At 44.5% G+C, this 57671-nt stretch carries 36 protein-coding genes and 1 pseudogene (1 of these 37 cut by a window edge); 10 read left to right on the top strand and 27 right to left on the bottom strand.

Going from position 1 to position 57671, the window contains the following annotated elements:
• From L6I86_RS01950 to L6I86_RS01960, 3 genes are all read left to right on the top strand, one after another.
• On the top strand, positions 1–155 hold the 3' portion of the coding sequence (locus L6I86_RS01950) for an AraC family transcriptional regulator (protein ID WP_236284229.1). Its footprint begins 751 nt before the window's first position; 155 of the gene's 906 nt are visible here — the last part of the coding sequence; its start codon lies beyond the left edge, outside the window; the stop codon is at positions 153–155.
• Between the two features lie 340 nt (positions 156–495).
• Positions 496–900, top strand: a complete 405-nt coding sequence (locus L6I86_RS01955; protein ID WP_236284230.1) for a VOC family protein — start codon at positions 496–498, stop codon at positions 898–900.
• Between the two features lie 366 nt (positions 901–1266).
• Positions 1267–2043, top strand: coding sequence for a HipA family kinase (locus L6I86_RS01960; RefSeq protein WP_236284231.1), 777 nt, complete (start codon positions 1267–1269; stop codon positions 2041–2043).
• A gap of 69 nt (positions 2044–2112) precedes the next feature.
• Here the strand turns inward: L6I86_RS01960 and L6I86_RS01965 are convergent, their stop codons facing one another.
• The 9 genes from L6I86_RS01965 to L6I86_RS02005 form a co-directional block, all read right to left on the bottom strand.
• Positions 2113–3183 carry an alpha/beta hydrolase gene (locus tag L6I86_RS01965; RefSeq protein WP_236284232.1) on the bottom strand — a complete coding sequence of 357 codons (1071 nt, stop codon included), beginning with the start codon at positions 3181–3183 and terminating at the stop codon, positions 2113–2115.
• Between the two features lie 126 nt (positions 3184–3309).
• A complete protein-coding gene (locus tag L6I86_RS01970; protein WP_236284233.1) occupies positions 3310–7506 on the bottom strand; it encodes an endo-1,4-beta-xylanase in 4197 nt (1398 codons plus the stop codon).
• Positions 7507–7690: 184 nt separating this feature from the next.
• Positions 7691–8692: an endo-1,4-beta-xylanase gene (locus L6I86_RS01975; RefSeq protein ID WP_236284234.1), complete on the bottom strand. Its 1002-nt coding sequence runs from the start codon at positions 8690–8692 to the stop codon at positions 7691–7693.
• Between the two features lie 211 nt (positions 8693–8903).
• A complete protein-coding gene (locus L6I86_RS01980; protein WP_236284235.1) occupies positions 8904–10409 on the bottom strand; it encodes a response regulator transcription factor in 1506 nt (501 codons plus the stop codon).
• Positions 10402–12225, bottom strand: a complete 1824-nt coding sequence (locus tag L6I86_RS01985) for a cache domain-containing sensor histidine kinase (RefSeq protein WP_236284236.1) — start codon at positions 12223–12225, stop codon at positions 10402–10404. The genes L6I86_RS01980 and L6I86_RS01985 overlap by 8 nt, the downstream gene beginning before the upstream one ends.
• A gap of 25 nt (positions 12226–12250) precedes the next feature.
• Positions 12251–13765, bottom strand: a complete 1515-nt coding sequence (locus tag L6I86_RS01990; RefSeq protein ID WP_236284237.1) for a response regulator — start codon at positions 13763–13765, stop codon at positions 12251–12253.
• A gap of 125 nt (positions 13766–13890) precedes the next feature.
• Positions 13891–14802, bottom strand: a complete 912-nt coding sequence (locus L6I86_RS01995; RefSeq protein WP_236284238.1) for a carbohydrate ABC transporter permease — start codon at positions 14800–14802, stop codon at positions 13891–13893.
• Positions 14803–14815: 13 nt separating this feature from the next.
• Positions 14816–15790, bottom strand: coding sequence for an ABC transporter permease (locus L6I86_RS02000; protein WP_236284239.1), 975 nt, complete (start codon positions 15788–15790; stop codon positions 14816–14818).
• Between the two features lie 71 nt (positions 15791–15861).
• Positions 15862–17538, bottom strand: coding sequence for a type 2 periplasmic-binding domain-containing protein (locus L6I86_RS02005; protein WP_236284240.1), 1677 nt, complete (start codon positions 17536–17538; stop codon positions 15862–15864).
• Between the two features lie 436 nt (positions 17539–17974).
• Here L6I86_RS02005 and L6I86_RS02010 point away from each other — a divergent pair, with 436 nt between their 5' ends.
• Positions 17975–18115, top strand: a complete 141-nt coding sequence (locus tag L6I86_RS02010) for a hypothetical protein (RefSeq protein WP_236284241.1) — start codon at positions 17975–17977, stop codon at positions 18113–18115.
• Between the two features lie 400 nt (positions 18116–18515).
• On the opposite strand, the gene L6I86_RS02015 is transcribed toward L6I86_RS02010, so the two are convergent.
• Positions 18516–19385: a hypothetical protein gene (locus L6I86_RS02015; RefSeq protein WP_236284242.1), complete on the bottom strand. Its 870-nt coding sequence runs from the start codon at positions 19383–19385 to the stop codon at positions 18516–18518.
• 52 nt (positions 19386–19437) lie between these two features.
• Positions 19438–19752: a hypothetical protein gene (locus tag L6I86_RS02020; protein ID WP_236284243.1), complete on the bottom strand. Its 315-nt coding sequence runs from the start codon at positions 19750–19752 to the stop codon at positions 19438–19440.
• Between the two features lie 478 nt (positions 19753–20230).
• Between L6I86_RS02020 and L6I86_RS02025 the strand changes: the two genes are divergently transcribed.
• The 3 genes from L6I86_RS02025 (at position 20231) to L6I86_RS02035 (ending at position 22805) form a co-directional block, all read left to right on the top strand.
• Positions 20231–20512 (top strand): ArsR/SmtB family transcription factor, encoded by a 282-nt coding sequence (locus L6I86_RS02025; protein ID WP_236284244.1) that lies wholly within the window; start codon positions 20231–20233, stop codon positions 20510–20512.
• A 67-nt stretch (positions 20513–20579) separates the two neighbouring features.
• Positions 20580–21776 (top strand): MFS transporter, encoded by a 1197-nt coding sequence (locus tag L6I86_RS02030; protein WP_236284245.1) that lies wholly within the window; start codon positions 20580–20582, stop codon positions 21774–21776.
• A 363-nt stretch (positions 21777–22139) separates the two neighbouring features.
• Positions 22140–22805 carry a protein kinase family protein gene (locus L6I86_RS02035; protein ID WP_236284246.1) on the top strand — a complete coding sequence of 222 codons (666 nt, stop codon included), beginning with the start codon at positions 22140–22142 and terminating at the stop codon, positions 22803–22805.
• A 698-nt stretch (positions 22806–23503) separates the two neighbouring features.
• On the opposite strand, the gene L6I86_RS02040 is transcribed toward L6I86_RS02035, so the two are convergent.
• From L6I86_RS02040 to L6I86_RS02080, 9 genes are all read right to left on the bottom strand, one after another.
• Positions 23504–23863 (bottom strand): hypothetical protein, encoded by a 360-nt coding sequence (locus L6I86_RS02040; RefSeq protein ID WP_236284247.1) that lies wholly within the window; start codon positions 23861–23863, stop codon positions 23504–23506.
• A gap of 6 nt (positions 23864–23869) precedes the next feature.
• A complete protein-coding gene (locus L6I86_RS02045; RefSeq protein WP_236284248.1) occupies positions 23870–24142 on the bottom strand; it encodes a hypothetical protein in 273 nt (90 codons plus the stop codon).
• 960 nt (positions 24143–25102) lie between these two features.
• A complete protein-coding gene (locus L6I86_RS02050; RefSeq protein WP_236284249.1) occupies positions 25103–25327 on the bottom strand; it encodes a LamG domain-containing protein in 225 nt (74 codons plus the stop codon).
• Between the two features lie 228 nt (positions 25328–25555).
• Positions 25556–26368 (bottom strand): carbohydrate ABC transporter permease, encoded by an 813-nt coding sequence (locus tag L6I86_RS02055; protein WP_236284250.1) that lies wholly within the window; start codon positions 26366–26368, stop codon positions 25556–25558.
• Positions 26369–26381: 13 nt separating this feature from the next.
• Positions 26382–27266, bottom strand: a complete 885-nt coding sequence (locus L6I86_RS02060) for a carbohydrate ABC transporter permease (protein WP_236284251.1) — start codon at positions 27264–27266, stop codon at positions 26382–26384.
• 88 nt (positions 27267–27354) lie between these two features.
• A complete protein-coding gene (locus L6I86_RS02065; protein WP_236284252.1) occupies positions 27355–28710 on the bottom strand; it encodes an ABC transporter substrate-binding protein in 1356 nt (451 codons plus the stop codon).
• A 215-nt stretch (positions 28711–28925) separates the two neighbouring features.
• Positions 28926–30533: a response regulator transcription factor gene (locus L6I86_RS02070; RefSeq protein ID WP_236284253.1), complete on the bottom strand. Its 1608-nt coding sequence runs from the start codon at positions 30531–30533 to the stop codon at positions 28926–28928.
• 1 nt (position 30534) lies between these two features.
• Positions 30535–32346 carry a sensor histidine kinase gene (locus L6I86_RS02075; RefSeq protein ID WP_236284254.1) on the bottom strand — a complete coding sequence of 604 codons (1812 nt, stop codon included), beginning with the start codon at positions 32344–32346 and terminating at the stop codon, positions 30535–30537.
• A 307-nt stretch (positions 32347–32653) separates the two neighbouring features.
• Complete coding sequence (locus tag L6I86_RS02080) at positions 32654–37870, bottom strand: sugar-binding protein (protein ID WP_236284255.1); 5217 nt, start codon at positions 37868–37870, stop codon at positions 32654–32656.
• On the opposite strand from L6I86_RS02080, the gene L6I86_RS02085 reads away from it, so the two are divergent.
• Positions 37869–38177 (top strand): hypothetical protein, encoded by a 309-nt coding sequence (locus L6I86_RS02085; RefSeq protein WP_236284256.1) that lies wholly within the window; start codon positions 37869–37871, stop codon positions 38175–38177. The genes L6I86_RS02080 and L6I86_RS02085 overlap by 2 nt on opposite strands.
• A gap of 758 nt (positions 38178–38935) precedes the next feature.
• Here L6I86_RS02085 and L6I86_RS02090 read toward each other — a convergent pair.
• From L6I86_RS02090 to L6I86_RS02105, 4 genes are all read right to left on the bottom strand, one after another.
• Positions 38936–41383: a glycoside hydrolase family 31 protein gene (locus tag L6I86_RS02090; protein ID WP_236284257.1), complete on the bottom strand. Its 2448-nt coding sequence runs from the start codon at positions 41381–41383 to the stop codon at positions 38936–38938.
• Between the two features lie 33 nt (positions 41384–41416).
• Positions 41417–42238, bottom strand: a complete 822-nt coding sequence (locus L6I86_RS02095; RefSeq protein ID WP_236284258.1) for a carbohydrate ABC transporter permease — start codon at positions 42236–42238, stop codon at positions 41417–41419.
• Positions 42235–43110, bottom strand: a complete 876-nt coding sequence (locus tag L6I86_RS02100) for a carbohydrate ABC transporter permease (RefSeq protein ID WP_236284259.1) — start codon at positions 43108–43110, stop codon at positions 42235–42237. Before L6I86_RS02100 ends, L6I86_RS02095 begins: the two co-directional genes overlap by 4 nt.
• A gap of 94 nt (positions 43111–43204) precedes the next feature.
• Positions 43205–44557 carry an ABC transporter substrate-binding protein gene (locus L6I86_RS02105; RefSeq protein WP_236284260.1) on the bottom strand — a complete coding sequence of 451 codons (1353 nt, stop codon included), beginning with the start codon at positions 44555–44557 and terminating at the stop codon, positions 43205–43207.
• Between the two features lie 198 nt (positions 44558–44755).
• On the opposite strand from L6I86_RS02105, the gene L6I86_RS02110 reads away from it, so the two are divergent.
• Positions 44756–46543 (top strand): sensor histidine kinase, encoded by a 1788-nt coding sequence (locus L6I86_RS02110; protein ID WP_236284261.1) that lies wholly within the window; start codon positions 44756–44758, stop codon positions 46541–46543.
• Between the two features lie 14 nt (positions 46544–46557).
• The gene (locus tag L6I86_RS02115; protein WP_236284262.1) at positions 46558–47322 is read left to right on the top strand and encodes a response regulator transcription factor; all 765 of its coding nucleotides are present in this window, start codon (positions 46558–46560) and stop codon (positions 47320–47322) included.
• 113 nt (positions 47323–47435) lie between these two features.
• On the opposite strand, the pseudogene L6I86_RS02120 reads toward L6I86_RS02115, so the two are convergent.
• The 3 genes and pseudogenes from L6I86_RS02120 to L6I86_RS02130 form a co-directional block, all read right to left on the bottom strand.
• A pseudogene (locus tag L6I86_RS02120) lies at positions 47436–48926 on the bottom strand (glycoside hydrolase family 2 protein); the annotation flags it as partial.
• Between the two features lie 250 nt (positions 48927–49176).
• The gene (locus tag L6I86_RS02125; RefSeq protein WP_236284264.1) at positions 49177–55932 is read right to left on the bottom strand and encodes an OmpL47-type beta-barrel domain-containing protein; all 6756 of its coding nucleotides are present in this window, start codon (positions 55930–55932) and stop codon (positions 49177–49179) included.
• 220 nt (positions 55933–56152) lie between these two features.
• Positions 56153–57595: a glycosyl hydrolase family 28 protein gene (locus L6I86_RS02130; protein WP_236284265.1), complete on the bottom strand. Its 1443-nt coding sequence runs from the start codon at positions 57593–57595 to the stop codon at positions 56153–56155.
• Positions 57596–57671 lie beyond the last annotated feature (76 nt).

Here is a 57671-nt window from a genome sequence, read left to right on the forward strand (position 1 = left end):
GAAAAGCCGAGCAGTTGCTGCTCGACCCATCTAAATCCATAACACAGATTGCCACGGAAACTGGCTTTAACCATACCAGCTATTTTATTAAACATTTCCGCATCCTGAAGGGAATTTCGCCTTTCCAGTATCGTAAGAGACTGCTAGGTCTATAAAGTTATTCTTTTATAATAGCCCCCGCAATCCAACCATCGATCTATCTTTCGTAACTCGGACAGGTCGGTATATTACATGTAAGATTAACACAGCCAAGACGGCTTGGTGGAATGAGGCGTTCTGCTCTCCATCATACATTGCTTTCACTTTTACCTTGCACCAAACTGCGGGAGTAAGCCCAAAAAAATGTTAAAACACTACTGACATACTGTTGTCAGTAGTGTTTTTTTATAATCGGAGTAAGTCAACATAAAGGAGTGGGATATAAATGCGAAGTATTCTGGCCCAAAATGAACTGATACGGTATTGTATCAGTTACTATAGAAAGGATGGTATCTCGTGAATTTTTCTTCTGTACGCATCATTACCGACGACGTGGATCGTCTTATCAATTTCTATGAGAAAGTCATGGATGTTTCGGCGGAACGCCCCGCGCCCGTATTTGCCGAACTCGTTCTGCCATCGTGCACCCTGGCGATCGGCCACTCCCAGACAGTGCAACTGTTCGGCGCTGGTTCCGCAGTGGCGGCCGAAAATCGCACTGTCATCATCGAGTTCCGCGTCCACGATGTCGACGCCGAATACGAGCGCTTGAAGCCATTTGTCAACGAGTGGGTAAAGGAACCTACCACGATGCCTTGGGGAAACCGTGCTGTGCTTTTTCGGGATCCCGACGGCAATCTGGTTAACCTCTTCGCGCCTGTGACCGAGGAAGCGATCAAACGGTTCAGTAGTAGGCGCTGACGGACATAGGAAGTGAGTGAGGCCTTAATTTGGGGAGTGACAACGATTCGTATGGCCATTTTGGCCGAATGTGCCGATACCATTTCTCCGATGATAACATCGACTTTCCCGACTACTCCATTTTGTGGTCATTATCATTTAGTATGTAAGAATTAATAAGTCAAAGGAGCAGCTACGGCTGCTCCTTTACTGTTTTCAGTTCTGCTTGCTTTCTGGTTTCAGTAGAAAACACAACCCTTATTTATGATAAGGTTCACCGCAATTCAGCAATGGCAAGTTAGAAAAATAATATCCCTTTTGTCCATACTCTTAAATTATTATTGAATATTGTAATGTTAGATTCTATCAAAGAAGGGTTGCTGAGCGATGACATCATTAGAACCGATAAAATATTTGGAGACGCTGTCTGGAAAAGCCGCACATTTGTTGTCATTTAATGATGGAAACCGTTATGCGGTAAAATGTAAAAATAATTTCCACGGAACAAGGGAACTGGTAAATGAATTCGTGATCGCCAGATTAGGGCAACACCTTTCTTTGCCTGTGGTGCCATTTAAAATAGTGAATATGACAGAGCAGCAGATACAATATATACCGAAAAAGTTTTCTTCTAAATACAATCCAGGCACACAATTTGCTAGCCTATTTATAGACAATTGCAGAGGCCTCTCCAAGGAACCTCCTCATCCGACTAAAATGGATATCAAAAATAACCAAGTATTGGCCGGAATTTTCGTATTCGACCATTGGGTGCATAACTCTGATCGTACAAAAAGCAACATTCTTTTGGAGCGGCTACCGGAAGGCAAATATGGTATTCATATGATCGATCACGGTAAATGTTTTCCGGGAGGATATAAATGGAATAAAATTACATTACAAAAGCACGATAAGTTTAAAAAGGATTCTATCGTTCATATTTGGACTGTGGGCATGCTTGAAGATCCATCGATACTCTCTTCATATATTGAACAGATCCTTGCTTTTCCTGAAAACCTCATTGAAGAAGTGATTCGGGATATTCCTGAGGATTGGGGTGTACCGATTCAAGACAAAGAGGCCCTTATTACTTATCTCAAAGCACAGAAAAAAACATTTGCCGATTCGGTGTATCAATTTGCGAAAAAATATGGAAGGGCTTAATCCGATTTTCCCATTAGCAAAGGAAGAGTCCGAGCCTCATATTGGTGCTATCAAGACTCCCCAAAAATATTAAATTGTTTTGCTCACAACACGGGACCTTCCATGATCATCAAAATTTCTAAATATCAATCTACTAAAATTGTAAGCACCGTTATTCCAAACATGAAAATCATGAAAACCATCCTTAATCAGAATTTGATAAAAATGATTAAGATGATTCCCCGATTGATGTATAAGCTCATCTATAGATTTTATATAGCTGCCAATTGCTACTCCGTCCGAATCGCCACAGGTGGTATATAGCAAATGAAGATCATGGACGCAAGACGCAAGACTGACTCCAAGCGTTTTGCCATCACTCGATGTAGGCGCGTTTGAAAAAGCTCCGACATAAGCGAACAAATCTATCATACCTGGCGCGAGTACAGTCTTATCCAATTCGTTGTTCCAGGGACTCTCCGTGCGAGTGATTCGCGTCGAATCATGCCGGTAACCGCCGAGAATCAGATTCAGAGCTTGCATTCCCCCCATAGAAAGCCCAGCGATCGCTCTGTGGGTGCGGTTATATATGATTCCCTCATGTGAGGTGTCTGTTATATCTGCGAAGGTTTTGTAATTCGATTCTATACATGGAATCAGATCGTATCTCAGCTCATAATCAAAGTAATAGAATCCCAGCATATTGGTTCCTTCGGGATTGAAGGAGGTGTCTGTCCAGTCATGCGCGCTTCTTCCGTTAGGAAATACGACGATCAACGGATCGATATCACCGTTGGCAATGAGATTATCAAATAGATTGCAAATAATAAATCGTCCGTCAACTTTACCGTTGCTGCTTAACCACTCATATTGATCTCCGCCTACGCCATGAAGCAAATACAATACATTGTATCTGACAGTATTGTCGATTGGGTCATAAGCAGCAGGCAAGTAAACGTTGCATTTCTTCAATATGGCATCTCCCGCAACGGTTCCTCTTCCTGCTTCACTGCTATCAATGTTCCGATCTGTTACAAGCTGTCGAGTCAAATGAATATAGTTGCTTACCTTATAAGAAACCTCTTGAACCGTACCTTGAAGCTCTTCATTAACTGGCTTAAAATATTCGGCAGGCACTGCCGTCACGTTCTTGCTTCTCATAGATCATCAATTTCCCTTCAGATATAACTTTTCCGGTTAATCCCATCCTACACTGGAAGCACCAAAACAAAGCTGCCGCACATGTCATCCATGTGCGGACAGCCTTCCTACTATTCTTTACTGGTGTTATTGCACGTGTTGAGCTTCCAAAATCCTAATAATGATAACCGCCGCTTCTGCACGGGTGCTGAAAGCCTTCGGCTTCAGCGTACCGTCTTCGTAGCCGTTAAGAACACCCTTAGCGGTCAAAGCCGCTAGCGGCCCTTGTGCCCAGGCGGATACGTCTCCACTATCCTTATAGTCCAAGCCGCTGTTGGCAGATGCCAACTGTGCAGCACGTGCAAGGATTACGGCCATTTGTTCCCGGGTGATGTTGTCATCGGGACCGAAGGTTCCATCCTCATAGCCATCCACGATTCCCAGCGCCGAAGTGATTGCAATGGCTTCCTTCGCCCAATGACTGGCAGTATCAGCGAAATGGGTTCCGCCTGCAGCGTTCAGATGAAGAGATCTGACGATCATGGATACGAACTCGGATCTTGTTACGGTTGAATCAGGATGAAATGTGCCGTCTTGGTAGCCGTCGATCACTCCTGCTTTCACAAGTTCTTGGATACCTGCTTGCCCCCAGTGTCCTTTAATATCGGTCAAGGCCGGAAGTTCGACAGATGCGGACTTTTCTGCGGCCAATACTGCAAACTTGGTGAAGTGCGTCACACTGCCGGAAACGGTGCCTTTCACCAGGTCGATCTTACTATCGTCCAGTTTGACCCATTTGCCGGTTTCTTCGTTGTACCAGTACAGTGCCAGCTCATGCTTATCATCCAACAAGCTGGTGTTGAACGGAAGGGTGATCGTAACTGGTTTCTGGAACGGTCCTGCTACGTCCTTGATAATCTCGTACACATCTCCAGCAAGCTTCAAATCTGGATCCGCCTTCAGCAGTGATGTGTCGCTCAACCTTTTAATGCTCACGTATATATCACTGCCTACTGCTCCTGCCGGGAAGTCAACTGCCGCCCCATTATTCTCTACCTTGCCTCCTGTATCTGTTTGCACCTTAACCGCCCCTTCCGGTACTGGAGGCGAGACAGAGGAAGTCTGCGAGGTCGAAGGGTCGGATAACTGCACTTGCTCAAGCTTCAGAGTGCCGAATCTCGAAGTGTTCTGGTAGGATTGACCTGTTGGGTCATTCCATGAATATACGCTGTCACGGCTTCCTCCGTCCTGATCATTGTTAACCTGAAAGTCAAATCCGATCACGGTTCCTGCTTGTGGAGTAATCGTATCCAGCGCTATAGCCGCTTCTACAACGTAACCTCCATCAATGATTTTGGTGGCCGATGCATAGTTATTTTGGGTGGCATGGCCGCCAACAGTCTTTGCATTTTTGAAATTGATCCGGTATTGACCATCATCACCTTGGTAGCTGTCCGTTTTACCGTTGTTCTGGTCAACGAATATTTCCATCGAATCCTGCTCCCATGCGTTGGCATTGGCATCGCTTAAATTGCTGTCTAACACAACGGCATAGACAAAGAGGTTATGCTCATCCCACATGGCACGCAATTGAGCTTTCGCGACAGCATTGTTATGCTGCTCTACCAACACATCAGTCGTATAAACTGGTACGTTCGCCCACTTGCTATCCATTTCGCCATCGATTGCAGGAGTTCCGTAAGAAGCACTTGCCGCTTTTACAGCATCGATATAGGTCAATATCCCGTATCCAAGAACATCGTTGTCCTGGTTGTTCCTTGGATCACTCCAGGATACGATGACGCCGTTGCTCCCATGCTCCGTACCGTCATTAATCCCCTTATCGGTAGCTCTTACGTCAAACTTCAAGTGCTTGCCCAATGTTCCTGCCATCGGGATTGATGCTTGCAGCACATAACCGTCGGTTCCTTCCGTAATTTGAGCATCATTTCGTGCGAATGTATATGTCTTAATGCCATTGTCATCCACGAAGAGTTCTATTTGATCTGTTGCGGTTATGGTCATGTCTTTGACCGCTATGCGGGTATAAACATGTTGTTCATCCCACAAGGTTTTCACTTCAGCTTGAAGGGTACCTAATTGTTGCGTTTTCAATGCAGGAACCGTGTTCCAAACCGGATCTGAAGCATTAGCCGGTGTACCTTTTGCTGTATTTGCTGTCTGAGCGGTTATTGGCAGGTGGGATGGCGTCAACGTCTTTACTGCTTCAATCATTCCCCAATAAGCATATTTGGCTTGGTACTGCGCATCGAATGGGAAAGGAGCATCTTTACGGGTTGCACCTTGGTTATCGAGCCAGGTATGATCGTCTGCAATCCCCCATAACGTAACATTGCTGATCCATCCGTAAGGATTATATGCCTGCGTGTTCGAGGCGGCATTTTTGCCCTCATTGTCCAGCCGAACTAGCTCTTGGAACAATTGCTTATAACGGTAGCCTTGTTTCACAAGGCTGGACTCATCATAGCTGGTGGAGTTGTTGTCTGTATAAACCGAAACGTCAAGCTCCGTTATTTGATTGTCGAATCCAGCTTCTCCAAATTTCCTTATGGAATCAGAAATTTGCTCGATTGAAGGACCGCCAATGCTGATGTGCGTTTGATGACCCACACCGTCAATGGGAACTCCCTCGCCTTTCAGCTTCGTCACCAAATTGAACAAAAAGTCGCTTTTGACAGGATCCTGCGTACTGTAATCGTTGATATATAGTTTTGCGTTTGGCAACTCTTGACGAGCAACCCTAAAGGCTGTACGGATGAAATCCAAGCCAGTTAGCGTATACCACTCGCTCTTTCGCATGCCATCCGGCTGTCCAGGATCAATAACTTCGTTGACCACGTCGACGGCATTGATTGGCACTTCCATGGAACTAAAGTGGCGCGCCACAGTTTGGATATACGTTGTTAGACGGTCAAGCACCAGCTGTTTATTCTCCGGTGTAGCTGCAAGCGGTTGGCCCTGCGCATCCTTAAACATCCATTCCGCAGCCTGCGAATGCCAAGCAAGGGTATGCAGCCGGAAATTCATAGTGTGATCCTTGGCATATTGTGCAATCTTGTCTGCTTCCGTCCAGTTCCATTGCCCTTCTGTCGGTTCCAGAGACCCCGGCTTTGTGGCATTCTCAGCTACGAGGGAACTATAGTGATAATCCAGAAGCGTGTGAACATCCGAAGTAAGCTGATCTCCTGTTACGGCAGCACCAACTTTGAAGTTGTCCGCATAGATGTCCTTCAAAGGATCAATATCCGTTTGAATCGGCTTCGGCCCGGATACTTGACCCACATAGGACAAATCGAAATCGTCCATATAGAAGGATCTTGCATCTTCGTATTTGTTGGCTACTTCCACATATGCATTCAATACGGTCGGAGTGGCAGCAATGGTAAACGCACCGGTCAACAGTACCCATTGATCAGAAGTTACCGTCACGTTTGACGAAACATTCGTATATGTACTATCGCCGCTCTGTACAGATAGCCGCAATACAGTGGGGGATTGTCCCGGAGCCATTTTTACCCAAGTAGATAAATTGTACTTATAGCCCTTGGACATCTTGCCAAGGACGTTCAGCAAAGGCCCGTCATATTGCTCCGATACCGTGGTCAGCAAGCTCTTGGAGCCGCCTGTGGTGCGATTGTCTGCCGCCGATATATCAATATTGCCGGAGCCGTTTCTGCGCACCCAATTTCCTTGCCCGTCTTCAAAGGTAGATTGGATGCCAGTTTGGTCAACCGCTCCCGAATCAACTGGTGCAGTCGGCGTGACATCCGTTAACTGCACTTCATCGATATAGAGGTCCTCCGTAGTCGTGGAAGCTGAATCTGACTCCAACCATATTTTAAAACCCTTCGTATCACCCGGTAGCTCGTATCCCTTCAGTTCAAAGGGGGTCCATTCGGTAGAGTTAACCGTTTTATTTCCCACCAACCAAGGATATTTGTTGGTCAGCGAGGCGGCATCAACATTAGATGCAAGATGGAAGTTATCTGTTCCTGTTCCGACTTTAAGCTTCAGTGACAAATCGTACGTATGGCCGGCTTGCGTATACGAAGTCAAATCCAGGAACGGGGAGCTGTTACTTGCAGCACGTTTCGTCATTGCTAAGGATTTGGAGCCATCAGAGGCTGTTGCCGACGTCACGGCAATGGTTCCGTCTCCCATCCAGGATACTTTAACCCAACCGCCAGTTTGGTCGTCTTCAAAGCTTTGGGACAAAACGACCGTATTGCCAGCAGCCAATGCCATCACAGGCACTAGCAACTGGGGTGCGATCATCCCAAACAGCAGCACGATGGCCATCCATACATTCATTTGTTTTCTCACAAGCGTCCTCCTCTTTTTGCAATCGCTTACAAGTTTATTTCCATTTCATTCTACAACTTAGGCAATTGGCTTCACATACTCAAATTAAAGAATAGTCCCCCCACAATTATGGAGCTGCATAACTAATGTGCGCACCGTTTCCACCGTTTGGGGCTTGTCACTGAAGGTGTCAGATCGTTTACTCTCACTTTGCTTCCTTGATTACTCGCCAAAATGCCTGCTTAGGCCGGAGATCTGCATCGAATAGAAACGGCCAATTTTTTCGGCCGCGAACTGGGAAGTTGTCCAACCAGGTATAGTTGTCAGCCGCTCCCCAGAACGTTACCGACGTAATGACATCCCGATATTCCTTAAATAGCCTAAAAATATCCTCGTACCGCTGCTCCTGCAGCTCCACCATCTGCTCAGTGGGTACCAACAGATCAGTCCGCCTGTCCTCAAATTGAAACATGGAGAGATCTAACTCTGTGATGTGAAGCTGCAGATCAAGGGATGCGTAAAGCTCGACCGCTTGCCGAATTTCATCCAAGGAAGGACCATAGATATTCCAATGTCCCTGCATGCCGATTCCGTGGATAGGAGCCCCCTTCTCCTTCAATGAACGGACGAGATTGTAAATCTTATCCCGTTTGACTGGCTCTGTCTCGTTGTAGTCGTTATAGAACAGAAGCGCATTCGGATCGGCTTCATGTGCTGCCTCGAAAGCATGACGGATGTAATCCTCACCCAGAATCTCCAACCATTTGGTACTACGCATGACCAGGTCCGCTTTATCTTCTATCGCTTCATTGACGACATCCCAGGCATAAATCCTGCCCTTATAACGACCGGCTACCATACGGATATGCTCCTGCATCCGCAAGAGAACCGTTTCTTTGCTAGCTGTACTTCCAGAAGGGTCTTCGAATATCCAATCGGAGGTTTGATTGTGCCAGACCATCGTATGCCCCCGAACAGCAATCCCGTTCTGCATTGCGAAATCCATGATTTCATCCGCTGCCTCAAATGTGTACCGCTCTTCCTCTGGGTGGATCTCCTCGAACTTCATCTGATTCTCCGCTGTAATGCTGTTATAGTGCTGGGCAATGAAGTCCCCATCCGATCGGATGGTTTTCGTGCTCACGGCAGCGCCGATTCTGAATATGCCCTTATAAGCCTCGTGTAAGTTCGGTACCTTGTTGTTCATAGATTGATAAACCTCCTCATCATCCCCTGTTTAAACAGGCCTTCTATGTTATATGATATAGAATCTGACTACACTTACCATTCACAGATTAAAGATCTCTCCCCCATTTTCTTAAAATGTTTCAAGATGATGTGCGATGTTTTCAGTCGCACTCATAACAAATAGACGTGTATCTCTTAGAAAAGAAATACACGTCCTTCATTTGAGTCCTTTATGCTTTGCTTAACTGTCTAAACACACCGGGCTTGTCAGACACACGTTTCTCAAACTCTTTGAGGAAATGATGATAGTGAACGTATCCGATCTGCTCCGCAATGAGACGAATCGTCTCATCAGTTTCGCATAGCATACGCTTCGCCGCGTTAATACGCAGGTCATGAATATACTCAATGATGCCTACGCCGTTCCTCTTCATAAACGCTTGGCCTAAGTAAACTGGGTTCATGAAGAATCGTTCTCCGATCTCTTTAATCGTCAGCGTTTCCCGGTAATGCTCCTGGATAAAACGCTCAATAACTCGAAGGGGGTGACCGGAGAACTTTTCTTTATGCTGCTTCAGCTGGCTCATACATTGTTGCACATACGTCTGCAGGGACTCCTCCACTTCCTGTAGGGAACGATGCTCCTTTCTCAAAAAATCGCGAACACGAGGCAGCGCCTCCGAGTCAATACCCATCTCCCGCATGACAGCAGCGCTTTTCAAAACAATGCGTATGACCAGCAAATGAACGACTTCCCGGGCCGTTTTGTTAGTTGACAGTATCACAAACATTTGTTTAATCAGGTCCTCAACCCGCTTATCCTGAAGCGCCTCAAGGGCACTTTGAATGTCATCTACGATAGAAACCGCATGAAGATCATAGCTGATTTGTTTGTGATGAATCTTATCGTAATCGAGTGGACCACCGGATATATGAAAGAAATGATGCACAGATGTTTCTAGAGCACCTGCATATGAATCTTCTATATGACGGAGGGACTCCACCCGTGGTCCTATCGATAGATAGCATTCGATACCTTGCTCCTGTAGATCTTCGTATATCTGCCCAGCCCATTGCTCCATCTCAGGAAATGACTCCATAACAAGGCCGTCCTGGCTCCCAAACAAGTCGATTGCATGAGCTTTTCGCGAAAGGAAGTAACGTGCATCCAACTCCTGTTTTGTGCCGCTAAGCCATTCTACATGAATGTACCTCCATCCCTGATCTCCATGTGCCAAGGGATCTAGTATTTCCCCAACGTTTCCGTCTGTTGCCGAAATTTCCCCCCGAAGCATCTGAGCAAGCAGAGTAGGCACTAGTCGGTCGGTAAAGAGGTCATGGCGTACCCTTTGCTGTTCTCGATGCTGCAGCTCTTCAATAACGAATTGAATGACCGCTTCCCATTCCCTGTCTAAAGCCGGTTTAAGCAAATAATGCTTTACGCCATACCTTAGGGCGGATCGAGCATATTCGAAATCATTGTAGCCGCTTATAATGATGAATACGGGATCGTTGCCTGCCTTTTGCGCCCGATCGATTAATTCTAATCCGTCAATTACCGGCATTCGAATATCCGTCACAACGAGATCAGGCTTACAGGCTTCAATGCAGGCCAAAGCTTCTTCGCCGTTCTCGCACATTTGTACGATTTCAAAGCCAAGCTCTTCCCATTCAATCATGAGCTTGATACCTTCCAACGCGAAAGGCTCATCATCCACAAAGATAACCTTATACATGTCCGATCGTCTCCTCCTGTTTCCTAATAAGACTCAAAGGAATCTGTATAGTAACGCTCGTTTTCTCGAAGGGAATGCTTTCAATTTGGAACAATGAACGCTCCGCATAAAATAGATTTAAACGGCGGTACACATTGCGAAGTCCGATGTTCTTACCGTTGTCTTCTCCTTTATACAGACTCTGAACAATTTCATCCAGTTTCGTGCTGTTCATACCGATTCCGTTATCTTCGACTTTCATGAGCATGTTCATCCCGGCTCTTTCTACAGATATCCGAATTTTGCGATTCCCTTTCACCGATTGAAGCCCATGTTTGCAAGAGTTCTCAACGAGTGATTGAATACTCATCTTCGGAATTCGATACGATAGAACAGAGTCGTCAACGGACAACTCATAGTGAAACCGATCTTGGAATCTGAACTTCTCGATCTGGAGGTACATATCAGTGAAGCTTAGCTCTTCTTCTACTGTCACCAAATCCTCCTTCCAGCTTAACAGCCTTCTCAAAATTTGGGACAAGTTTTGTATAATTTCTATTACATGCTCATAACGATATTTCTTGCATACAACAAGAATCGCATTTAACGTATTAAACAGAAAATGAGGATCTACTTGACTCTGCAAATAATTCAACTCTGCCTGTACGCGTTCTAGCTCCAAATCTTTTTTCTGAATTTCGAGTTTGTACACGTCGTTAATTAAATTACGAATTTTCTCCGTCATCAAATTAAAGCTGCGAAGAAGATGACCGATCTCATCTTTTCCTTCATACATCGTTATGGGCTCGAACCTCTCGTTTTTCACCAACTGCATATGTTTGGAGAGCTTTCTTACCCGGAAATTGAAAGAATGCATAATAATGTAAATTAATACTGTCGGAATGATCGTACTAATAAGCGTCAGCCAGATAAAAAAATGGATAACCCCTCTTCTCTCTTCCGCAATTCGACTTCCCTCTGGAATTCCGACCAACCGCCAGTTAAGCACATAACTAGCATTACTGAGAGGACTGACAAAACTGTTCTCAGGTAAGCCTGTCAGCTGAGAAAACTTTGACACAGGCAGTGTCGGGAGCAAAGGGTCACTTCCCTTATACGTACCTGCTGATTCGAGAACAAGCCGATTTTCCTCATCCACGAGCTTAATTAACAAGTAATTACGCTCTTTATCAAACAGCTCCAGCAGCTTATCCATTCGAATATCGATGCGCAAATACTTGGAGAATTTCATAAGGTCTGGAAAATTGTCCAGCTTTCGAATAATGCTGACATATACCAATTTCTCTTCGGGATTCATGGGATTCGTATCCAAATAAGAGGTCACTGTCACCTTTTCTTTATTTTCGTTCATCTTCTGATACCATTCACTCTTCAGATCATTAGGCTTAAGCATAAAGTAACTTCCACCATTGGATAGCGTTGGGTTTGATGTGTATACGCCAATCCAAGAGATGTAAGGATAAATATTCGGATACTGCCCCAATTTGTCTCGGAGGTAACTGTCGTATTCTTCGTAATAAGCAACATTATCCGAGTACGTAAATTCTAGCATCTCATTAAATACACGATCAGCGGAAACAGCGTTGCCAATCACCACACCTGAGTTCACCATTTGCATGATTTCATTTCCGACTCTATCCAAAGAAATCCGCAAGTTATCCATCTCTCTACGTTCTGTATTTTTGCTATCCTGTAAGAAAAACAAGCTGTTTATACACAATATTGGCAGCAACACACACATCAAGTAAATGATCAGAAACTTGAACTTCAGGGGAATATCATTAACAATACGCAACAGTTTCCATTTCCGGCTCATATTTGCTCTCCTTGTCAGTCATAGGTTAACCCTTCTTGTAGGCAGAGGGTAACAGGCCAGTAAGTGCCTTGAACTTGGTAACGAACTGTTCGGAATCCGAGTAACCGACACGATCAGCGACATCGGATATTTTCAGTTCTTCTCGGCGAAGTAATTTTTTGGCCTCGTCGATTCGTACGACATGTAAATACTCATTGAAGGTGAGGCCAACTTGCTTCTTAAACCTCTGGCCAAAATACGCAGCATTCAGGCTAAAATGCTCTGCAACAACTTGCAGTTGCAGCTTTTCCTTATAGTGCGATTTGATATAGTCTCCTGCTGCGGATACGATTTCATCTTGCCCTACACCTTTTTTCTGGCCAATCAACTCTACAGCTAGCAGAATTTCTTGTGTTACTTTGCGCTCCAAGAGGCCAATATCCATTGGAACAGTGGGAACATACCAATTTGAAGTCCACTTAGGATCACCGCCCAATTGAGTAATTAACTTAAGAATTTCAAGCTTAATGTTGTCTAAATAAGCACTTACCCAAGATTCAGATACGGACTGCCTCGAAAACGCGATGAATAACTGGTGTACATGGGCTTGCACTGTTTCTGGACACCCACTCCCTACGGCATCTAAGATGGATTCCGTCATACCAACTGCAGGAAGTGTCTCCGCTGACCACTCTCCTTGATAGATGTAAATCCCTTCCACTCCAGAAGGGAACTTGCACATCTCAGCTATGAGTCCCTCACGAAATGCTTCTTGTAACGCATGCGGTCCCTTATGTTCACTGCTCATCGAAAAGGAGATCGCTGTGCCCCAGTCATGTCTGACACTGGTCATGATCTCTGTTAAGAGCGCAGTAGAAAGTTCGCGTTCCTCGGGTCCTGTGACCAGCAAGAATCCATGGCGTTCTTTCCCTACGCCAAATGGAAGCATTCGCACTTGCGTAAGCTTAATTTTATCTGCAATATTTTGCTTCAGGTCCGAATAATTTGGAGCTTGAATGTTAGGTTCAAGTAAAATGCAGCGAAAGCTCGAATGTTCATGAAGATCCAACAAAGCGTTCGCCTGCTCGATCCATTTCTGCCTATTTTCTCCCTGTAACAGCTTTGAAATCGTTTCCAATCGTAAGCAATCCAATGCAGCGCTTTCCAACTGTCTATGAGCTATATGCTCTTGAATCATAACCGCAACTGCTTCCACTGCAGCTACAAGCTCAGCTTCCATCAAAGGCTTCATCAAATAATTGACGACACCATGCCGCATCGCTCTTTTGGCATATTCGAAATCCGCGTATCCACTCAATATAATAAATTTCATTTCCGGATACAAGCTGGAGGCTTGTTCAATCAATTCCAATCCATCTATAACAGGCATTCGAACATCCGTCAGCACCAAATGAGGCAGGGTTGACGCCATCACATCCAATGCGTCTTCACCATCCGATACTTCTCCGCATACTTCAAAGCCAAGTTTGTTCCAATCGATCATCGATCGCAATCCCTCTAGCATGTAAGGCTCGTCATCGGCAAACATAACCCTTAACATGAGAATCACCTCACTTCAGCAAGTAGATATGAACTATTATAAAGGATAAGATGAGTTTGTATAAAGCAAAAACCGTCCCAGCAACGAGCTGAAACGGGGAATGATTATAATATCGCTTATTTTTCTTACTCTTTGACGCTTCCAAGGTTCATTCCGACGATGAAATACCTTTGTAGAAAAGGATACACGAACAGAATTGGAACCGCCGCCACAATCGTAATCGCCGCGCGAATAGAAGCAGGTGTTACCATAGCTTTCGTTTGATTCGTGTTTGCACCAGCTAGAAGACCTGGATCATTGTTGCTATTCATCGTAGACCCAAGTAGCTTCATCATTTCGTACTGAAGTGTGCTCAGCTTCAAATCAGAAGAGGCATACAGGAATGTATCGAACCAGGAATTCCAAGAGCCAACGGCAATGAACAAGGCGATGGTCGCTAGTACAGGTGTACAAAGTGGGAGAATAATTCGTACAAAAATGGTGAAATCTCCTGCTCCATCCATCTTCGCAGACTCAACCAAGCCTGATGGTAGCGTACGAATGTAAGTCCGAATGACGATAAGATTAAACGCACTTACCATTCCTGGGAAAACATATACCCAAAAGTTGTTCAACAGTCCTAAACTTTTAATCAGAAAGTAATTAGGAATTAGCCCCGCATTGAAATACATCGTCAACACAAAGATTAAACCTATTATTTTACGGAAAATATATTGAGGCTGCGCCAGTGTATAGGCAAGCATGGAGGTGAGAAACACACCCAGTACGGTTATTGTAAGTGTACGGGCCACCGAAATCCAAGCCGCATGATAGATCGTACCGGAAATGAAAATCGCCTTGTAATTTTGCAATGACCAGGATCTCGGCCATAAATAAATGCCCCCTCGAAGCGCATCATTACCTTCATTAAATGAAATCGTTAACGTGTGAAGGAAAGGATATAGCGTAACTATAGCAAGAAGGAGCATGAAGATGCCATTAATCGTATGGAACAAAATGGGCTCAATGCGAGCTCTGCTAACAGTTGTTGTTCCCATCGTCATTTCTCCTTTATATCAACCGCTCTTCACCAAGACGCTTGGCGGTAGAATTTGCAATTAGAATAAGGATTATGCTTACAACCGTTTTGAAGATGCCTGCCGCAGTTGCGAGCGAATAATTACCTAGAGCAATACCATACTTAAGAACGAATATATCAATCGTTTGCGAATAGTCGACGACTAACCCGTTGCCGAGCAGGTATTGAATTTCAAAGCCTGCATCCAGGATATGTCCAACGTTCATAATTAATAGAATAATAAAAGTTGACTTGATCCCCGGCAGTGTAACATACAGAATCTTTTGGTAACGGTTTGCCCCATCGATCCCAGCAGACTCATACAGCGATGGATCAATCGAAGTGATTGCTGCAAGGTAAATAATAGTATTCCAGCCCACCTCTTTCCACACATTAGACAAGCCCACAATCCCCCAAAAATATTTCCCCTCGCTAAGCCACATCACAGGCTCCTTAATGATGTGCAACTTCATCAACAGTTGATTAACGATACCATCATCAATCGATAACGATGTCGCTACGATACCCGCAGCAATAATCCACGACAGAAAGTGAGGCAGATAGGATATTGTTTGGATAGACCGCTTCCAGAAACGAACTTTAATCTCATTCAGTAATAAAGCTAATAATATGGCTGTTGCAAAACCTAAAACCAAATTGATTATACTCATTGCAAGTGTGTTGCGAAGCACCGTCAAGAACGTATCATCTTGAAACAGAAATTTAAAATGCTTCAGCCCTACCCACTGCTGTTTGGAAAATTTTAAAGCAGGGCGATAATTCTGAAACGCCATCAACCAGCCCCAAATCGGTACATAATTAAAGATTAAAATATATATCACGATGGGAAAAGACATCATAATTAACTGCTTCTGGTTTTTTATCGTCTTCCAACTTAATCCAACGCCGATTTCCGGATCAATTCTTTGCTTTTTCTTTAATTTTTTGGGCAGTATGGTCTCGGCCATCGACATTTCCTCCTAGGAAGTAAAGCGGAGAAGACCTGAGTCTCCCCCACTCCACTGCATGTTCTATCCCTTTATTTACTACTCCAGTTTTTAATACGCCAGTTGATTTGATCATTAATACGATCTTCGTAGGCTTTGAAGTTGCTTTTGGAGATTTGATCCACATAATCCTTCCAAACACCTTCAAAGTCATCAGGTTTGGCCAAAATAGCTTTCGGCAAATATTTTACAGCAAGGTCATTCATCTTCGTATTAGCCACTTTCGCTGGTGAACCATCCACTAAATCAATGCTCCACGCTGGGTAATATACGGGATTCTCTTCTGGTGTTTTGAAAAACTCAGCCCATGTCTTATGGTTGTATGCTTTCAATACTTCTTGATCCTGCGGCTTCAAGCTGTCATAGAATTCTTGCGGCTGTGTTCCTGGATCTGTCGCATTTCCGTCACTATAGGTCCCTTGCATCTTAGGTAAATTTGCGAAGAACGCCTCCGCTTTATTGGCAAGCTTCCATGTATTATCATCCGCTTTAGTGCGTTGTTCAGGGGTACGGGCGAACTTGCCATCCTTCACCATATAGTCTTCGCCTTGAATACCCCATTGGAGTGTTTTCTGCCAATCTTCGGTCATTAGTGAGTCCAAGAATTTGATAATTTGAACCGGATCCTTGGCTTTGGTCGAAATCCCATATCCTCGATTGATGTTTAATACTGGACGATCACGGTAGTACTCTTTGGCACCTGGGTATACGAGCGGGAACCCGACATAGGTACTGCCAATCTTATTTTGTGAAATCAGCGAGCGTTCGCCATCACCGAAATTCCAGTGTTGGTCAAACATCCCAATGACACGACCACTAGCAATTTTCGCCAAGTACTGATCGTAGTTCTGCACCAGAGCTTCTTTATCCATTAAGCCTTGCGCATTAATCTCATTCAATTTCTTGTAATATGTCTTGGCGATGTCCTTGTCTGCAAATATTTGTGCTTTCCCATTCTCGACGATAACCCCGCCGTCATTAGGATGTCCTGCTAAATGCTCTGGTGGATTAAGTAGCGGGAAGTTTCTCCAATCGAAGTTCAGCGTTTCGAAGCCGATCATATCTGGATGTTTCGCTTTGTATTTTGCAATAATATCGAAATACTCGTCCAATGTTTTAGGCGTTGGATAGCCCATTTCCTTTAGTACATCCTTTTGCAAATAAAAGCCTGGTCCTTCGTAAGCAGTTTCGTTAAATTGACCACTGAACACGTTGAAATTTGGCAGTACATATAAATGGCCGCTCGCAGGATCCTTCATCTGATTCCACACGCTCGCATAGTGCTTCTTCAAATTCGGGGCGTACTTCTCAATCAAATCCTCGAGAGGCACAAAAGCGCCCGCCGCAATTAATTTATCGTTTCCTGTCATCATATCTGCATAATCGCCGCCAGCAATCATGACGCCAAGCTTTTGCTGCAAATCACCGACCAGAAACTCCATTTTTAGACTAACGCCAGTCTTTTCTTTAATAAGCTTATAAATCTTGTTGTCAGGAGTCGGCTGTTGATAAGGGCTGTCAATGAACAAAGACAATGTAACTGGCTTAATTGCATTGTCTTGAGTTGCAGCAGGCGCTGTCTGGCTTCCGCTAGGCGAAGGTGCGCTGCTTGCCGCATCCTTCGCGTCGGTACAGCCTGTCAGTGTTAAACCTAGAGCCAGAACAGGTACCAAAGTTGCTAAAACAGGACGTTTTATTCTCTTAACCATTTTTCTATTCCTCCCTTATTGTCTCCATAAAGATGTATGCTTGTGTAGGTCAATCATTTATTTGCTTACACTATTTATTATACGGTTCAAGAATGCGCTTACAATTCACAGAATATAGGTATTACCCCTACGAATTACAGTCAGGTAATTTAATGTTCGACTAAATAAGTCAACCATGCTATGGCAGATTACTTCAAGCAAGGTTGTTCATCTGTACCTAAACAAGAATCGGCCTCCAAGTGTATTTTGAACCTATTCAAATCATTCGTCAACAAAAGCAATGATTGAGCATTTCCCTACAGCATCGACGAAGTTTATTGAAAACAAAAACCAGCTAATGTTTGTCAAGCATCAATGTCTTGGTACCCAAAAGGATTTTTGTTATATCACTTGGTATTCTGTTTTTGCCACGCCGGAAAAATTGTCATTTACAGACATGCTTAACGTAACATCCGAGATATACCATCCATTGCTGCCGTTTGGTGCTGTCGGGCTTAGCGTTGCAACACTTACGGGTGCTGTCTTGTCGATCTTAACAGTTACCCGGTGCTGCTCTTCTACGTTTCCTGCGTTATAATATGGGAGCCACAATAAACAAAGTAAATGCAAGTAAAAACTTCAAGCGCAAAGAGAAAAATATTTGCCTCTTGTTCATTGTCGTTTTCTCTCCCCTTCGGAGCAAATGTACAATAGCAACCGTCCACTGAACGGTTGCCATGAATTCTTATGTATTATAACTCCTACATTACTTATATAAATAGGTTCTATTTTTTGTTTAAGCACTGTTATATTTAATTTGATATTTGCTCTATAAGTCTTCCATTGATAACATCATTGAAATTCCTACCAAAGGAAACCTTAATTAGACACAAGATCACCGGTTCATAAAGAAAATCACAAGACCAAGACTTGGTAATCCTTGCACCAGAACCAAAAGCTACTTGTTTATAAGCACGCCGAGCATGCTACTTGTCGAATCAATTAGAATGAATGGCGGCTGCCTCACTAGGAGCCATCCAGTTCAATACGTTTTCTAGCATAGTTTTCAAATGTTCAGCCTTATGAAGTTCTGGCTTACCCTTTACCAATATAAATTCATTTCGGATATACTGGATAAAATCGATTTGCAATCGCTCAAGTTGCTCTCTAGTTAAAATATATGTATATTCTAGAACGGATTCGTACGTATAATACCACTCCCTGTCTTCAAGGAACGTAAAGGATGAACGTTGATACCACTCTTTCACATATGCTTTTAATGCGGTTGTAATAAGCTCATTGTTTCCTGACATGGAGTACAGTCGATTCGAAGAAATCAGGTTTCTAAAGCTGATCATATTACCTGCAGAATGCGTATAGGGAAGCCCGCAAAACCGTATGAGATGATCCAGTATCTCGATATATGCTTCCTCTCCAGCACGCTTGGGATTAAACTGACACCTAACCGCCGCATGTGCGATGCCTTTGAGCAATGAAAGCGCTTCTGCAACTTCTTTTTTGTCGGCATTATCTTCAATAAACAAGCTCTGCTTGCCTGGTCGAATTTCTGCCCGATCTATTGCATCGTGGAGATCATCCTCGAGTTGATCTCTGCTATACGGCGCCCATTGATTAATATGATTGGCGATCTCCGATCGCATACCAAATTCTCTGCGGATGATACTAATGATGTTGATCCCGCCGCTACCACTAACAGTAAGAAATATTTCATGTAGAAACCTTTCCAGGTGCTTTGCCTTTTTAACAGCGCCCATGATCTCACTTGGAATCGTGTAAATGATCTCTGCCTCGTTCCGTTTGAGTACAGCGATAAGCTGCGTTAGCTCTGAGAGTAGTGTATGCTGCATCGTTAGTCCAACCTTCCATTCTTTTCGCTTCGCCCAACCATTAGCCCTTGTTTTATTGAACAAAGGAATCGTTTCTTAGCCAAGACCCGCCTTCATCAGTTCTTCGGTAACACATCGTTGCAGATTGTAGTGCCCCCCTTGCTGCTTCATCTACTGTGGTAAAACGGTTTTCCATTGCAACTGAAGGACCAGCATTGTCTGCACCTCTGTAACAATGACTGAGTTCATAAAAGTAATTGCCTTCCCGATTCTTAAGGATGTGAATTCCAATATAGAAGCCATCGATTCTAGCCTTTAAACATTGGACGACCTCGTGAACGGTTTCAATATCCGTATGAACATTTTCGAGTTCGGATAAATTTAACATGCTCTATGCCTCCACGTCATTTTATTACTTATTTCATTTTTTATGTTTCACTCTAAAATAACCATGATTATAACTATTTGTTACTATAACCCAAAATCATGAATAATATGTAATAAATTGGATTACTATGAGAATTGCATTGCTCAGTGAAACTGCCCGTTCGCTTAACAAAACTGTGGTATGAACGCTGCAGATCATGGCACGGGCAGAATTTAAGGATTCGGGGGAAAAGCGTGAGGACGATATTCTCGGTAATCCATAGGCAAACGCAATGATGTTTTTTCCCAGAGAACTGAATTTATAAACTGAGTTTAATGAATTAATGAAAAGTGGGGTTTGCATATGTATCATTTTCACCTGACGGCTCTTTTTTATCGGCAAGCGAATGAAAATAACCCTATTTACTTTTTTCCTAAGGTATGGTACTTTTATTTCGACAGATATAGAAATAATGACAATAAGCAAAGGTGAGGTAACGATGGTCGAAGATAACGCGGAGGTACGGCAAGCCGTCAAAGTATACAAAGCACTAGGGGAACCGACCCGGCTTAAAATTGCCCTGTTGCTTACCGAAGAGAGGAATTTGTGCTGCTCCGATATCGGAAGCAAGCTGGAATCCATCGCTGGCTCGACACTATCCCATCACCTGAAGCAATTGACGGATTGCGGCCTGCTCGATCTCCGTAAGGATGGAACGTACATCTACTACAGCGTGAACCACGAAATAGCACAAAAGTATGCACCTTATTTGCTGAAATAATTTTTTGTCATTATTTCTATATTTCTAGAAATATAGAATATCGGACAGAGGGAGGAGTAAGAAAATCATGTCATACGCTTGGAAAATTTACATGTTGGCCGCCGTCAGTTTTCTTGTCGGAACGTCGGAGTTTATCATCGCAGGCATTTTGGATAAAGTTGCGGAGGATATCGGTGTCTCGGTGTCCGCTGCAGGACAGCTCATTACCGTTTTCTCGCTCGCTTACGCTTTCGGGACCCCTATCCTTATGGCCCTTACTGCCCGCTTGGAGCGACGGAAGCTGCTGCTTTACTCACTCGGCCTTTTCGTAATAGGAAACGGAATCACCTTTATTTTGCCGGGATATGAATCTCTAATCGGATCTCGGATCATCTTGGCACTCAGTACCGGGGTGTTTGTCGTTACGGCCATGACCGTAGCCTCCAAGATGGCTCCGCCTGAAAAGCAAGGCAGCGCCATAGCGACACTCGTTATGGGCTTCAGTACCTCGCTGATCATCGGCGTTCCTCTTGGAAGGGTTGTCGCTTCCGCCTACGATTGGAAAACAATTTTCGGGGGAATCGGTGTACTCGGGCTGTTCGCTATGCTTGTTATTGCCTTCACGATTCCGCAAACGGATGGCGAAGAACCAGTACCACTTCGCAAACAGTTGGCGCTGTTGAAGGAACGAAAAGTCGCTTTGGCCTTGTCTGTAACCTTCTTCTGGATCGGTGGATATTCGATTGCCTATACGTACATTTCGCCGTTTCTACTTACCGTTACGGGAATGAGCGAAAAATGGGTGAGCATCGGACTGTTCGCTTTCGGCATCGCAAGCTTGATCGGCTCTAAGCTCGGAGGCTATAGCACAGACAAATGGGGATTCCCCCGCACGCTGGTCGGCGGCATGCTGCTGCACGCAGTAGCTCTAATCCTGTTATCGCTGGCAGCTCTATCCCCTGCTCTCGTGTTCCCGCTTCTCATGCTCTGGTCGTTCTCGGCCTGGTCGTCGGGTCCTACGCAGCAGGTTCATTTAATCACGCTTGCTCCGCAAGCTTCCGGCATTATGCTTAGCCTAAACATGTCGGTCGTGCAGCTTGCCATGGCCGCCGGAGCGGGGATCGGGGGCATCGTCATAGAGCAAGCGTCATTACCGGCCATCAGTTGGATTGGGGCGGCGGGAGTTACCATCGCCGCAGGGACAGCCGCCGCATCGCTCGGACTATCTCGCTCCTATTCGCGCAGGAAGTTGGAAGAGCGAAACTTGAGGGAAGCGGAAGTCTGATTAAACAAATAGGAAGCCAAATTTCACGATAGCTCTTGTTCCGCAGAAGGCTGCCGATCCCCCGGTAGCCTTCTCTTTACATTCGGAAAGATATGGTTGAGGTGTTCGTCGTAACCACTTCTATTACCACTGTTTTAGTAGTATCGACGGTCGGCATTGGTGGTGTGTATGCTTTGTCAGCATTTTCAAGCAACCATTTTGCAAAAGATTTATAAAGTAGGTGGATTTGTGTCGCAAGACTTCGCTAAGTTCCGTTATCTAACCCGCTATAATTTTTGATATATATGTCCAAGCAATTTTTGCACGGTCCACATAAAATAAATCTATCAATCTATCAATCTTGTAGAAATAGGAGGGGCTATGATGGGAACCATGTGGGGTGGATATACAGTTGATCTTAACTTGATCGGGTCCGGAGCTTTAGGCAAGGTCTATAAAGCTTATGATTCGAAAGGACGCCAGCTGGCAATCAAAGAGACTTCCAACCGTGAGGCGGCAAGACGCGAAGCGCGGATTATGCAAAGTTACCGAATCGGTGAGTTTTTGCCACGCTATTATGATTATTTTGAGATCGGGGAAAAAGGCTATTTGGTTACTGAGTATATCCGGGGGTCGACTTTGGGCAATGACTTTCATAATACCTTCACCAATAAGCGGGATCAGGACTTAAGTGTAGAGATTACAATCAACATCCTCAAGGGGCTTAGACAACTCCACAAAACGGGGTATATCCATAATGATGTGCTGCCCAAAAATGTAATGATACTTCACAATAAGCCTGAGACGGTCAAAGTAATAGACTTCAACATTGCCAAAGAGATTGTAAGTCCCGCTGTCATGAATAAGGAGCTACAGGCTGTGTGCAAAATATGCGCTTTCCTCATGAACGGGACGCTAGCGGATATCCATAAAGCGGAAATTCGCGATAGAGATCTTAGGCGTGTGTTATTAAATCCCTTTGACGTAAACAATAAGGACAGGTATCCATCGACTGACGCACTCATTGCTGCATTGCGGCCTTTTTGCTAAGGCACCAGACCGGACTATAAGCCCGTCAACACAAAAGGCTGCACCAGGCAGCCTTCTTAGATTTGTTTGATTTATTAGAAAATACCCTTGGTCCGTTTTCATTTAGCGATAATAAATTGTTTCCATTATCGGCAGGAACACCAGGGAATTTCTCTGCTTGCGTAGGCACTGCATTCTTGACGAATTTCTGCAATGCCTTCACCCTCGTAATCGGACGTTCTGATTTACCTTACAGTTACATTGCCGCCCAATGATCGGGTTGCCCCTGACACTCCCCCAGAAGCATTAATCGGCTTCGCATATGCCTCCGCCTAGGTGAGGTTGTGTACTGCTCAGAATTTCATTTATTGCTTGTCTAGAAGAAGATATTGAAGATACGTATTTTTTTACAGACATGAATCGGATTGTGCCAAGAAAGATCATTCGACGCATTCATCAAATCAAAACTAAAGTGGACCTATTCATCGTAAGCCTACATTTTTGAAACGAATATCAGTACTTCAATAACGCAGGGAGCAGCTTCCTTCTTGCAAATTCCACTAAATATTTGGAATTGATCTATCTCTTTGAACAACCCCGTAAGTTTGATCCATTCATTTAATTCCTCCACAGAATTTCTATAGAACCACCGCGCCTAGAAGAAATATTCCCAATACAAGCCATGGGCTATTACCTACTTGTGAGGTTGGTTTTATCTGCTATTTACCACCTACACTTCGAATTTCAAGCACTCTAGTGATTTGATTAAACCTCAAAACAAACCTCCTGCCGGTTGTAAAGCCAAAAAATGCGGCAGTTCTACGACTCGTTTCAAACCCATCGCTAAATTCCGCTTCACCCTCTACGAAAAGTCGGACCCTCATTTGCTTTTCTTTGCCGGCCCTTCTTACCGTTATTACAGTATTGTCTGCCGGCAGATTAAGTGCATTGTTAGTGAGCCCAGCAGCCAAAAATACATTGTCTCTATTAACATCGACTTGTTCAATGCCGAACGGCGCAGTGGTTTGAGTTCTTCTAAGACTTATGGTTAGAACATTCGTATTTGGGTCAAATTCCAACGTATACTAAAATCGGCGATTAACCAGACCAAACATTCTTGCGGTTGCCGGGCTGACATCCAAAAAATTGTTAAACTGTTCTCCTGGACAGTTTTGCCCGGCTTCGGCATTTATGGTGACACGTTTTCTAACTGTTCTTCTTTGGAATATCGCAGTGATTCCATTTGGAATCTGAAGGAGTGAACTGCCGCCTTGAGCACATCCATCTACAAAAACTACGTTATCCGGAACCGCTCTGTTAATCCTTACAATTACTGTTCCCCTGACCAATAAAATCATCCTTTTCCGTGAATCCCTTTGAGTGAATATATGCATAGCCCCCATGGCATATTATGCAAAATGAATTAAACAGTGTTCTCGTAAATCTTCAATAATAAATCCGTCCGTCTATTTTTTTGATACAATTATCTACTGTTTTCCTTAATACATCGAACTTTTGCTTATATTGTAAAAATGCTAAATGCTTAGTACTTTTCTCACCGATCTACGGCAGTACATCTAGTTATTTTTTTTGAATAGTTACATTAAAATCATTCTGCATATCTTGAAGTTTTTTTGTAAATTCTTCGAGCCCGCTCAGCCCTGCCCAAATAAGTGAGATTTAGATTTTTAATGGTTAAAGAAACGTGATATGAAATGAAATGCCATCCCCACCTCAAGCAATGGCCAAATAAGTTGGGGCCTTGTTAGTGAGAAGCCTGTAGTCCATGTAAAACAAGAGCGTCCTGCTAAATTATCAGGGCGCTCTTAGGCGAACACTAGCACGAAACAGTAGGAAATGAGCAGCTATTGTAGTAGCACATGCCCTGCTAAGTATCTCTTATTATTTGCTGACAAGAAAAAGTCACCATTTCCAAAAACTTTTTCAGTGCCCCTGCTACCACCATAATTACTTTCGTATGACCAACTAAACGCCGTAAATCTTGAATTCACTATATCCCTCGAATTGCGATATGCTATATATACAGGTTTCCTGACTGCTCCTGTAATTAATACTTCCATGGCATGTTTACTCATACTTGCGGGATTCATAAAATCTGTAAGAGTACACAAACCAAGTACAATTCTACAGCCTAGTAGGACAATAATTATAACCCCCAATGAAGGCAGTCATCCATCAAGCCATTTATCAGGATAAGGTATGGGAGTTTATGGAGGTATTATAGGGTTAACCAGTTCTTTCCGGTTGATCCTTTTTTATTTTCCATTGAGGATTAAGGTGGCATTCATCTGTAGGCATCATCCAAATGGCAGGCCACATGCCTTGCTGATAAGCAATTTGGCGCGAACTTCGAACTTTCCATACGTCCAGTCGCCTTTCATTTGGTAGGTCAGCTTACCCGACGTAAAGTCATGGCCTGAGAGAGATTCTTTTTTTGCTTCTAGAACAAGTACGTTTTCGTTACCGTCTTTCTCAATGCTTGCATTGTTTTCGGGCAAATTAAGATCGTCACCTTTGCTCACCGGTTTATCGTTAACCGTAACACCCTCCCTTGTTCCCGATTACTCGCCTCTACACACACGAAAACCTTGATCAGGGCCAAAACAACTTGCCTCGAAAAGATAACTGGCAGTTGATGACATCGCCAATCCAACCGCCGCCTTCGCAACCCGGTAAGACCCGCTAGTACTATCCAAGAACGGTCAGGCGCCAGTCAGTTGCCCTGGAGCTCTGAAGTGTGCCTATTGCTCTTACTTCAAAATAGCTCCTGCAGTCAAGGCATTTTCAATTCGTTCATTACCTATCATATATACAATAATCATAGGTAAACTCGAGAGCACCATCGTTGCACCAATAAGTCCCCAGTCTGAAACACCGACGCTAACGAAGAAGCTTAGCAAGCCGACAGTTAAAGGCCGGAATTGATCTTTTGAAGCTATAATGAAAGCAAGCGGGAACTCATTCCAAATGCGCATGAACAATAGAACGCATTGTGTCATTAGCGCTGGCGTGACGATCGGAAAAATAATTCTGAAGAATGTCTGATAAACGTTCGTCCCATCTATACAAGCAGCTTCTTCCAACTCCTTAGGAAGTGAACGAAGAAACGCAAATAACATCAGCACACAAGAAGCGATTGCGAATCCGGAATACGGCAATATGAGACCCCAGTAACTATCCTTAAGATGTAACCATTTTATTAATTGAAATAATGGAATTAATACAACTTCAATAGGTACAATCAACCCTAAGGACACATAGAGTAGTGCCGCCGAATTGAATCTCCATTGCATTCGGCTCAGACAATACGCAAGCATACTCCCCGTCGTCAGTGTAATTGCAATGGTCCCTATGGTATAAATCAAACTGTTCTCGAAGTAAACAAAGAAATGATATTTTGACAACGCTTCACTATAGTTTATCCAATCCCATGAATAGGGAATGCCAAATGGATTATTATAAGCTTCACTTTTGGACTTAAGTGACATCGTAATCATCCAGTATAAGGGAAACAGAAATGTGCAGCCTATCCCTAACCAAAATACACGACTTAGGTATTTCATGATGGTCTCCTCCTTAAAACTCCAGTTTTTCTCTGGCGACGAACCGTTGAATCAGAAAGGAGATGAATAGGCATTCTAGAATAAATACAACCGCAATAGCCGTTCCTTTACCAAATTCTGACGTTTCGAAAGCCACATAATACATTTGGTAAATAACCGTCCTGGACAAATCCCCAGGACCTCCGGCTGTCATGACGCGGACTTGTGAATAGAATGCCATGGAACCTAACGTAGACAAGATTAATACGTATTTCGTTACATCTTGAAGCAGTGGAATCGTAATTCGTAAGCAGACTTGGGTAAAGCTAGCACCATCAATTAAAGCAGCTTCGTAATAATTTTTGGGGATCGTCTTGATTCCCGTATAAAATAGCATGGCGTTCAGCCCAATATATTGCCAAAGAAATGTCAATCCGATGCTTGGCATCACAGTGTTCTTTTCAGTAAGCCAGGAATGAGTCCAAGATTCAAGACCTATGGATCTCAGAATACTGTTAAATAACCCCCAGGTTGGTTCATAGAAGGATATCCACATTTCTGCGACGACCGTAACTGACAAAATTGCGGGAAGCATGGCAGATGTTTTAAAAAAACGACGTAACTTAGGAGTTTGAACATCCATGAAAAGAGCAAACATTAAGGAAAGCGGTAAACCCATAAAGACGGAAATTCCTACAATTAGATACGTATTCTTATGAGCTGTCCAGAAAGAAGCAGAAGCTAGGATATCCTTATAATTATCTAAACCAACAAACCCTAAAGTTCGAAAACCATCATGATTATTCAAACTCATCAAAATTTCAGGCAAGAGTGGATAAACACAGAAAACGGTAAACAGAATCAACGCAGGTGCGGAAAATACAAATATGGACAATTTGGTGCTGTAGTACTTGTTCATGGCTCTCTCCACCGTCTGATTTGATATAGAATCCCCCCGGACTTAATGTTCCAAGGGGAATTCGGTCTATAACTTCAACTCATGAAATTTACTTTTTAAACCACGTATTTTCACTCCAGATCTTGCCCATCTCCGTACTAAACTTATCAGCTGGATATTGTCCCGTCAGCAATTTCGCCCCTTGTGTCGCAAGCTCTGCCGATGTTTTTGCATCCAACGAGTTAAGTGCGAGTGAAGCAATTTTGGTAGGGATAGGATTGTACCAGTTAATGAATTTCTTCATTAACGGCTTAGGTTCCGCCACTGTATTGCCTGTCTTCAAGGCAATTGGGGCACCCGTAGATTCAAAATATTGAGCGTCTGCCATAGCTAGAAATTCCGCCAACTTTACTGCCTCTTCAGGAAACTTGGTTTTTGCACTAACGGCATATCCGTTGAGTGGAGATCCCCAGAACTGAACATGCTTCGTTGGGTCGTATTTGTCGCTAGCACTTGGGAACGGGAAGAAATCGACTGTATCATCTTTCGCCAAATTCGGAAGCTCCCAAGTAAACATCATGTACATAGCTGCCTTCTTAGCTGTAAACATTTCGTTGGCTGGACCGTAATCTAGATTAGCGATTCCTTCCGGAAAGACACCTTCCTTAACCATCTTCTCAATGCGAGACACCCCCGCCTTGACCGCCGGATTACTGAAGTCTGTCTTATTACTCACAAGATCTGCCATTGCTTGCGGATCGCCAATTTGGATCATCTGCTGAAGCAGGAAAAGCTTAGGTCCCCATCCATCTTTACCAGGTGTAACAGCAGGCACCATGCCTTTGCTTTTTAGTTTTTTCGATACTTCGATAAATTCGTCGAATGTTTTCGGTACTTGCACCCCTGCTTGCTCGAACATGTCCTTATGGTAGAAAATGACCGGGGTGAAATACGTATCCGCTCCGGAAGACAAGCTGTAAATCTTTCCATCAACATGTTTCAATGCATCAGGAACAGCGTATTTGTTCAAAAACCCGTCCTTAGTGATCGGTGAGGTTAAATCCATAATACTGCCGGTGTTGTTTAATGGAGTAAAGTAACCTGCGTCGTTCCAGAATACATCAGGCATATCACCTGCGGCATTAAACGTTTTCAGTTTATTCGCCATATCTTCGCCGCCGCCACCTGGCTCAAATTCAATTTCTACGTTCGGAAACGCCTTGGCAACGTTCGGTTTAATATGCTTTTCCATGATATTATTGCGATTCTCGTCCGTAGTGATAGTTACAACTCTTAGCTTTACCTTCTTATCACTACCAGCCTTGTTTTCTGTCGTTGCCGCCGGGGTTGGTGAATTTCTGGTGGTTGTGGAAGGTTGGGCTTCATTCTTCGTACTACAACCTGCTGAAACGAGAAGCATACCTGCCATCAGAGAAGTGCCGAGTACCTTTACTGTTCTTACCATTTGTTGACCTCCTAAGTTTGATCAAAGTATATTGTATCTATTTGGTTGATCCCTCAATGGAAGCGGTATCATCCTTAATTTCATTCTACGGATTCCACATAAATAATTACAGAGACTATTCTCGGACAGAAAGGAAAATTGTTTGCAATTGCAAAAAAAGGCGCAATGAGACATTCTCGATAAATGCCTCATTGTGCCATATTCTTAAAACTACGCTATTGGATATTGTTCACGTACTTACTGGGGGTAATTCCAATATACTTCTTAAAACATTTACCGAAATAATTGGCATCAGCGTACCCGACCTGACTTGCGACGTATTGTACGATCTTCTCTCCTTGATCGAAAAGTCCCTTTGCTTTCGTGATGCGTATTTCAGTCAAATAGTCGTTAATTGTAATGGAGGTTTCTTTTTTAAATACATAACAGAGATGATTGTAGTTCATATGGACACTCTTTGCGAGATCAACGATACGTAGTTCTTCATTTCCATAATGACTTTGAATATACGATTTTACCTCGTCCACGATTCTTGCCGCTCTATTTTGCTTTCTGCCATGTACATGTGCAATCACTTTAAGAATCAGGTTACGAATCCATCTCTCCAGTTCGCCAAGAGAGTTCATCTGCTGAATGAACTGAAAAATATCAGTTTGAGCCGTATCCTGAAATACATGTTCGAAGCTTTGCGACATCTCATCCAAAAATTCCAAACAAGTGGATACGATTTCAAGTGCGGCAACAAACAACATTTCAGTGGAAGCGTTCTTGGTACGAGCATCCTGGAAAAAAGTCGTGAGCCACTCTTCTGTCTCAGAGAGATTACCAATTCGCATATTCATTAACAGCCCGATTCTCCTTTCAACGGAGAATAAACTGACCTTCATACCGGATTCGGCTATCATGGAATGAAGTATAACCTGATTGCCTCCTAAAACAAACCGATGTTTCAAAGCAAATAAGGCTTCTTGGTAGGACACGGATATCGATTCAAAGGCAGGGTATCCATTGCCAACGCCAATCGTTACCGTACATCCCAAAGTCGCCTGAACCGATTTCCGAATCGCTTCACTAATCGCTTCCATTCTTTCGTAAGAAGCATTAGGAACGCCAATTATCATCACATACCGATCGTTCGTATCGTGGCAACTAGCAAACGAGTACGTGTTTTGAATAAATTCTTGGGCTATATCTTGAACAGCCAGCTTGCGAATATGCATGTCTTCTTTGGTAACAAGATCATCTTGTGAATCAATATTGACTACGATCACCATATGAAATGGAGCATCCAGATTGATGCCCAAATACTGCAATCGGTCTGTAGAAGATAAGGGGTCTATAACTCTACTGCCCTGCAGCCATTCATTCAATAATCGCTCCTTCAACATCGGCATATGCTCTTTTGCCTGTTTCTTTAAGTGTTCATAATCTAGCTTTACAGAGTGCTCCTTGTCAATCAGATTCTTAATCTCAAGTAGGGAGTTTTTAAGTTCATCTTCGTCAATCGGCTTGAGCACGTAATTAAAAACCCCAAGCTGTACAGCCATTTTGGCATATACAAACTCGCTTTGACCTGTTAACATGATAAATTTTGTTTCCTGCTCAGATTGTTTGGCTTTCTGAATAAATTCCATGCCATCCATAATAGGCATATTAATATCGACCAAGACGATATCCGGACCAATTTCAGACATCAATGCTAGAGCTTCCTCTCCATTCTTCGCTTCGCCAGCGATCTGGAAACCCAACTCTTCCCAAGGCAGTGAAATTTTCAACGCTTGTCTAAAGTAATATTCATCATCGACAATGAGCACTTTTAACATCTCATACCTCCCGCAATGGTTTGAACGGCAAACGGATGGTAACTCTGGTATATAAGCCTACTTCGCTTTCTAACTCTAATCCGTATCTGTCCCCATATAGCATTCTAATCCGATTATGGACACTTCTGACTCCGAAGCCAGTTCTTTCACTGGAGTCCGAAACTTCCTTCAACAATCCCTTTATTTGGGATTCTTCTATTCCCACGCCGTTATCGTAAATTTCAATACGCACCTCGTCACCCAATCGGCGCCCAGTAATCCTCAATAAGCCTTTTTCCATTTTCCTCTTAAGTCCATGATAGATAGCATTTTCCACAATCGGCTGCAACGTTAACTTCGAAATCGAACTCGACATAATTTCCTCGTCAATATCCATTGTATATTCCATATACTCCACATAGCGCAATTGCTGGATTTCCAAATAACTCTCAGATAGTTGCATTTCTTCTCTAAGTGTAATAATATCGTTACCTTTGCTTAACGAAATTTTATAGAAATTGGCCATATATTTCGCTGCTGTAATGGCTTCTGTTTTCATATTCAGCTTAATAAGCGATATGATCGTTTCAAGGGTATTATACAAAAAATGGGGTTGCACCTGCGTCTGCAGCAATTTGAATTCAATCTCAGCTTTCGTCTTCTGTTCCTCAACATTTTCAGCCACTAGTTCTTCGATTCGGTCCATCAAATTATTAAAAACATCGTTTAAATAACCGATTTCATCCGATGATTGGTACGAGCTTCTGACCGTCAAATGGCCAGTCCGAATATCTCTCATCGTTCTGGAAAGTTGGAAGATCGGCCTCGTGATCGATCGGGACAACAGATAGGAGACAATAAATGCGAGCAATAGACATAATGAGCCAATCCAAATAATTAATTTGTTAATTTCTTTGCGCTCCACCGTAATTTCATCAATTGGAATAACACTTACAATCGACCATTCCAATGGTTCCAATCGATGAGTAGATACCAGCACCTTCTCGCTCCCGTTTCCTTGAAAGAAGCCTGTTTCTACTTCTGTCGAATTAGGAATTGATATCGAGGTTGCCTCTTTGAAATCCCGGTACAAATTAGCTTTATTTTGGGAAGAGATGATTTTTCCATATTGATCGAGTATATAGAAATTTCCTCCCTTGTAGTTCATTTTCCTTTCATAAATAGAGGCGATAACCGTTTCTTTTACGTATAAAACAACCAATCCAACCGTTTTTCCAGTATCTTTATGGATCACAGTTTTGGAAACGGCAAATACGTTATCATCCCCTTCATAGCGGAATTTGAACTTCATTAACCCTGTCAAGACAGGCTGAAAGGAATGATCGATGGCTTCTGGGCCGGATCCGAATATACGGGAAGCAAACTCATTATCCGCAAAGCCTACATCGACCCATTGATGATTCGAAGTGAGAACACTTACCGCTTTGATATTGGTATTGGGCTCAACAATGTTGCTAATAACTTCAGAGAGCGTCTTTTTCATTGATAAATTATCTAACCCCCCCACATAATGAGAGGTAGATAAGTTATTATTTTCTAAAAAATCGTTATAGAGTTCATTTTGCAACCTGTAATCCGTTGCCAATATTTTCGAATAATCTTCGACTGTCGTGATTAATGTCTGCAGGTTATTGTCAATGAGAACAAGTTCCCTTGACGAATTTTTGACTGCTTTCTCGATAATTGCTTTTTGAGAGACGATGTTGGCGAAAAGCGCTATGATTGAAATCGAAATGATAATTATTAAAATATTTGTGCTGAAGATTTTGTTTTTAATAGAGATTCCACTGAAATATTGCTTATACCCTTTCATGTTGATGCCACCTTTCAACTAAAGCAGACAAACTTTCATGTAAGCGTTCACCATCAAACCAACTCATCTATTTCCATCATTATATAAGGAAGAAATTAACAACACAATATTCATTCTTGCGCAACTTTTGGCATGAAAAGCCCAATAAGCACATGTCATCTTTAAAGAGACATGCAGCTTATTGGGCATTAAACTAGCTTTTGGAAATTTTCTCTATTTCGTCTACACAAGAGGGGGGGAGAACAGCAGAGCTCTCTTACATTACGCAGCTTGATTCGTCAGTTCACGGAAGCCGGCCAATAATCTCTTAGTTTTTGGGTAACAAATACCAGGCATCCCTGAGCAAGTAGCCTACGGCTTGCGCAGAGATATGCTTGCCGCTTTGCGCCTGAACTTCACTCACGAAATCGGCCAGACTGTTTGCAGTGAGCTTGCTCTGCAAGCTGTTCGCAATGCCTGCGTTATCGATCCATCCGGCATTCTTAAAGCGTGAGACCATAGCTTGCAAGGATTGGATACTGGCAGTCGTCTGGAACACGATCGTCCGGCTACTCGTATTCCCAGCCAGATCGCTTGCCGTCACGATCAGCATGTGCGAACCGAGAGGCAGCGTATAGAGTGGAATCGTTGCTCCTTGCTGTACGCCTTTTGTATCCAGCGTGACCGTTGTCTTGCTGCTGTCCACTCCGGACAAGTTATCGCTGAGCGTCAGGATTGGCGTGATATCCATGGAATCGCTGTATGAGCCGTATACTAGGCCGGATACCGTAATCGTCGGAGCGGCCTGATCCAGGTTGAAGCTGATCATTCTGGCTGCTTCCACATTGCCGGCATTGTCCGTCGAACGGTAGCTCACGGTATATTTGTTATCTTGGCTAAGCGTTACCGGAGCCGTATAGGTTAACCATGTGCTGCCGTCGTCCAGGCTGTACTCCGTCTTGGCCGCACCTGAGAGATTATCGGCTGCGCTAAAGCTTACCGTTACAGCGTGTGCATACCAGCCATTGCTGCCGTCAGGAGCTTCAGGATTGACATATAAGGCTGTAACAGGCGTCGTCATGTCAATGTTCGCTGCAGCCGTATGCGGCTGTTCCACATTGCCAGCGTTGTCCACGCTCCAATAGATGAGGGAATGAGTGCCTTCGCCGACAATGTACACTGTCGTTCCTGCCTGTTGAACTCCGCCATCTATCGTGTAATACGTCTCACCGACGCCAGACCCGCTGTCAGTTGCCGTCAGATTGACCACTGCATCATGATTAACCCAATGGATCGGTGCATCATCGACCGTTGTCGGCGGGGTCGTATCAACTTCTTGACCGCTGATTGAGATCAGCGCGCTGCTGCTCAAACTGGACCCGCTGGCTTTCGCCGTTACTTTCACGACGCCATTCTTTTTGGCCGACAGCAATCCCGTCTCGCTGATGATCGCCGCATTTGTCTCCGAACCGTCTTCTGCGGTTACCGACCATACAACGGGCACTCCTGCCAACATTTGCAGCGTGCCGTCTTTCGTCGTGATGGAGGTCGCTCCAGCAGCGCCGGTAACCACCGGCGGCTTGCCCACAAGTGCAACCACACCCCATTGTGAACCGTTAGCATAGGACTGTCCGGTCACGTCGTGCCACATGATAATGTCCTGACGGCCACCAGTTGCTTTCGCATCATTGATCTGCAAATCAAATCCAATTACACGATCAACCGTAGGAACGGCAGCTTTAAAGGGAATCTTCGTTTCAATGTAATAACCGCCATCCACGACTTTGGCAAAAGACTCAAAACCCGCACTGATACTGCCTGGATTAAAGCTTTTCACATTAAGATAGTTAATACGGTATTGTCCCATACCTGTGCCGTAAGAGGTTTGTTTACTATTGGTCTCATCCACAAAGATCTCGACCGAGTCCTGCTCCCACGCGTTGCTGCTGCTGTTGTTCAGCTCAGGGGATTTTACACGCACTAGAACATACAGGTTACTATCGTCCCATAGCACTTTAGCGTAACCATCCGTCGGACCGTTCACCATTGTCAGATGCTTAAGTATCGGCAGCGTGGCGGTCTTATCCCAGAGTAGGTCGAGCACGGCCCCGCCGAGAACAGGCGTACCGTATACGGCAGTCGAAACTCCGCTGGGTACTAATTGAAGCGCTTTGATTGCGTTACGCAGCGCGTAATATGAATTGTCCACTACTGCCTGCCCGATCTCACCATTTGAGACGGCAGTTTTGGCCTCACTTAATGCGCTTGCAAAAGCGTTCCATGAATTGCTTGTATAAATGGTAGCTTCCTTGTTATTGGCGGACTCAATCAAGGCAGTCAGCAAGGTTTTGTCGACCGCTGAGACAATTGGGTTCGCGGGTCCACCACGGCCCGCTTTGACATTGTTAAAATATGTTTCTACTTTCGTAATTTCGTCAGCTGTCAGCACCCTGTCGTAAATGAGAATCTGCGAGACCCTGCCCAGGAAGCGGTAAGGAGTTGCAGCCGCCATCGTGTAACCTACGCCCAGATCCGGGCTGTTCCCTAAAAGTGCCTTAGCGTTGGTTCCAGTGCCGATGACATTGTTATTAACAAAAACAGCTCTATTGGTTCCGTTAAGCTGCGCCCGAACGCTGGCCAAACCGTCAGTGGCTGTTGTTGTAATTTGTTGCCCGCCGCCTGATACGCCGCCATCCGTGTTACCAAAGCGGATGTTAACTCTGTTTGTTCCTACACCCAGATTAATACCGCTCCAACCGCTGTTGGCCGCCCAAGTTTGGTAAGCCTCGTTCAATCCGAAATAAACAAGGCCGTTTTGGTCGCTGGAGTTGTTGGCTGTGGTTGTTGGTCTAACCAGCGCGTATATCGTCATCTGCGTACTGCCGTTATAATTTTTAAAGCCTGCAGCTTTTAGCGGCCTTGACATCGCTGCGAAATCTACATAGTCATATCCATCGTTCTTAAGTGTGGGGTTGCCGTTCGGTGTTCCAAGATTATCACCGCCGCTTCCGGGGACGTTCGCTGGGACAAGCTTCGCCGGGACGCTTCCCATATTTGTCCATCCAGTCACGTTGCCGTTGCTATCTTTTTCCACACCCTCATCAGCCTTGAGCCATAAGTCAAGACCATTTCTAGGAATATCGGCAGGCGTCATATCGCGTACCACGACACTAGCGTGCGACTGGCTGAGAACATCGCCTTCTTTCGACCGTACATAAATAATGTATGGACCGGGCAACTTTGGCGCGGTTATTTCTATCATGTTGCCGGAGGCCATTGTTTCTTTGTCGCTTTCAATAAAATTGCCGTCACTCGATGAAGAAATCCATATCTGTTTTGTGGCGTCATCCAAATCGTACGCAAACCTGACTTTCCCGCCGGGGGCTACTGACACGTCAGCCGGGAGCAGCCTATTCGCCTCCGATACTGTGGTGGTAAAGTTGAGAGTTATAGCAGGCGTCGAAGTGCTGCCTACCAAGGTCCAGCTTCCTGCGGTGCGGATTTCGTACCCATTCGCCACGGGCTTGCCGTTAAGCGTAAAGGTGTAATCCGTACTCAAAGTCAGTTTAAGCGGCCGTACCGCTGAAACTTCGTAGCTTTTCCCATTTTCTACGTTGGTTGCTGAACCGCTTGCATCGACGTATACCGTATACTTGGAGGTGGCCGTTGCTCTGCCGTCTCCATATTTGATAAATAGTTTGTATTCTCCTGCGATAGACGGAGCATTGATTGACTTTACGTCGCCGGCAGCTTTTGTCATCGTAGTACCTTCATTAAAGACAGTTGTGTTCGCGGGCGCGATCCAAACTGTGTCTTGAGCTTTTAGCAGACCCCTGCGGTTCAGCTTTTCACCTTTCCCCATGATGACGTTGGAAGCCAGCTCGAACTCGGTATCGGCAATGAGGCTCCTTGGAATCATATAAGTATATTCGTTGGTAAGGCCCGAATTCAAAACGATTTCGTTGCCCTTAAGCGGCCAAATGCGGCTTGTGCTTTTGTAATTGTCATAAGTAGTCCTGGGGGCGCCATTCTGGTTGTTATCCCCGTCTACGTAACCTTGGACCATAATCATATCGCTTTTGCGCTTCCAGTTGTTAAACTCAATAAGACGGCTCTGCCCCGCAGCATAGGAGAGCTTGGCCTGCACGACGTTGCCTATCATCTTGATGAACGTGCTGCCTTCGTCGGGATGAAACCCGTTCATCCAGTTGTTGGAGTCCGTGGGTTTGTCAGTTGGATTCGGGTTAAGGAAGTTATAGTTCATCTCGGTGAAATTCGTCCAGTTGTCAGAATTCCAGTTACTATTCTTGTTGGTGACGGGGTCGTTTGTCAAAGGGTAGACGGTGTTGATGGTGTCCCATGTCCCTCCGCCCGGCAAATTACCCGGATCGCCCTGCCGTCCCAGTGAGTAAATGGCTCCGGAGTCGTTAACTACCGTGCAAATTTGCTCTATCCGGTTAAAGTTTATTTTGTTATTCCTGGAGGTCGTAGATATTGCTGGAGACCTTGCGATGCTCGTTTCACTCGTACCATTGTAAGGGCCGCCGGTCTTGTTGGTACCTTGGGCGGTAAAGCCGAACCCATCATACTCGTCCCAACCCCAGCCGATGCTCATGGCACCGTAAGTGGTGTCATAAATGTAGTTGTGCAGTACCTGCATATTCGTTGTGTAGAAAGAAGCCAGTGCGTTGGCGCCCGGGAATCCGTAGCAGGTCCTGTACAAAAAGTTATTTGTAATATAAATATTCTCCGGCACGGCTTCCGTACCCGCCGTAAATTTTTCCTTATCAACGCCGGCCCAGTTCCTTATTGGCGTGCCAGAGACCGAAACACTGGATTCATGCGTAATCGCCACATCGTTTTCATAGATATGCTGCGGATGTCCGATTACAATGCCGGAAGCGAGCGTATCTACGATATAGTTACCCGAGATTTCGATATCCTTGGCATCGTTTTCTACATGGATGCCATTAAATCCGGTAAGCCCGATCTCGCCGTTCAGCACTTTGATGTTCCTCGCCGCGTTGATCATTACCGCTGCCGGCGGTATGTCATACCCTCGGTAGAAAGTCTCATGCCAGTTTATGCTGCTGGGGAAGTAAACTTTGTTCACGATAGAGCCCTGAACGGACGCATAGCCTCGGGAACTGGTCGTTACCGGACCGGATCCGTCGCTAAGTGTATATGTGCCCGTCAGTTCAGTCAGTTTGTAGTCGGTATGGGCAAACTTCAGCCCGTTGAAGGTTATGTTTTTGACACGTCCATCATCCGAGCCCGCAACAGGGTTCAACCGATCTCCTACAGGGATCCCTCTTATGTCGAGGACCGTCTCAAGCCTTGGAATAACCACGTCGGCGGTATTGATATCTTCGCCTTCAAGCGGGATGTAATAAAGCGTGCTTTCCGCCTGGTCAAAATAGAAATTTCCGCGTTTGTTGAAGAACTCGAAAGCGTTACGGATTACTTGATTGTTACCAGGATTGTATTGTGTGTTATTACCCAAAGACTGTGAAATGAACCCATACGGCATCTGGAACCGGAACATGATACCGCCGGGCTTGTTGCTGGCTGCCGGCGCCTGTTCGATCGACGCGAAGGTGATAAAAGGCCTCGCCCATCTGGCGGTGGAGCCGCCCGTGCTTTCGGCTTCGATGTTTTGGGGGTTTTTCGTTGCCGTCGTCAGACCTACGCTGGCATCGAATACGATACCCGCCCGGATATTGGTGCCGTTCTGCCACGCCCAAGGGTTATTGGCAGCGGTAAAGCTGGCTGTGGGGGGGCCGGTGACGGTTCTGTTGGCCGAAGCTATTTCCGAACTCTTCGTCATGGTGGCGCCCTTATCGTTTACATAGAGTGCGCGCAGCTTATCGCTCCGGTTAAGGGTCGTTTTATACGCCTTTAATCCGCCAGTCTGGGTAAGGCCAACAGCTTCTGTCCATACGCCTTTTTTCAACATTTCACCGGCACTAATTACCGGCTTTGCACCCGGCGCCGCCTCATAGCGGATCGTGCTACTTGCACTTCCGGAATCATCTTTGTCAAAAACTAGGGTTTCATCAAGCGAATAATATCCATCCGCAATTTGAACGACGATATCACCGCCGGTCTTAGGCAGAGTCCTTACTACTGTTTTTGCCTTAGCAAGCGTTTTATACGGCTTTGCTTGTGTTCCGTCCCCTGTGTTATCATTGCCATTTGTAGCAACATAGATCGTTGCACTTGGCGCACTGGCAGCCGCAACTACCGACCCTGAAAATGGTAACATGGAAAATAGCATTACCAAAGTCATAATCCATATGAATGCTCTCCTTCTCACTTTCATAAAACCTCCTTGGATTTAAAATTTATAAACTGTTCTGGATAGCACGCCAGTAGGAGTTTTGTTTGAATCACCCCCTTCCATTACGAACTTAACAGCGTTTTGTAAGCGATATCATTTCTGAGTTCATTGTAGTTTTTCACAACTCTTTCGTACAGAGACAATCATACGGCCGGAAGGAAATTTGTAGGAACATTGATTAGATATAGTAATAGAATGTCCAGGTAAGACAAGGAAAAGCTCAAGTACCATCGAGTAACGTACTCAAGCTATGTCTTTGGCTATCTCCGCTTACAAGTCTTTGACCATGATTTCTATGTAGTTTCCTGTGTAGTAAATTTGCGTTTTCTTCTCTGCCTCTTTGAGCGATCCATCACCATCCCTAACACCCAAGAATGTTAGGTTAAATGATTGATTTTGCCTCATCCCTGGATAAGAGCCTTCCCGCTCTTTGATAATGAAAGTTCGGTTCTCCTCATCCCACACCATAGGAATTAGTGCATAAGCACCCTTTTCATAGTTATAATTATCTCCTTCGTCTTCATAGTAATCGAATGTGCCGTACTGCCCCGTGTAGACACGAATGTGTCTATTATCATCCGTACGTTGTTCAGCAAACTGAATACTCCCGCCCATAGGCACGATCGATCCAGCCTTCACATAAAGCGGTATACGGTCAAGTGGAGCCTCAGCTTCTATCATTCGCCCACCCTCAAAAATACGATTCGTCCAGAAATCGTACCACGCCGTTCCTACTGGCAAATAAACATCTCTCGTTTTCTTCACACCTTCTAGCACGTCAGAATTACTATTGTAGTACATGGGCTCAATGACTGGATTTACTAAAAAAGCAGGACCAAACATAAACTGATCCCCAATGTTATAGGTGTTCGGATCATGCCTGAAGTCAAATGATAACGCTCGCATGAACGTATAATCATAGTGATGAACGTGGGCAGACAAGGAATAGATGTATGGCATTAATTCGTATCGTAGACGGAGGAATTTAACAATGGCATCATATATAGGCTCACCGGGCTCACCAAATCTCCATACCTCCCTGGGGGTATCCGTTCCATGTGAACGAAACATAGGAAGAAACGAACCGTACTGAAACCAGCGAGCATATAATTCCCGGTACCCCATATCCTGAATGCCTGTGTCGTAATCGCCATTCCAAAACCATAGATCAGGTTTGTTTTGGACAAAGAAAGCTCCGATATCCACCGTCCAATATGGCGATCCTGTTGCGCAAAAATTCAATCCAGCTGGGATTTGCTTCCGCAGCGTTTCCCAATTTGCTGCAATGTCCCCCGACCATGTTACCGTTCCATAACGATGCTGCCCTGCATAAGCTGAACGTGTCAGGTTCACGACGCGTTTGCTCTCCGTAGTTTGGCGTTGCCCTTCATAAATGCCTTTGGAATGTAGCAAGGAATAAGCGTTAATGAACTCCGGATCAAGATAAAGCTTCGCTTCTTCTGTGTTAATTTGCATCCGTTGTTCGGGTTCAAGCTTGATAGATCCATGCCAATCTGCTTCGAAAGGCTCTGTGCAATCACACCACCAAGCATCAATGCCATGTACAAAAAGACCCTCGTTTGCCTGCTTCCAGTACAATTGTCTGCCTTTTTCCTGGAAAGCGTCATACGTTGCCTGATTGCCCAGCAAGCAATTATTTTCATTCATTTCCTTATTGTTATCACTCTGTGGATTCATAATGGGCCAGATAGAAACCATCAATCGTGCATTCATCCTGTGAAGCTCTTCCACCATAGCTTTCGGATCTGGAAAACGCTCAGGATCGAGCGTTTTCTGACCCCAGAGTTCTCCAGTCCAGGACTTCCAATCCAGTACAATGCAATCAAGCGGCAGTCCTCGTTCACGGTACTCGCGAACAACGGCTATCAATTCTTCTTGCGACGTATAACGTTCTTTGGATTGGACATAACCGAACGTCCACTTGGGCAGCATCGGCGCTTTTCCAGTTAATTCACGGATCCCATGCACAATACTGTCCATCTCCGGACCATGAATGAAATAGTAATCCATTTCATCGTCTACTTCTGTCCATATATAGGAACCAAAAGCATCATCGCGAAACGTCATCATGGAATAGCTATCCACTACAATGCCATATCCACGCGTAGATACAAGGGCGGGAACAACTGCCTTCATATTTTGTTGATATAAGTATTGATGCGTTCCTCTCAAATTCATTACGCCTTCTTCGTGCGAACCCAAGCCGTATAAAGCCTCATCTTCCATCCATTCAAACTCAAGCTTAGTATGAAATGCTTTTCGATCTATCACTTTTCTCACGTTGTCGGCTCGGACACGCAGGCCATCGGCTCCTTGTCCAGCTTCGATATTGGCGGATTCATCAAACACGGATTTCGTAACTTCCATGGGGACAAGCGTTTTGCCTCTACGATCTGGCTCTTTGGTTAATACAGCTCCTGACGCATCCAGATAAGTAAAAGCCCCCGTCTTCTTTAAGATACGGATTGCCAGTTCTGTCGTTGAAAATAATAAATGGCTATCCCGATCCTCTACGGTGAAGGGAATCTTCGAATCAGGCAAGCCTGTTATCATTAGACTTTCTTGCGTACTAAATTCAGCTTCCAATGTATATCGAATCCTAATGATCTTGTTGGAATAAGGCACGAGCATGATTCTCCCGCTTGTCGTTTCTAAAAGCAGACGATCTGCCTGCACCATATGTCGAATGATTTGCATCATAATTCTCCTTGTCACAGAAATGTGTATTCCTTATCCTTTTACCGAGCCAGATGTCATACCTGAAATAATGTAACGCTGACCTAACAAATACAAAATAATAGCGGGCAGACAGGTCAGTACAATATCAGCACTAACTAGATTCCAGTCCATTTGATATTGACCGAAGAAATTATAGACGGATAACGTCATAGGCCACTGTTTGGCATTGTTTAAAAAATAAAGAGGAAGCAAGAATTCATTCCATGAATTAATAAAAGCCAGAATAAATGTTGTCACTATAGCAGGCATTAATAATGGAAATATGATGGAGAAGAATAGCTTTAGTGGGCCGCAACCATCAATAATACCGGATTCGTCGAGTTCTTTGGGGACGGTTCCCACAAATCCATATAAAATAAATACACTGAATGGAATTTGCACGACTGCGTACAGAATAATGATTCCGATTTGCGTATTCATCAAATGAGTTATTTGCATAATCTTGGTTAATGTAAAATAATTGATGGGTATGGCAATGCCTAAAATTAAGAAATAGTAAAAAAAACGATTCCATCTAGAACGGTTTCTAGCGTAAATATAGGCTGCCATTGCAGCTAATAAAACGCATAAAATCGTAGAAACTCCGGTATAAAACAAGCTATTCAAGAGAGAACGAAGTAATTTCCCTTTTTCAATAACGACCAGGAAGTTTTCAAAATGTAGTTGTTTAGGTAAATCAAAACCCATCGAGCTAGCCTGCGTTTTATCCTTTAACGAATTAATCATAATTAACAGGAGTGGAGCTAGCGTGATCATGCTCACGATCCAGGCAGCTATATTTTTTAAACCATTCTTCACCATGCTCAGCTTCATTTGCCCACCTCATCTTCTTTGCTCATCCATTTGACTGCAAAAAAGCCAATCACGATCATAACAAGAAACATGACTGTAGACAAAGCAGTACCTACACCATAACGACCGAGGGAAAATTCCTTAAATACGCCAGTATACAGTACTTCTGTTTCGTATCCCGGTCCACCATTCGTAAGCGCGTACACAATATCAAATACTTTGAATCCATATATGAAATTAAGAACCGTCGTAACCGTAAGCGCTGGCATCAAGAGTGGAATAATAATATGCTTGAATTTATTCCAAAAATTGCTTCCATCCATTTCCGCAGCCTCATAGTACATATCCGGAATGGCTTGAAGGCCTGCCAGCAGAATGACCATGATATAACCGACTCCTTTCCAGGTATCGACAGCAATAATGGATTTAAATGCCAAATGGATATCCGTCAGCCAACTTTTAGCCAAAGTACCCAAACCGATGGATCTTAAAAACTCATTCAGTAATCCAACTTCAGGATGCAGTACGGATTTAAAAATTAATCCTACAATTAAAGTAGGAACGATAACTGGCATAAAGATAACAACACGATGAAAGTTTTTACCTTTAATGCCATGATTTAATATCAGAGCAAGGAAGAGCCCGATTCCCGTTTTCAGTATGGCCGTTGTTAACGTGAACGTAACTGTATGATTCAAATAGGATACGTATTTCTCATTCCCTGAGAAGATCGTTCGAAAATTATCAAGTCCAATGAATTCAATTCCTTCGCTATAACTGTTCCAATCTGTAAAAGAAAAGTAAATCCCCATAAAACCTGGGATTACAAAAAACAGCAGATACAGCACCAATGCGCCAATTGAAAAATAAAAGGGATATATGCTTTTGTTCATTGTAGGACTCTCCGCTCCATATTATCTTCAGTAACAACCCAGCAAGAGGTATTATCTTATCCACTGGGCTGTTCTGATTTATACTTTCGTTAAATTATTGTGCCCAAGCAGGGTCTTTGGCTGCTTTTGCGGCATCACTTCTTCTTTTGTCGATGCTTTTCAAAATATCCTTAGGCTGCATTTTCCCTGAAAACATCGCTGAAATGTCTTTCCCTATATCCATCCATTGCGGATTTAGGTAACTAATGGATGTTTGAAACACGGTGCCTTGTTTTTTGCCATACGTATCGAAGAATGCCTTTTGATCAGGTGTGTAACGGTTCTTAATATCTTTGAAATTCAAAGCTAAGAACTTCGGTTCGTTATCCAAAAAGAATTGCAAGTTTTCTGGCTTTGTCAGATACTGAAAATATTTCTTTGCCAAATCAATATGTTTGGATCCTGAATAAATAAATTTACTTGGCGCAGCAGGATTCACATTTAATATCTGGTTGTCAGCAAGCGGCATCAAGAAATAGCCAAATGTATCCGCTTTAACCTCTGGGAACGCTTTTTCGATTTGCGCCGGCAGTCCAAGATTATACACCGTCATCGCATATTTGCCGCTTGCCATGTTCTTTTCTGTATCAGCGTACGTATTTGAAAAGTAGTTATCTCCCATGTAACCCGACTTCGCAAGTTCATTGAGTTGCGTAAGTGCCTGCTCCATAATCGGTACGTTCGCGAATTGCTCCTTATTACTATTTAGCTTATCCGTTAATCCAGGATTTGCTTCTTCGAATTTAGGCCCAAGCTCAGGAAACCAAAGCACATGATGCCAGCCATCAGACACGGGTTCATATATAGGCGTCGTGCCTGCAGACTTGATCTTCTCTGATACCGCTTTAAAATCAGCATAAGTCGTCGGTACTTTTAGGTTTAGCTTTTCATATATTTTTTTGTTATATACGATAACCCAATCATAACTTGGATCCCAAATGGTTAGTGCATACACCTTTTTATTATAGGATCCTTGTTCTACAAACAGAGGGTCTTCTCGTTTTACCCATTCTTCCCCACTTAAATCAACCGCATTTTTTTCGACACCGTACAAATTGTTCAAATCAAGCTGTCCGTCCTGTCCACCGAAAATATCCGGGGCTTCCTTCGCATTGAGTTTCGTCTTCAAAATATTCTGGTACTGATCTGATGGAACGATTTGGTAATCAATATGAATGCCTGTCTCCGCCTCAAACTTTTTTGCGAGCTGCATTTCGGAATCTTTTATCCAGTCTTGACTGGCCATGTATGTCAGTGTAACTTTTTCTTTTGGCATTTCTGTTGATTTCGCACTATTGGTAGCACCACTTGAAGCTGCTGGTGTTACGGTCTCCGTTTTACTTCCACATCCTGCTAACATAGACGCCATAATCCCAATTGACACAATCACCGTAAATGTTTTTTTCAATGGTCTCGTTTCCCCTTTTCACTTGTCGTTGATAATGTTTACGCTTTCATTATATATGCAATTCATTTCTACCTTCCATGGATTTACAATGCTTTATAACTGGACATTCTTTACCTCCATCAAATTTCTTTTGACAATTCCCAATAAACACCGCAAACTAAACATAAAAAATCTTATTCATGTATTCAGTAGGAGACTATGGTCATTCAAAAACGTACCATTCGATTCGTTCTTTTTCAGACCTATTCCTTAATCATCATAGTTGTATTATCGTTAGTGGTTGTACCTTTCTATATCTGGTCATCCGATTTACTAAAGAAAAAGGCTGTTGAATCTCTTGATAATCTCTCACAATCCATGCAGGACAAATTAGACTTAGAAATTAGAAGAATTGACTCTGTATCCTTAAATATTTTGTATTCCAATCTAGTGAAAGACAGATTTCTCAAATTTACTGGGGGATCTGGCGACACGATCAATAACAATAAAGATTTAGCAGACATTTTAGTTGCTGCAAATGGACCTGCTCTCCCGGTTAATCAAATTAATCTATTTGATTTAGGAGGAAACATGTTTGGATCCGGCATCGACAACCGGAGAACGAAAGTAAACTTGCCTAATAAACTTTGGTATGAAGATGTGCTCGCAAATACCAAAGGCAAATACATCACAATTCCGGAGAAGGATGATGAGCTTTCCCTATTCCTATCCTCCAAGAATGCGTATTCCATCTCACTGGTTCGATTGTTTTTTGACGCTAATAATACCCCGGAAGGTATCGTCGAAGTCAAGCAAGATGCAGACAAATTATTTACCAACATTACTGATTACATAAAGCACAACTACGGGCAAAAGGTTATTGTATATACGGATATTGGGGACATTATTTATCCCATTGACCCCAAAGCTAAGGAACAAATTTCTTACTTTACCCTTCTGCAAACCAATTCCCATTCAGCTATGAGTAACATCCGTAACCCTATTACAAATGAGAAAGAAATTTATAGTATCGCTCATTCCGAGTACACAGGTTGGAACATTGCGCTACTTGTCTCCGAACAGCAATTATTAGGCCCTTTAAATGATTTTACCAAGAAAATCGCCATGGTTAGTTTCGCCATTCTACTACTTGCTATTTCGCTTTCTTACCTTGCAGCTAAACGAATCACAAAGCCCATAGCAAGAATGCATGCCACTATGAAATCCACAAATTTAGTAGGTATCACCTCTCATACACATTTGGAACTAAACAGCGGTTTAAACGAGCTTGATCGCTTGCAGTTCGCTTTTAACAAGATGAGCGAACGACTGAAAGAATCCATGGACCAATTGTTAATGTCCCAGTTACAGGAACTTCAAGCTAAAATGTTAGCGCTTCAATCGCAGATGAATCCTCATTTTTTATACAATACGTTAACTACGATTTCCATCATGGCCGAAGAAAATATGAACGATCAAATTGTAATCATGATTGAGAATTTATCCATGATGTTAAGATACATATCCGCTGATAATTCATCTCTTGTCCCTTTAGAAACTGAACTAGCCTATACCGAAAAGTATCTGGAATGCATTAAAATCAGACATAAACAAAACGTTCTGTATACATTTGAAATGGCAGATAATATGAAAACTATTCCAGTTCCAAGATTAATTATTCAACCACTTGTTGAGAATTCGCTGAAGTACTCATCCAAACTATTGCCTCCATGGACAATTAAGGTGAGGGGGTATCAGGAGAACGACCACTGGTTTGTAGAAGTTACCGATAACGGACCTGGATTTGATCAGAGTGCCATCGGTGAATTTACGAATAAGATTCAGGAAATTGAACAAACCGGTATTATTCCTGGCCTGCAGCTTGATGGTATGGGTCTACTGAATATTTATCTCAGGTTGAAAATTTCTTACAGTACTGATTTGTGTATGCAAATCAGTAACCTACCAGATGGCGGGGCAAAGGTTATCGTTGGAGGAAAATGTTGAAGGGGTGAGTCGAAGTGGAGCATACAACACAGATTCGCGTTGTAGTCGTTGAGGATGAAGAACTGATTTTGAATAATATCGTTAAGAAAATTCAATCTCTAGATACTTCCTTTGTCATCATTGGTACTGCTCAAGACGGTTTGTCCGCGCTGAAGGTGCTTGAAAATAATACTGTCGATGTTTTATTTACGGATATTCAAATGCCTGCCATTGATGGATTAGATCTCTTAAAGCAAGTGTCACTTCATTTTCCCCATATCGAAAAGGTAATCATCAGTGGTTACAACAATTTTGATTATGCGCGTCAAGCCATTAAATTCAATGTGAATGAGTACTTATTAAAGCCGATCATCACCAGCGAATTAGAACAAGTCCTAATCAAGATTAAGATGTCAATTGAAAACAAAAGGCAGTTACCTAAGTCACTGCCTTCTTCCGAGAAAACGATGCATGCACCTGAAGAAATTGTGCAGATGGTTCAACTATATTTAAAAGAAAACTTTTATGAAGAAATTACACTGGAATCGATCTCCAGGCACTTTAATTTTCATCCTTCTTATCTTAGTAAAATTTTCATCAAACATTCGGGGGGACCACCTTCCAAATACTTGACAACAGTACGCATCAATCACGCCAAATATTTGCTTACAAAGGAAAAGAATCTCTCTATTAGAGAAATCTCTCAGCGTGTAGGCTATCCGGATCCGTATTACTTCAGTAGAATTTTCAAACAAGTTGCAGAAAGAACCCCAACGGAGTATCGGAATTTGTTTGAGTGAATGAATCGTCAACTAAGCTATTGGAATCCCTTGCCCTATTGGGCAAATAACAAGGGAACACCTGCCAGACTAGGCAACATGTTCCCTTCTTAAGCTAAGATCATGCCTTGCACTCAGCTATCCGCATTTCGCCTAGAGAAATAGTCTTTTACCACCGAGTAGGCTAGTTTGGGACGTCGATAACGATCTACGACGCCTTTACTGTTCTGCGTGCCTGCGCGAGTCAGAAGCCAGCCGTCGGCTTCAGTAACACGACAGTCGCAGAACTGCCAAATCAGCATACCCGAGAGGAAAGGCAAAGGTAGATAAGCCTCCAGATTCGCTTGTATGATGTCGGCCTGCCTTTCCTCCGTCCCTTTCACGCGGCTTGGATCCCGATACCCATAGAAGCCGTCCGCGCCGAATTCGCTCATAATCATTGGCTTATCCTTACCGCCGGCATCATCTGCCCACTTGCGAGCCTGAAGACACAATTCGTAGGGATCCTCCTCCCCATACCAAAGGGGGTATAGATTAACAGAGACAATATCAGCCAAATCAAAGCACAGTTCCCGCTCCCGATGATGCGATGCGAAGCTGAGCGGTCTTGAGGTATCCATCGAACGAATTTGATCGAACTGTTTGCGATACATCTCCCGCCCTTCCATGGTATCGCTTGCACATTCGTTAAGAATAGCCCAGATAATGATGCTCGGGTGGTTGATGTGGGCTTCCACCATCTCACGGTTACAATCCTCACACTGGCGCTCAAAGAGCGGGTGCTGCATATCCTTTAAACTGAACCCTCTGGCATGATTCTCCTCCCAGACGAAGATCCCCCGCTCATCACATAGATCCAGAAAACGCTCATCGTTCGGATAATGACTTGTTCGTACAGCATTTGCCCCCATATCGAGCATTAATTCCATATCATGAACCATGAGCGGGTAAGGAATCGCCGCTCCGCATAAAGGGTGATCCTCATGCCGGTTAAAACCTTTGAGCACGACAGGCTCACCATTTACCTTGAGCTGCCCGCCTTCCGTCGAAACGGTTCGAAAGCCTACGCGTTCAATGAGGTCGTCAAGCACTCTGTTTCCATCATCGTTAAATAGCTGAGCTTCCAGAGGATACAACTGCGGCTCGGATGCCGACCACGCAGCAGCTTGCGGAAAAGGAACCGTCACCGAAACCTTCCTTGTTGCATCCGGAGGGACAATAACGCCTTCGGCAAACGGTACATCCCATTCGCCGAGCTTGCCGTGAAGACGAGCGTTCCTCCGTTCTTCACTGGTATTCCTAAGCACAACGTCGATCCTGCCGCTCCAGCCCACCTCTGTATATAGGGGCGTAAATGCCATTCGCTCGATAAACAGGTCTGCGATTTCTTCCACGGCTGCCGGACGAATGATGCCCCCATAGCTGTAATAATCGTTCGGAATGTGCAGGGCAGATTCTTCATGAAAGGAATTATCCACCAGCACCGCGATTTCATGTTCGCCTGCTTCAACTTCCGGCAGAACAAACGTGAATGGGGTATAGGCATTGTAGTGGCGGCCCAGCAAACAACCATCCCAATACACATCTGCCGTATGGCTGACGCCTTTAAAAACCAACCGGATGGCCTTTGCAAGCTCTTGGCGATACCTATGTTATTGATCCAGATATAATCTCGATCGATCCTTTGGCTATCCATCTGGCAGTATTAAAGCGTGCGACCAAAGCCTGCAAGGATTGGATGCTGGTCGTAGACAACATTGATCCTTAAGGCACCTCCTAAGCTTCTACATGCGTCTGATCTTGCAAAAAATCAGTAACAAAGAGCATTCTATCAGAGGAAGGCGCAAATGCCTTCCTCCGATAGAATAGTTCTATTTAATGAATGCCGGATTGATCATGAGGCACCGTTACGGTTGCCGTTACTACCGTTTTGTTGCCCGCTTTATCGATAGCCGTGTACGTGATGGTATAGATGCTTCCTTTTTCCGCACGCACGCTGAATGAAGTGTCGCCTGTGCCGAAATTGGCCTGAATGTCGCCGCCTCTGCCGCTATCCGGCAGATTGCTCGTGATGGAGGTCAACACCACCGATTCGATCTCTGAACCGTCGTCGCTCGAAAGCAGAGTAGCATTGATAGGTACCATCTTATGATTCGGCGGCCAAATCGACATTTTGCCCAACTGGACAGATAATACAGGGGCTGTCTTATCCACTTTGAACTCAATCGTTTTGAGTTGTTCCACGTTGCCGGATTCATCCGTACTGCGGTAACCCAGCTTATAAGCTCCATCACCAAAGGCAGGAATGGAACCGGTGTAGACGATCCAATCACCGTCATTCACTTGATATTCCGTTTTCACCGTTCCTCCATATACACTGGCGTATACGGATAAGCTAACCGTAACATCCGTCCAGTACCAGCTGTTCTTGCCGTTAGGCGTAGCAGGACTTAACGTTGCGGTGGTGACAGGAGCGACTTTCCAAATATTGCTTACAACGGCGCTGGTTACATTCGAAACATTGCCTACAGCGTCCGTTCCTCTTGCATATACGGTATCATTGTTCTGGACAACAATTAGAGCCGTATAAGCTGTCCACATGCCGCTATCGCCCACTTTGTATTCCTTCACTGCCGCATCTTCCGGATAGGTGATCGTTACTGTAACACCTTGATTGGTCGGAGCTGTGGTATCTACTGCCAAGATTGCGTCAGCCGGCGGTATTCGGTCGATATTGCCAACAGTATATTGTGTGACGTTGGAGACATTGCCGGCAGCATCCTTCCCTCTTGCATACATCGTGCTGTTTTCGGAGATCACAACAGGAGCGCCGTACGCGGTCCAAACCCCGGTTTCGCCTACACTGTACTCCTTCACCGCGACATCGCTCGGATAAGTGACCGTTACGGTCACATCCTGGTTCGTCGGCGGTGTAATGTCAGCGGACAATACGGCCTCCGCAGGCGGCACTCTGTCGATATTGCTTACAGTATAGCTGGTTACATTCGAAACATTGCCTGCAATGTCCTTGCTCCGTGCAGAGACGGTAACATTGTCGGATACGGTCACAGGTGAAGCATACGCTGCCCATGTGCCGTTATCTCCTACTTTGTACTCTTTGAGCGCCACGTTGTCCGGATAGCTGATCGTCAAGGTGACATTGCCGTTGATTGGACCTGTAATGTCAGCTGTCAAGATGGCGTCCGAAGGTGCTGTCATGTAAATGTTGCTGACCGTGTAGCTCGCTACGTCCGAGACATTGCCCGCAGCATCCGTACTTCTTGCATACACTGTTACGTTTTCGGAAACCGTTACAGGACCCGTGTACGCTGTCCATTCGCCGTTATCGCCAACTTTGTACTCTGTCAGCACTACGTCATTCGGATAGTAGATTGTTACAGTAACATCTTTGTTGGTCGGCACTGTAATATCCGCATACAAGCCAGCCAAATCCGGCGCAGTCTTATCGAGGTTTAAGGTGACCGTATGCTGCTGCTCCACATTGTCGGCCCAGTCTACGCTCCAATACACTAACGTATGCGTTCCATAGGTGGTCAATGTAACCGTGTTCCCTGTTTGCTCCGCGCCGCTGTCTACTTTGTAGTAGGTGGCCGCAACACCGGAGTTATCATCTGTGGCATTGAAGCTTACCGTCGTATCCTTGTTCACCGGCCCCTGCGGCGCATCGTCCGTGGTAACCGGAGGCGTCACATCTGCTGCTTTCACTACCCCGTGGAATCTCACTTCATTTATATTTCCAAACCAGGCATTGGGATTGACAATTTTGATGTAACGATATGGGACTTTACTGCTGACCGTCAAGTTTTGCCAGTCCTTTGTAGATACCGCCGCCTTGGTGAGCGTCGTCCAGGTCGTATTATCGTTGGAGCCTTGGATCACTGCACCATTGATTCTTGTGTAATATTGATCTTGTCTGGCAAGCAGCTCTACATTCGTTAGCGCAGCTTGATTGCCCGCTTTAAAGTCAAAGACGATGCTGCTTCCCGATCCGGAGTTGTTGCTTCCTATACGGAAATCGGAACCCGTGCTTGCATTGCCGTCAAATAAAGTATTCACCTGCTGCAAGGTTTGCGCAACACTTCTTCCTGAAGTAGAATCAATTAAATTCGCGATACTGGTGACATTCTTGACGACATCTGACTCATCAACAAGGTAAAGAGAAGTGTTGTCTGTCGTTTGTGGAGCCGGATACCCTGCCGTTCCATCTTGTTTATTGTAAAGAATGGTGAATTTCACCGGGCCAGCCGCTACACCTTGATTCATGCTCGCGGTAGCCGTCCAGTTGATATTGTCTGTCGAAGATACGGTTGCATTTTGGCCTTGAATCGCGACTTTTACATCTTTGATGGGCTCTTTGGCTACAATCGCTAATTTTACCGTGTTGCCGGGCACGATCCTATTCATGATGCTTTGAGCCGAACTGATCGAAGTCGATTCGATTCTGTTCAGAGATTCAACTTTTCCATGGAATCTCACCTCAGCCATATTGCCATACCATGCATTCCCATTGTAAATACGGATATAACGATACGGGACATTCCCGCTGACCGGCAAGGTTTGCCAATTCGGTGTAGATACCGCTGCTGTAGTGAGAGTCGTCCAGGTCGTATTATCGTTGGAGCCTTGGACGACTGCCCCTCGAATTCTGTCATACAAAGTTCTTCCGAGCAATTCTACACTCGAAAGCGTAACTAGATTGCCTTCCTTAAAGTCAAAGGTGATATAGCTTCCGGAGCCGGAGCCGTTCAACCGGAAGTCGGAACCCGTACCTGCATTGTTGTCAAATAAATAATTTACTTGTGTTAATGTATCTGGAGCTGTTCTTCCTGAAGTTGAATCAATCAAATTGGTGATGCCGGTGATATTTTTAATCAAATCCGACTCGTCTACAAGAAACAGTGTTGAGTTATCTGTTGTAGTGTGAATAGGGAATCCGACAGCTCCATCTTGCTGGTTGTAAGTAATGGCGAAATTCACTGTTCCTGTTGCTGCGCCTTGATTCAAAGTCGCCTCTGCGGTCCAGTTGATATTGTCCGTAGAAGCAACCGTCGCAGCCAGGCCTTGAATCGTGACATTAACATTATTGATCGCTTCTTTAGCTGTGAAGGCCAATTTGACCGTGCTGCCTGGTACAATCCTGTTGCTGAGGCTCTGCGTCGAACTGATCGAAGACGAAGCGATCTTGCTCAGGGACTTCACAACTCCATGGAGTCTTACTTCGGCCATATTGCCGTACCACGTATTCGCATTGTAAATTCGGATATAACGGTATCCTTTCGTATCGCTAACCTTCAACATTTGCCAATCCGCGGTAGATGCCGCTGCCTTGGTGAGAGTCGTCCACGTGTTATTATCATTGGAGCCCTGAACCACTGCACCGCTGATCCGAGTAAATAAACCAGAATCTTGTCTTGCAAGCAGTTCTACATTCGAAAGCGTCACTTGATTGCCTTCTTTGAAGTCAAAGGTCATGCAGCTTCCCGCTCCAGAGCCGTCCAACCGGAACTCGGAATTCGTACTAGCATTGTTGTCAAATAGATAATTTGCTTGTTTTAACGTATCTGCCTCGCTAAAACCAACCAAACTGGCGAGGCTGGCTGCATTCGTAATCAAATCTGAATCATCGGCAGCGAACAGCTTGGAACCATCGGTTGTGGCATACAGGGTATCCCCGTTCGTTCCATCCTGCTTCGTATAGTCGACACTAACTTTCACATCGCCGCTTTGATCTTGTCCGGTCAAAATTGTCGTAGCGGTCCAATTGATATTGTCAGTCGTACTGACTGTGGCAACTTGGTCCTGAATTTTAACCTTTACGTTACTGATCGCTTCTTTGGCCGAGATGGATGCTTTGATTGGCTTTCCAAGCGCAACCCTGCCGTTAAGTGCTTGATCCGAACTTAAGGAAATCGATTGAATCTTGTTGCCAATTTCGTAACGCGTTCCATAGACGTCAAAATCCGTCATTTCCATAATGTTACTGACTGTACCATAAAGAACAGCAGGCAGCGGTTGGATCATTTCCAATTTGATATAACGGTATTTCTCATTTTGGTAGGCAGGATCCACATCCAGCGTATGATAAGCTTGGGTATACTGGGTGACTCCCGGCGTTAGACGTGTCCAGTTCAGCTTATCATTCGATCCATATATCGTGGAGTTGGCAAGACGATCTACGAAGATGTTGGACAGGAATCCAAATTTGGTAGCTGACACCTTATAATCTGTACCGAAATCCAACAAATAGTACAAATGCGGCGCTGACCCCTGCGCAAGACCAAACCCAGCGCCGGTTAAATTCGTACCATCGTCCATATTAGAGGCCAATGAACCCCACGAGGACCAAGCTACAACCTTGGACCAACGCATTCCGAAGTCCGTTAAAGGCGTCACTAATGTCAGACCCTCGGTTGCAGCCCTTAGAGCTTGCAATTGCTTATCAAAATCCACTTCGGACGCCGTGTTAATCTGGCTTAATGTGTTGTTATAAACCGCTTGGAAAAGGTTAAGTGTTGCTTCCACATAAACTTGGTTACGATCATAGGAAGAAATAATAGCTTGTACTGCGGAAGCACGGTCGCTGCTTACGATAATCTTTACATTTTTGACCGAAAAAGTCGTGCCGTCAGTAGCCGCTAAGACAACGGAATAGTTTCCAGCCTCTGAAGGCTGCCAAGAAAATGCGCCTGTATGAGCATCAATCGGAAGCCCTTTGGAATTATTCTGAAGCTCATACGTAATCACATCTGTGCTGCTTGCATCCGTGGCAGACAAATCAACATTCACGGACGCTCCTATATAGGTATAGATCTTTAAATCCGTGCTTCCGGCTTTGAATACCGGCGGTGTCAGATTCGTAGCTGCCGCTGCATCAACGGAGTCAACATCGACGGTAACACCAGGCGCTCCTTTTACCGTCATATAGACAATATTTTCAAAAGTCCCAGCTACCGATACATATCTCCACTCCCCTTTCGTATCCGGAAGAGTGAAGGTCGAACCTAGCGCATCCAATGTGGTTACGCCACTCGTTCGAATCTTGAATCCAAAGGGTCCCGAACCGGCAGCGCCTGCAAAACTGAGAGCAGCAATTTTACTTCCTTCTTGCGTTGCATGGAATCGAATAAATCGTGTATCTCCCTCTTGCATAGTGGCTGTATGGTTGTCAAGCTTCGTGTACCGGTCTTCCAGATGCAGGGTTTTACCACTGGTTCCATCCTGAGGAATAAACTTTGCTGCATCAGCCTCCGCCTCCGCTGGCAAATAGAGCCAGAAGTCATTGCCTGCATCCTTGTTCCCCCACATACCGGGAGTTGCTGGTTGTTTTTTGGTGAAGGCTTCATAATAATATGGAGCAAGCTCGGATACATCTTCCTGTTTGACATACGTATAGTAGGAATAAAAATCCCAAAAATTCGCAGTGTCGAACCTTCCCCTGTAACCCGGTGAAAGAAAATTATAAGTGTCTCTTATATATCCACCCATACCAACGTTATCAGGGTCACCGCCTGTAATGGCGTATGCCTGTGGTGTCCATGGCGTGTCATAACCGAGCATGAACTGCCAGAAAAAGTTGGCTGCCCCTAAAAGTCGATGGTTCAGAAACTCCATAATATCTAAGGCATTGTCCGCTGTAGACGGGGTTCCGGTTACTGGATCAATTTTGGTTCCCTGGGCATGGATCAAACGGGTTAAGATAGCCGCGTTGGTTAAGTCTCCACCGCCGTGCGCTTGGTCTCGGCCCATCTCCATATGTTGAACATGAGGTTCTACAGGCGTTCCTTCACCGACTATCGTTCCCGGTTTTTCTTCCTCCGTTACCCACCGGAACAGCGCCTTGATCGATCCGTTGAAGCCTTGGTCATTCGCTGTACGGTTAACAGTAAACCATTCAACAGCCTCGTTGTATCTATCGCGGTTGCCGGTAAAGATATAACCAGATATGGCCCCTATCAAAGGATAATTATGTTGGTTCATAAAATGATTTTGATCATGGAGCAATGTTTCTGTTACCGGAATAATAAGATGATTGGTAAAATCTGCTGTATCTTGTTCTGTCCAAGCCAATGATGCTGTTTGTGTGCTTGAATATCTTAATATCTCCGCAGCCATGACCATTCGGTTAAGCGGTACTCCTGCGTGAATATGCGCATCTCTATAGAACGCATATTTCGCAGGATCCATCTGCTCCCAAATACGGATAATCATCATGGCATTGGCACGATATACTTCGTCACCGGTTATATAATACATCATCGCCTGTGCATATGCCTTTATGCCGTCTGCAATAAACCTACCTTCAATACCCTGACTGTCAAAATTATCGTTAAGTACTGTCACACCGTCTCTACTGTTGCTTGAACCAACTGTTCTTGAAGCTTCTGGAGCCGTGAGCAGCATGTTATTCCAATAGTATGTCCACGGTTGTGCTCCCGTTCTAATCTTCGATCTCAGGTTTTCAAGAAGCTCTTTGGTAAGTCCTACACCGGGATGTGTAAAGCCTTCATCATCGGTTACCTGTGCAATCGTCGGTAAATAATCTGTAAACACCGAAGGAGATTCAGCCTTAACGGTAACTGGCATAGTGGATAAACAAATCTGTGCTATCATGATGATTGCTGATAGAATTGATAATAACTTCCCTTTATTCTTCATTCGCAATCTCCCTCTCATCAGAAATCTGGATGTGTTTCCTTTCAAATATGATAGCGGTTTCACAGGTCGTTATACATCATCCCCTTCTTACGTTTCTACAAGCCGAATATCGATACAGCCCTTATAAGGGAGGGCAGAGCCCTTCCACTCGAAAGTCTGATCATCACTCGACGGTTTATGCTTCATGGCGAAACTGGATGTCATGCGCATGTTCGTTGATGTCAAATTTCCCCTTTTCTGCATCCAAAATCAACTCGCCATTGATACGAAGATTAATGAAGGTGATCCCGCCTACGAATCGTTCTTGATCAAATCCGTATAAGCGATTTTTATTTTCATTTTTTCCATTATAGGACACGTTTCGGAAGGTGACATTTTCAACTCGCTTACCGGGTACAGGATTATATTTCTCGTTCCATACCACCCGAATGTCTACCAACTGGCCCAATTCGAAATCCTCAACGCGGATATCCTCATAACTAACATTGCTTACCGTGTTATTATCGCCGACGTTAATATTCATCGCCCCCCAATAATTAGGTTGAGGTTCATGATGTTCCAGAATATCGATATTGGAGAATTGAATATTCTGAATCAGATCGCCACGCTGATAATCTCCATGCCCCCCAACATTAAGCGCATGGGCTACGTCTGCCCAAAGGACGGAGTCTCTAACGCTGATGAAACCCGCATCTCCTCTGTAGTCCCAACGACTTCCGTAGATGGCAATACAATCATCCGATGTTCGCAGGAACACATCTTCGATTTCGATATGTGAGCTGGCCATCATGTCAATGCCGTCGGACCAGCCACGCGTGCTGAAGGATTTGAAGTTGCGGATCTGGATGTACTCGGACTTGCCAATGTAAATGCTGTAGTGTGGCGGGTCGAGCAGCACGATTCCTTCCACCGTAATATGGTGTGAAAAGGTGATCCGGACACCTCGGAAAGCTGAGAACCGGTGGAAGTCGGATAAATATAGCATCCCTCTCCCGCGAATCGTGACATCGTGTACATGATCGCAAACGAGTGAACCGACAACGATGGCACCACCGGCTATATAAACAGTTTTCCCGGACGGAATGCGAAAGATCGTCTCCTCCAGATAATGCATGCCCGGCCCAAAATAAATCACTTCCGGCTCCACGCCACCAGGCAGCAGCGGGCTGTTCGCCAAACGGTCGATATCCTCCATTCGATGGATAGCAGGCTTCAGGAACAGCACGTTCGGCGCGTCTGGTTCAGGAGGTTCTTTCTCCAGTGGATTCGCAAAGAGATGAAGATTGCTGAACCGATCTCCGTTCACTTCTATCGACAGTTTGCACGGTTCATTCAGACGAAAGGTAACAGCCGCTCCATCCACTTCGAATGGAATTTGCTTCGAGAGCGGTCTAATAACCGCCTGATGCACTAATCCCTTCCGGCTCACGACCCGAACATCCACCGTTCCTTCCATGTCAAAATAAGCCATTGATGCCTGTCTGACATTGTGCATGTCCACCTTCGCTTCATATACGAAGAGCGGCTGCCAGTCCTCTCCAGGAATTCGGACGCTGACTTCAAAATCGTCCTGTCCCACCGCCCCTTCGGGAGCCTGCCAAATCTGTAAGAGGCTCATTATTATACTCCTCCTTGGAATCATGATAAGGAGGAAGACCTTGTGGCCTTCCTCCCCATGTACCTTAAATTTCCGG

Origin of the sequence: Paenibacillus allorhizoplanae, from assembly GCF_927798215.1 — a bacterium.
Taxonomy (GTDB): Bacteria; Bacillota; Bacilli; order Paenibacillales; family NBRC-103111; genus Paenibacillus_E; species Paenibacillus_E allorhizoplanae.

Excerpts from the sequence above, each read along its gene's own strand:
- L6I86_RS02045 (WP_236284248.1), bottom strand. The coding sequence starts at position 24,142 with ATGATTTTATTGGTCAGGGGAACAGTAATTGTAAGGATTAACAGAGCG.
- L6I86_RS02060 (WP_236284251.1), bottom strand. The coding sequence starts at position 27,266 with ATGAACAAGTACTACAGCACCAAATTGTCCATATTTGTATTTTCCGCA.
- L6I86_RS01990 (WP_236284237.1), bottom strand. The coding sequence starts at position 13,765 with ATGTTAAGGGTTATGTTTGCCGATGACGAGCCTTACATGCTAGAGGGA.
- L6I86_RS01995 (WP_236284238.1), bottom strand. The coding sequence starts at position 14,802 with ATGGGAACAACAACTGTTAGCAGAGCTCGCATTGAGCCCATTTTGTTC.
- L6I86_RS02030 (WP_236284245.1), top strand. The coding sequence starts at position 20,580 with ATGTCATACGCTTGGAAAATTTACATGTTGGCCGCCGTCAGTTTTCTT.
- L6I86_RS01965 (WP_236284232.1), bottom strand. The coding sequence starts at position 3,183 with ATGAGAAGCAAGAACGTGACGGCAGTGCCTGCCGAATATTTTAAGCCA.
- L6I86_RS02075 (WP_236284254.1), bottom strand. The coding sequence starts at position 32,346 with ATGAAAGGGTATAAGCAATATTTCAGTGGAATCTCTATTAAAAACAAA.
- L6I86_RS01980 (WP_236284235.1), bottom strand. The coding sequence starts at position 10,409 with ATGTATAAGGTTATCTTTGTGGATGATGAGCCTTTCGCGTTGGAAGGT.
- L6I86_RS02100 (WP_236284259.1), bottom strand. The coding sequence starts at position 43,110 with ATGAACAAAAGCATATATCCCTTTTATTTTTCAATTGGCGCATTGGTG.
- L6I86_RS02005 (WP_236284240.1), bottom strand. The coding sequence starts at position 17,538 with ATGGTTAAGAGAATAAAACGTCCTGTTTTAGCAACTTTGGTACCTGTT.
- L6I86_RS02035 (WP_236284246.1), top strand. The coding sequence starts at position 22,140 with ATGGGAACCATGTGGGGTGGATATACAGTTGATCTTAACTTGATCGGG.
- L6I86_RS02055 (WP_236284250.1), bottom strand. The coding sequence starts at position 26,368 with ATGAAATACCTAAGTCGTGTATTTTGGTTAGGGATAGGCTGCACATTT.
- L6I86_RS02025 (WP_236284244.1), top strand. The coding sequence starts at position 20,231 with ATGGTCGAAGATAACGCGGAGGTACGGCAAGCCGTCAAAGTATACAAA.
- L6I86_RS02080 (WP_236284255.1), bottom strand. The coding sequence starts at position 37,870 with ATGTTCCGGTTCCAGATGCCGTATGGGTTCATTTCACAGTCTTTGGGT.
- L6I86_RS02010 (WP_236284241.1), top strand. The coding sequence starts at position 17,975 with ATGCTTAACGTAACATCCGAGATATACCATCCATTGCTGCCGTTTGGT.
- L6I86_RS02095 (WP_236284258.1), bottom strand. The coding sequence starts at position 42,238 with ATGAAGCTGAGCATGGTGAAGAATGGTTTAAAAAATATAGCTGCCTGG.
- L6I86_RS02015 (WP_236284242.1), bottom strand. The coding sequence starts at position 19,385 with ATGCAGCATACACTACTCTCAGAGCTAACGCAGCTTATCGCTGTACTC.
- L6I86_RS02065 (WP_236284252.1), bottom strand. The coding sequence starts at position 28,710 with ATGGTAAGAACAGTAAAGGTACTCGGCACTTCTCTGATGGCAGGTATG.
- L6I86_RS01960 (WP_236284231.1), top strand. The coding sequence starts at position 1,267 with ATGACATCATTAGAACCGATAAAATATTTGGAGACGCTGTCTGGAAAA.
- L6I86_RS02130 (WP_236284265.1), bottom strand. The coding sequence starts at position 57,595 with ATGAGCCTCTTACAGATTTGGCAGGCTCCCGAAGGGGCGGTGGGACAG.
- L6I86_RS02070 (WP_236284253.1), bottom strand. The coding sequence starts at position 30,533 with ATGTTAAAAGTGCTCATTGTCGATGATGAATATTACTTTAGACAAGCG.
- L6I86_RS02090 (WP_236284257.1), bottom strand. The coding sequence starts at position 41,383 with ATGCAAATCATTCGACATATGGTGCAGGCAGATCGTCTGCTTTTAGAA.
- L6I86_RS02000 (WP_236284239.1), bottom strand. The coding sequence starts at position 15,790 with ATGGCCGAGACCATACTGCCCAAAAAATTAAAGAAAAAGCAAAGAATT.
- L6I86_RS02085 (WP_236284256.1), top strand. The coding sequence starts at position 37,869 with ATGATACCGCCGGGCTTGTTGCTGGCTGCCGGCGCCTGTTCGATCGAC.
- L6I86_RS02125 (WP_236284264.1), bottom strand. The coding sequence starts at position 55,932 with ATGATAGCACAGATTTGTTTATCCACTATGCCAGTTACCGTTAAGGCT.
- L6I86_RS02110 (WP_236284261.1), top strand. The coding sequence starts at position 44,756 with ATGGTCATTCAAAAACGTACCATTCGATTCGTTCTTTTTCAGACCTAT.
- L6I86_RS02020 (WP_236284243.1), bottom strand. The coding sequence starts at position 19,752 with ATGTTAAATTTATCCGAACTCGAAAATGTTCATACGGATATTGAAACC.
- L6I86_RS01975 (WP_236284234.1), bottom strand. The coding sequence starts at position 8,692 with ATGAACAACAAGGTACCGAACTTACACGAGGCTTATAAGGGCATATTC.
- L6I86_RS01985 (WP_236284236.1), bottom strand. The coding sequence starts at position 12,225 with ATGAGCCGGAAATGGAAACTGTTGCGTATTGTTAATGATATTCCCCTG.